This window comes from Hungatella hominis (assembly GCF_014288005.1).
In the GTDB taxonomy this organism is placed as follows: Bacteria; Bacillota; Clostridia; order Lachnospirales; family Lachnospiraceae; genus Hungatella; species Hungatella effluvii.
Genome location: NZ_JACOPB010000014.1, coordinates 115,344 through 163,993, shown reverse-complemented (window position 1 = coordinate 163,993; position 48,650 = coordinate 115,344). Strand labels below are relative to the sequence as shown.

The window sequence follows — 48,650 nt, the reverse complement described above, 5'->3', positions numbered from 1 at the left end:
GGCACCGTATTTAATGCCAGGACAAGATATATCATAATAATCAGATCCAGTACCAGTAATTGAGGTATGTACCGTCTTTGGCAGTGTGTTGATATCAGCCTTACCAGCTAAATCACTATTTAACTGAGTATACAGATCCATCAGCTCCTTGCCCTGAGCGGCCGAGAGCGGCAATTTGGCATTATTGGTCACGCAATTGTTTACGATCTGGCCGATAAAGCAGGCACCGGTTGCCGCGTTCCGGATATCCTCAAAAAATTTTTTGACCTTGCCGAAACCTACTTTTACAGTGTCATTAGCGGCTGGCACTGGATAACTGGCCGTAGAGGCCGTGAAGGCGGACACCTTCGTATTTGCAATGTCTCCGCCAGAAGCCGATACCTTTTTATCCGTTTCAGTTCTGGCCGTCTTATCTTTTACATCATAAGTTACGCCGTTTAAAGCAATCTGAGATATATCACTCATAAATTATATTCCCCTTTCAAATTCTTAATGGTATGGTAAGTATCTCGCCTGATACTGCAATGTCTCCGCCTCCCGGAAGATTAAGAAGTTCACCTGCTACAGTGATTGACGCATATTTCTCCAAACTCTGTTTAACTTCTTCAATTTCATTCCACTTTGCTTTTTCGGTATCCGTAGTAAAACGATGCGTAGCATCCTGAGTAACCTGAGACGCTGCATGATTATGTGTTGAGGGCGCAAAAGTACTCGGTTTGCCAGTTATCTCAGTCCACCCGTAGGAAGGTTTCGCCGCAGCTTTCGCCCACGCTGATACATCGGAAGCTGGCATAGAGGCTGGTTTGTTTTTGATATAGGCATCTGACGCCGTATCTGTCGTGGACCAGTCCGGTTGTACATTCACTTCGGCGCCGGCAGCAATCCCTGCCAGTTTGTCTAACATGGCCTGTGTTACCTTATCAATCACGCTCTTGTTACTGTGGGTATGCTTTTTACTGTTTGCATCGTCCCAGTTCGTCCGCTCTGCTGACGTTATATGTTTTACTGCGTCGCTCACATGGGTATAAGCTGCGCTCCAGTGATCCAGTAGGGTCTGTGTAATTTTATCAATTACTGTTTTATTGCTGTGGGTGTGTTTCTTATCATCTAGGTCTTTAATTACCTGTTCTGCTTTTTTACCATCAGACAAAAAAACAACATCAGCTGTCGTATGTGGATAATGGATATTACCGCTTTCGTCTTCAATCTGTACTTTATAAATTTCTGCCATCCCTCATCACCCCACTACTTTGAAGAATATTTTCCGCTGGACAGCGCTTGCATATGCAGTCCCCACTCGTATTGTATCTCCAGGATCTCCCTTATCTCCCTTTGCACCAGTTGCTCCTTTTGGCCCTTGAACACCCGTAGCTCCAGTATCACCTTTTGGCCCTTGAGGACCTGTAGCTCCGGAGTCACCTTTATCACCTTTGGGTCCCTGGGTCCCTGTCGCACCTGTATCGCCTTTTGGGCCTTTAAAGGATCCCTTATATACCCATTTAGCAACAGAAGCGGCTCCCGCAACGGTGCACTGATACACATTGCCGGCAGAAGATCCAGAAGTGTTAAAATATAAATCGTTTACCATAGCTGCAGTAACGCCTGAACCAGAGAATATAGTAGCTGTTGTGCTGGTTCCTGTGATGCCGGATCCAGCATATGCCTGAGAACCTTTCTGCCCCGCGGCTCCAGCATCTCCTTTATCTCCCTTATCTCCTTTTGCTCCTGCCGCACCAGTGGCTCCCTTCGGAATCGCGAAATTAAATATTGCTGCATTAGCAGTCCCTGCATTTGTCACTGCAGCATTCGATCCGGCGGCTCCGGTTGTAACAGTTCCAACTGCAATTGTAGCCGCGGCGCCAGCAGCACCCGTTGTTCCTTTTGCTCCGGTATCTCCTTTATCACCCTTTAATTTTCCAGCATTTAATTTTTGCTGAAATGTTTCACCATCAGCAAATGTGACACAATCCGCTGATGTCATCACGTCCACGTCACCGATCAGGGCATCGTTCTCATCATAAAGCTGCACTCTTACTTTCTGTAAATCCGCCATAATACTCCTCCTTATAAAATTTTAAGCCCCATATTGGGACTTACTTTAACACTATCCACTGTTGTTACAGCCTGTTTATCTGTTACTCTGAAATAGAAGGTATTCGGTGTTCGCTCGGCTACGGGTATATCCTTCTCAGTAATTACAATTACCTTTTTATTATCCAGGTCTGTAGCCTTCCCTTGTAATTCCTTCAAACACTCGTATACCCGATTGAAAAACCAGTTAAAATACGCGGCGGGCGGCTTGTACCCGGCCTGGAATCCTTCCGTTTTCAGCTGTTCCTGCGGCTCTACGCCAACGCTCTTCCATTCCGGAGGACTAATTTTAAATATCATGCACGAACTCCTTTCTAAATTGGTAAAATAGGAATCTTATCATCTTCACCGAGAAGCAGACCAAAATATCCGCCTATTGTCTGTTTCAGATCTGCAAATCCCGCTGTCTCGTCATATTCTTGATCCAGTTTAGCAAACTCAAAGGTCCCTTCAAAATTATCAGCATCTAACGTTATACAGATTGGAAGAAGCGTCTCAATCATCTGCACTGCCTGACGGCTTGAGAAACCCGCATTTACCAATACCGAAATCGGAAATTTTGTCAGTTTTACCACACAGGGACAGTCCTCCTCTTCCAGTTCCAGATCGTCGAGGGTGATATCCCCCTGACGACTCCCAAACATCAGAACCAGCGCATTCATAATTGACTGGTAGTCTCCCTGCACAACATTTCTACCGATCCGGGTAAGCAGCATATACCGGTACTGTTCGTCAGTTAAAAGGCCGCGGCGCTGCTCCAGCATTTCACCATACAGATCCAGTGTTTTACCTGTGGCAAGATTTAAATCAAGAGTGTTCCTTACAGCTTCTATATCCGCCAGTAATATCTCCGCTGTCGCCTGGTTTAATTCTAACAGCTTGTAATTATTTCCGTTCTGATCCTTCCGATAGCAGTCCGGCAGCCGTTCTACATTTTTCACGTAACCACCTCAATCTCAATATGATCCCCGCAAATTCTGGCAATCTCATAATCTTCAATCGGTATGTTCCCAGAAGCATACTCCATTCCATCGTCTGATATCGCAAGGCTTTGTACATTGACCACGCCATGTACCTCATGTATATATCCGTACAGGCTGGAGACATACACTGATTCCCCGTTTGCCAGATTGTTGATATACTCCATCAGGTTGTCTTTAATCTGACTCGTCCCATCGGATTCAAAATACTGGTTTGTTAAAACTTTAGCCTTCAAACGAATATCTTTCTTAATTGTCCTCGAAAAACGCACAGTGTGAGACTTATTCCCTTCATCCAATACCTGTACTTCTACCGCTCCTACACTCTTAATACCTAGCGGTTTTTTATTAAATATTGCCTCTCCAACCAGCTGATCCTGACTTTCTGGTGCCAGTACATAACACTCAAAACTGTGTGCCGGCCTGCCGCTTACAACGCCTTCCGTATCATTTTCAATAATGGATACGCCATCAACCAGCGGTACACGGGATATCGCACCGCGCAGGGCGTCAATTGTCGCACTTCCAGATCCGGCTACTGATTGATTGAACCGCAGCCTTAAAGCAGTATCTGTTTCTTTATCCTGACCATAGGCAGTTATCTCCAACAGTTCGACATCCTCAATATCTGCGCTGGGATTTACAATTGTGAGTTCTGTACCGACCGATAGATTCCCCGCGGTTCCGGTTTCCTCACAATTTAGGCAGGCGATTGTCGTACCATCTACTCCGATTGCATAATCCTGATCCGCATAGAATTTCAGATCACTGCCGGAAACCTGAAATGCTGCCGGAATTATTGCACCCGTATTTCCATGGAAACGTACTTTAATCTTTGCGGCTGTGGCCGGATCCCGCGTCACTCCTGCAAAAGTACACAGCCGGTCAAGATTCTGGCCTCTGGCGCTGTTAGGAAATCTTGCATAGTAGATATCTTCAAGCAGTTCATAACACTGGGCCAGATCGTAAACATTGATTCGGATATATTTTCCCAGGACAGATTGTTCACTGATATCAATATCCTCGCCCCACAGCTGCTTCGCTCGGTTGATCTGCGCGCTTAGAAGATCATCGTATGTAGGACGCTTAAACCCGTTTTCAGTCAGTACCATCTTTTACACCTCCATCTTTGTTGTCACAGATCCGTTAGGGCCTGATACGTTAAAAATAATCTTTAACGTCCGGCCTTCTGTTGTGATATCGCAACGGGTCATTTCCAGTGACTTATCCACTTGAGCGATTGCAATTCGCACATAGTCCCGGATCATTGCCGTGTTTGGATTCTTTCTTAAAACCTTTTGAACCGGGATCCCTTCTTTTGGATCCAGCCACCACTCCCCGCGATTCGTACTCAGCACCTGGCGGATCTTCTGGATCAGCAGCTCCATATCACAGGCAAGCTCTATGTCATTTCTTTCAATGATCACATCCCCGTATTCATCAACAGCAAATCCTTTCACGCTGCCACCTCCTATAAGATTCCTACCACCACTGCCCCGGCAAGCGAATGATGGCCGGGAACTGGCGCCGCAAAAGCCCCGTTTCTTGTCTCAGTAATATCTCTGTCTGCACACACACAATAGACGGTATCGCCCGCCTGTATCCGCCGGACCGCAGCGGGAGAAAGACTGGTGAACTTCACGGCGCTGTCCAGTACCGGGCAATTCGGAATCACTGCCTGCTTCTGTGGCTGGCCTCCTATGGCCTGAACCATGTTAAGGGGCTGAACCGTGGCAAGATTCCCACTGACGCTGATTACTTTCCCGCAGAATCCAGTGTGGAGCTGCAGGAGTGCCTGTTCGATCATTTCATTAAATACAGTTCCTTTCATGTTATCCCACCTTTGCACCAAGTTTTCTCAGCAATTCTAAATTCTGCGCAGCCGTCCCGCTGTATCCGGCAATTCCCAGCTTTTCAGCCAGCGTTTTCCGATAAGCATAAGAACTGTCTGCTCCCGCGGATTTAAGACCATCTACAATCGACACACCACCGTATCCGGACAGATCCGGCAGGCCCTCCGCCTTCTGCTCTGTTTCGGAAGCTGGCGGTGCCGGCGGACACTCGACCGCTTTAACCTTTGTCAGAAAATTAGTCCCGTCATAGGTATGGTTTCCTTCTCTCACCCGGTAGGATCCTGAAATATTCTTTGAATTTACCTTTATCAGACTTGCCGTTGTGACCCTGTGTTGTAAGAGCATGGTAATCTCATATCCATGGACAGTATCCGTGAAATCCTCTGTGGTGCTCTCCTCCTCAAACTCCGACAGTTCCAACAGGCCGCTATCAGCTGACAACGTAAAATCCAGACCATCGCCATCTATAATCGGGCGCACATAGATCTGGCCTTTACAGATATAGGCCGATACTCCGCAGACCTTTGCATATTTCCGGATATTCTCCATCAGACCGCCATCAACAGTGGCCTTGTCTTTGTACACATAGTCCCGTTTTAACGTAAACACGGCTACTGGAAGACCGACCATGTTCACCAGATCCTGAAGGATCCGGCTGGCCGGGGTTCCCTTCGCGTAAGAGATACTTTTTATTTCCTTTTCTTTTCTCTCGTTACTGTCTAAGGCATGAATCTCTGTCACCCTGTCCACACCGGAATAATACGTTTTAGGCTTTGAGATATACCCGCTGAATATAATGCCTGTATCGCTTCCGTATCCCGCTGTTACCGTGATCTTTTCGCCAGTCTTGATATTCTGTACCGTCGTATCAGACAGGTTGTATACTATGATCTCCGCTTCGTCCGCTTCTGTATCATCATCAAACGGGATATCAAATTCACAGTCCAGTTCCTCACTGCTGATTGTTACATCACCAGTCTGAATGATTATGGTATGTCCATATAATCCACTCTGATCAGCACCTTCCGTATTCAGGGATATTTCCCCTTCCAGTCTCCGGACCACTTCTATAATCCTGGAGTTTCGTCCGGATCCGGATCCTTCCAATGCAAAACTATTCCTCATATACTCACTTCCCGTTGTCAATTGTCAAAAATACAGTTTCACCAAAATTCTCCCATGTTACAGACTGTTCCTGTCCGGATTCATCATATGGGACGATATCCGGCATCGGAAATACGCCGCTCTCATACACATCACGAAAGAGCGACACTCCATAAACTACCGGTTCTGCATGGCAAAGCAGTTTTCCATCCCGGTACAGGGACACAGTAAAAAGGTCCGCCTGCTTATTGTAGGCAAACCTCATGTTAAATTTTTCTTTACCCAGGGCAATATTGAATCCATATGGAATCAGCTCTTTTTTTACGATAATCCGGTCTCTCATTCCTGCCTCCTTATGGTATCACCAGGACCTGTCCTGTTCTGATCTGATCCGCATCAGACAATTTGTCGCGGTTTGCATCAAATATTTTAGGAAACAGGCTTGCGTTACCGTAATATGATTTTGCGATCTTAGAAAGCGTATCCCCAGACTTTACCGTGTGAGTCCTGGCCGGCGGCGTTTCGGCAGCCGGCACCGGCGCTTCCTCTACCTGCTGGGTTCCGTTATTTCCGCTCCCCTCACTGTAGGGACTTGCTGCAATCCGGATCTCTTTGAGTTCCATCGTGAAACGGCAGCCGCCGCGGATTTCACTTACGTGGCTTGTCGCAAATTTTGAAATCACCACGTCTGACACCAGGTTGACCCCGATATACTCCACCAGTTCGCCGCTCTTCTGCAAGTTTTCAATTTCCGCAATATCGTCTTCGTAACTGCTTCCCACAATTTCGCCGGACAGGCTCAGGAGCAGAGGAGACCGGCGGATATTATCCGTCAGTTCAATCCCCTCCTCCACCGGGTGGGTGCTGGCCGTGATCTCTCTGGAAACGTCTTCGTTTTCTACAAATACATAGATATCATTGATTAGCGCCATCTCACACCTCCTGCAGCCGCGGATTGGTCCGGCCCATGCTCTCATAGGATTCTTTTAAGGCTTCCTTCACCCAGCGCTTTACCTTACGCTCATTGCTGTCGCTGGCACTGGCTCCGTTCAGCGTCAGATTGAATACCGGATTCCAATTATTTACCTGGCTGGTGCTGCCGCTGTCCGCCGCCTGACTTATCTCCGGACTATAACGGCTTTTGTATGGGGCAATATTATGGGCAGCCACATCGCCCACAGTCCGGGCCGTACTCTTTACTTTCCCGCCCACGCTCTCCATACCTTTCACAAGCCCCAGGCCTGTATATTCTCCGGTTTCTTCCGTCACCCCTGATGGGCTGTGAATATCCAGTGAACCGTTCAGGCTTTTCGATATACCGGTTCCAATACTTCCAGCAGTAGCATTTAATGTCGGCTGCATCTTTAACATACCATCGTTAAGTCCGGACATAATATTCTGACCAGAGCCGTATAAGTCGGTATTGTCGATCTCTGTTGTAATTCCCTTTGATGCCATTTCTGCGGAAGCTTCTGCCAGTGAGGTATTTTCTTTCATACCTTCGGCCAGACCTTTAACTGCTTCAGCTCCGCTGTCTTTATTTTTGCTGAACAATCCCTTAATCCCGTTCATCAGGCCGCTTCCGACGCCCTTCACGATGTCAATTCCAAGTGCCAGCCAGTCTGTTTCCATGATTGTATCTTTAATTGCCCCAACCAGACGTGGAATCGCGGCGATCAGTTTCGGGACCGCTTGAATCAACCCTCCCGCCAAAGCAGCTACAATCTGCACTGCCCCTTGCACAATAGCCGGTAGGTTTGTAATGATCCCAGTCAGCAGTCCTTCCACGAGGTTCAGCGCGCCATCAATGACAAGATTGATATTATTTACTAATCCGGTAACCAGTCCAGTGACCAGCGATACCGCAGCGTCTATAATCAACGGGATATTTGATAAAATCCCCGTAGCCAGCGCCAGTACCAGGTTGACTGCGCCATTAATGATCTGATCTACACTATCAAGCAGACCCAGCACTATATTCTGAATCAGGCTGACTCCTGTACTAACCAGCATGGGAGCCGCCTGCAAAAGACCGGTAATCAGGCTGTCAAGAATCGCAAGCCCTGACTGAATCAGTAGAGGGATATTCTTCAATAACCCATCAGACAGATTCTGTACAGCAGTAAGACCCTCTGGAATAATCCGGGGCAGTTCTGACGCCAGTCCCTCCAGTAAAATACCAATTAACTCAATACCCGTGTTTGCAAGTTTTGGGGCTATTCTTAAAATTCCTTTTCCAAGCCCCAGTACAACATTCAGTATACTGTCTGTGATCTGGTCCTCATTTTCCACAATGCCGTCTACCAGCGATTCAATAATCTCCACTCCGGTATCTACAATATCCGGCAGATACCCGGCTACAGTAGTGAGTACGTTGGTAAGTGTTGAACCAATCTGAGTAGTAAGACCTGACATTCCACCTTTTGAGAATGCTTCGTAGAGTTCCTGCCCGGATCCGGCAAACAGCCCAGTAAGTTCAGCTACCGGCCCTTCATTTGCCTGGTAGAGACCGATTCCTAAATTTTTAAAGCTGTTAATGCCTTTTGTTACGGAGTTCTGAGCAGTGTCTGCCATCGTATTATAGGCATCATCAAGAGCTGTGGTATTTGTTGCCATCTCAGCCAGCGTATCATTCATCAACTGGCTACCCTGATCCGATGTCAGTGTCAGGACTGTATTCAGCGCTTCAACAGATCCGAACAGCTGAGCCATGGTATCCATGTTACCGCCGGTTGCTGTCTTGACATCGTCGAGGAAACCTGCAAGTCCCTTACTCTGGAGAGCTGACGTTGAGAAGTTCAGCCCCAGCTTCTTTGCAACCTTCGCGGCTTCTGACGATGGCTTAATTACGTTTGACAGTGCTGCCTTGATACCGGTCATGGCTTCACTGGTTCCGATACCATTTGCAGTCAGGGAAGCAACGCCTGCAAGCAGCTGATCCACGCCCACGCCAGCAGCGTTTGCTGTTGGTGCGACACCGCCGATACTGGAGGCCAGTTCACCGAATGTCGTCTTACCTTTGTTCTGTGTAATCAGGAATTGGTTTGCCAGACCTTCCGCATCTTTTGTTTCCATGCCGTAGGCATTAAGCGTAGAAGTCAGACCATCAATAGCCGTTGTGGTATCGGTATAGCCACCTTTCGCGGCCTTGACCGCAGTATTTACCAGACCGACAACACCAGCCGTATCAGCACCGGCAGAAAGGGCCTGGTATACTGCCTCATTGAGCCCTGCCGCGTCCTCTCCGGTCGCATTGGATAGTTTTAATACATCAGCGCTTAAATCGGCCATACTGACAGCTGCGGTATCTGCGATCGTGGAAACTTTGGCAAGACTGGTCTCATAGGCTGCGCCGAAATTAAACGCCGCTACCGCACCGACGCTTAAGGCAGTACCGGCCGCTGCAATTCCAACCGCGGCACCTTTTCCCAGTGCCTTCATTCCACTCCAGGCTTTACTTCCCAGGGCTTTGGTTGCACTGGCTGCATAAGAAGCCAGAGACTTCATACCGGATATTGTTGCCTTAAGGCTTACAGCACCGACGTCCTTCAGTTTTCCAAGCAGCTTCCCTGTTCCCGTAACTGCAGTCCCTAATCCAACATTAAATGCATGAGGAAAACCAACTTTTTTTATATAAGCTGTCGCGTCTTTTGCACCTTTCGCAAGGTCTTGAACACCTTTCACCGGTTTCGTAATCGCTCCCGTCAGCTTATCTATGCCTCCGGTCAGTTTCTGTGCACCAATATCCTTCATGGATTTCAGCATACCAGTTAAAGTCACGTCTGCCTTTTGGGCTTCTTTTTGAGTCTCCTTTAACGGTTTGGTCACTTCCTCTGCCGGAGGCGCATGGATTCCATTCCCCATATCAGACAGGGCCTTCCCTGTGATATCTGCCTCTTTTCCCAGCCCTTTAATGCCAGCCTCAGCTTCATCAACAACCCCCAGTTTCATCTTGATGGCTTCAATCCCAGCAGTTAAATCGGCAAACGGATTTTCCGGCACATCAAAGCCAATACTTACTACGTCTTCTCTTAAAACCGCCATGTTATCCGCCTGCCTCTCTACTCTTTTTCAGCTTTTTCAGATATAAATCATAAGCCGCATTTGCTTCCAGGATCTCATCTGGATTCATCTGATAAAATACGGTATTATAATCCATTCCCGCGGCTAAGATCAGCCTCCAGGCATCCCATCTGTCACTTGCCCTTTGCTGTGCTTCCCGCGGTCTCAGCTTCGTTTCGAAACTTGCCCTGCATCACGTCTCTTCCCCAGGAAGTAACAGCGTTGTAATCTTCCAGGCTGTCAAAATCGTCCGCAGTAAGGCCTTTCGGTTCTACGATGATGTGTTCCAGAATGTACTGCCCGTACTTCTCTGCGCTGATTGCTTCGCTTCCTTCCATGTGGGAAGAGTCTGCCGCACGGAGAGCCGCCGAAATACCGGAAAACTGGGCTATATATTTTGTTCCATTGATCTCTTTCTCTACCTGATAAAATTTCTTATTCATTTATGATCTCCTCTCATTAAGAAAGGGCAGCTCCGGCCGCCCCATATTGATTATTCTACTGTATAGTCAAATACCTGAATTTCAAACTCCCGATCTGCCAGTTCTGCCCCCTGCTCTAAGGTCGGAGGTTTCTTCATCATAGCCTGCGTGCCGCCACACTTCTCTCCAATGGACTTGTTAATTACCCAGACATCGAACATTTCCCCCGAACGGGCCAGGCCCATTAAATAGGATTTCTGTGGACTTGTCCCCTGGACTGTAACGGTAATCGTTCCCAGCTTGTTATGGCTCCGGTTCACTACTACATCCCCCTGCGCGCCTACCGCAGTTGTAAAATTATCCTCATCTTTTTCGCAGGACACCATGTCTTCACCGAGACCGGTAATATACACGCCTCCAACGGTGACAACACAATCCTTTGGATCATAATTTCTTGCTGCTGACATTTCTCATCCCTCCTTATATTTCAATTACGCCTGAAATTTGAGCATAATGAATTGCGCCTGCCAGATCAAATGAGAACTTCCCTCCATTATAGGTCCGCTCTGCACGGTCTCCAGCTGGCGTTTCTCCTCTCGTGTCAAACTCCGTACTATAAGCTGGCGTTCCGTCTTCATTCTCGGCGATGATTCCCATTGCATAAGCTTCGGCAAGTACGCCGGTTACCACTCCTTCCAGCTGGCTGATTCCCACATTGTCAAAGCTGAGCTTCGGTGTGGAATTAAGCAACTTCTGGGACTTGTAAGCAATGTTCTTAATCACGTAATCCTTGCTGTCAATAATATCCGTGTACTCGCCGCTGAGCACGGTTCCCTCGCTTGTTACAATATCCCCGGCCTTCTGTACAATGCAGATCCCGCCGGCTGAATGAACCGCATCGATCTGTGCATCTGTCAGCGGATCCGGCGCAATTCCTTTGATGATAATGTTCTTATAGGTGAAGGATCCCACCGTCAGGCTAGCTGTAGCGCCCACCAGCGCGCCCTCCACTCCATCGTCAGATCCAGCATATACAACCGCCATGGTCCGGTCCATCTTACCGATTGCAGCCAGATTAGAGGCATCTGCCACCTTAATGACCAGCATCTTATCCTCGGATGTCTCCACGTAGGCCGCCAGATCCTTTAACGTATCATCGTCCTCGCCAAGGACAGGAATCACCTGACGGAAGTCTTTACCCGCAAGCCCTTTCAAGGTTTCCGTCACCTTTCCTGTTCCTACGCATACCGCAATCTTTGCCGGCCGGTTATTCTGCATGAACAGTTTTAAGCACTGCTTATATACTGGGCTATCCTGGGTATATCCTGCCTCCATAACCTCGTTAAGGCTGCCATACTCCGCGTATTCCTTTGCCGTTGCCCCCATTCCCTGGACAATCAGCGGCACACCAAAGCCGGCGCTGCCGGCTACCTGCTTCTGTGTGATTTTTACGGTCACATCATTCTTAGCCATTTATGATTCACTCCTCTTTTATGTTTACATTGTCAATCGTTTCGATCTCTGGCTCCTGTATCTCATTCATCAGGGCCAGCACTATGTCAAACCCTTTCCGGTACTCATAGGCAACGGTCAGCAGAGTGTCCCTGTTCTGGACAGCGCCGGAACTCCGCACAATAATTCCGTGATCGCCTAATTCCAGACGGCCGGCTTCTTCCAGCCAGTCTCTGGCCTTCAGGGCTATCATCATTGTTTCATCATCATCGTCCCCCTGGACCGTAAGGCTCCATGTCTGGGTTAGCGGCAGGTACCGCGTTCCTTTGCCTGAATACGTTCCCTTCCGGGTCTCAGTGTTCAGGATCGAGAAGGATATATAAGGATAAGACGGAATGGGCGCACCCGCAAGGTTGGATTTTACTACCTCGCAGCCTGTCACTGTCTTTAAGCCTTCGGTGATAATAAGATTAATGCTCTTTTGATCGATCAATTGCGCCCACCCTCTTTAAGTTGTAGTCGTGGAATCCGGCGTACTCGCTGTAGTCGTTTTCAGATTCCACATGGTACTTACTGCCATGGTAAATAATATAGGCGGCCGGCTCCAGCGGGATCTCCGTTTTTGTAATCATCTCCCGGTCCTGCTCCGTGTACGTGCCGCCACTCTGATAGATCTTCCGGTCCTGCATGGGGATTACCGCCCCGCTGATTACTTCCGGCTTCCCAGCAGGATCAGGAACCCAGTTCCCCCCCACATACTTACCGCCGCCAGTCTCCCGGATCAGCTGGCAATCCACACTGTACTTTTTTAGCAGGCGGCTGAAATCAAATAGTAACCCCATCATTCCACCTCATATGTGATAGACTCAATCATGTCTCCGGTATCAACCAGAGGGTTTGTACTCCCCTTCTGCTTTACAGTGAACGGATGTAACGGCGGTGAGTCTAATTGCTGCGCATAGTCTTTTATATCCGACGATAGAATAATTCCTACCATCTTCAGAAATTCATCTGTGCTCAAGCTGCCGTCTAAAACAGATGGAAGTACCTGCTCTGCATCCTTCATGACACTGTCTTTGCTCGTATCAAAACCGTTCCGCAGGAAAGCCCTTTCCGGAATGGTAATATACTCGGTGTCTGCTTTCAGGTGTAGGCCCTGGCTATGCAGATAAGCTCGCATCTTATCAGTTACCTTAATCTTGCAACCATATTCATGAATCCCCGCAAGCCAGGCCTGTTCACCAGATACTCCTACATTAACACGCTTACCATTTAGTTCAGCCACTGCCCGTTCCATCTCCGGAAACTTGTTCTTTTTCGTTGTCCACTTAACTCCCATCAACGCCACCTCCGGATACACGGGATAAATTTCACATCTGGTTTCAGCCAGGTTCTCAGCAGCTGTCTGGCAAGGGCTGCGGTCTGCTTTGCTGTGGAATCCGTTGAGAAGTTCTGGGACATTGGGCCTACGCTTTCACCTGTGACTCCGATGTCCCGGCTGCACATCTCACAGAATTTCACTAAAAAAAGCCTGACCGATGATGGCAGGGCTTTGATAGATTCTATATTTGTGATATCAACATCCAGTGTCGTATTGTCCCGCAGCCATTCCAGACCGGCCTCCACATACAGTTGCATTTCCGTTTCAACAGGAAGCCCAAGACTCTTAAACTCTTCTGCTGTCATAGGCCGTCACCTCTTCTGCTGTAGGCGTGGTGGGATTTGCCTCGATCTTATGCCGCAAACATACAATCGGGATGTTCTTATGATTCTTCTTAAGGGTCCAGTTGGCCGGCTTTACAAGGTCAGCGTTAGAGGCATACTTTTTACCATCTGCCAGTGTAGCGTTTGCATTCCAGGAAATCCCCAGCGGATGCATAACCAGCGCTCTCCTGTTAATCAGGATATTTTCAGCTTTGCGCTTATTCCGGTCGGTCTCCACGCCGATCAGTCCGGCCGGCATTCCATCATTACGTGCGAAGACGCCCTTCCCCAGAAAATAGGTGTCGTATACTCCGCTTCCCGCCGGCATACCATCATCGACCACTACCTGATATCCCAGATAATAGTTGATCTTGATCTGCAGAGTCGCATCATACTCTGTGTCAATCTTCTGCTGTTTCTGCAGCTGTGTATATGTCGCACTGTGCATGAATACAAGCCCCAGTTTATCCGCGGCGTCACCCATCAGCTGTTTTGCACTCAGGGTATTGTCTACTCCGATAATGCACTCTGTTCCCTCTTCTGCGGAAATATCAAGGACATGGTTCTTCAGGGCGCCTTTTGACGGATCCAGGATCCCCTTTAAGATAGACAGCATAACTGCCTGTTCTCTGGTTATCCACCAGTCAGAAGCCAGATCCGCGATTGCTGCCAGTGGATCCGATCCGCCAAATACGCGGGACAAATCCGTGTCACCCCAGGCTCTCTGTCTGATTAACAGGGTAGCAATCTCGTTATCCGTGGAGATCTTATCAACCTCAATCTCTTCCTCGCCAAATACCTCATCTTCACCGGTCAGCGGTTTATAATAAGGCATCGTAATCAGATTTCCACCTTTAGGTGTTCCATTGATCACCTGGGATACCGTTGGGTCCGCCATGGTAATTCCGCTTCTTACCAGCATGGATTTTTCTGTGGTTCTGGTGATAATATACTCTGCAAATTTACTCGGTACAATCTGCATATCTGCAATTGTTGTAATAGCCATCGTTTATTCACTCCTTCTTTTTATTTGCCGACACTGGCCTTCATTGTTTTTGCCAGTTCCGGGTTATTCAGTTCCATTTCCATCTGCTTCGTTAAGTTCCAGGAGTCCTTACTCCATGGATTATCCTGATTGGAGCCGGCATTCCCTTTTCCGGGCGTCCTGCCATTAGCCTTATAAATCCCGTCAGTTGTGTTCTTTGCGACACGCTGGGCAAACTTCTGGAGGGCTTTAACCTTTAAGTCGATTGCGGCCTCGTCTTCCCCCAGGACAAACTCGATCAGATCCATGGTATCCTCACTGCCATCGTCAAGTTCGGCCTTCTTGAGGGCCTTGATCGCGTACATGCGGTTTTCTTTCTCCTGTAACTCCCGCTGTTTCTGCTCCAGCTCTGCCTCTTTCTCCTGGAGTTCTACTGCTTTCAGTTCTTCGGCAGTCAGCTTCTCCTTACGGGTCTCCTCCAGTTTCTTTTTCAGCAGCTTGTTATCATTCCCCAGTTTATTTGTTGCCCGGTCCACGGCTGCCTGGATCATCTTTTCCAGTTTCTTATCGGAATCCTCCGGGTCGGATGGCAGATCCGGATCTTTGTCCGGGTCAGCTTCCGGCGGATCTGCCGGGGGATCGTCCTGCTCCGCAGTCTTTGCCATCTCATCAAACTCTTCCTGGGTGATGGCACCTGATTTCAATAATTCCTTCAGTTTCGATAATTTCATTTCCCTGCTCCTTTCGAGTCCTTATGGCCTGTCCCACATTTCGGGAGTGACAGGTTATGAGTCCACTTATGGTTTAATTGTTTCACCGCCCCACGTTCCGGGAGTGACGGTCAGACAGTTTATTGCGCCTTGTCTGAGGGCAATAAAAAACCACCGGTCATTTTGACTGATGGTTCCTCGTAAATTTAATTATGGAATTAAATCAGATACTCCTTTTGCTATATTAACCGGTATTTTATACAAGAATTTTCAAAATTTATTAATTACTGACATAGCAGGAATATATCATTGCCATGTGCTCCATTACCATGGACTCATCTACTTCTTCCTGCTCTTCCTTCGTTAGGGCATCATACATGCTAAACATTTCTTCTCGAAAAGCAAAGAATATCTCCCTGTTCTCCCAATCATTAAATTTTCCGACTTTACTAATTATGAAATTTACTGCATCACTCATTATTTCTTAGCTCCCTTTACTGACCCCAATAATTCATATAAAATTTCAGAATCACCAGCATTTGCTTTAAGGTGTTCTTCAACACGATCCTCCAGCCATTTATATCTCCTTTTAATATCTTTCCCAAATAAAGAGATTGCGAAATCTAAATTGTTATCCCGAATCTTTGCAATACTATTTATTTTACGTAATGCATCAACGCGAAGATTTCGCGTATCCATAAATTTAATACCCTCATTACGGCATATCTCTCGAGCAAGTAATTCCACTGATGCCTCTTCCATATTGGCATGTCTAATTATTGTTATCGGATTCAAATAGCTTCCTGAGCGTGCATGAAGATGTTCATGGATGATAGTCTTATCAGAAGCAGTGCTTTTTAGAAGTATATCACAACTCCATTCTTTTCGGCCAGCTATTTTCTCTCGATCACATTTCTCGTCATCAACATTAATATGTCCACTCCACTTACTTTTCCGTGTCGAGTACTTCTCTGTAATTTCCAACGCTTCTTGATTGGCAACTTGCAAGCCTTCAACAATTCTTTTATGTTCCTCTGTCTCGGCTAAAGAATTCATTTGTCCAACTTTTTGCAATCCATATGACAAATAACACCGGCAGTTAATATCCTCCCCTGCTACTCCGCTCTGCCCCGGAGCCGCCGTCTTCGCGCCACTGGGAAGCATAAACTCTTCATCGATCGGAATCGATATGCCTTCCATCTTTCGGTGGTCATACTTTTGGTTCCTTCCCTTCGCTTTGGCCGGGCGTACCCGCTCGTCTTTCATTGTCCGCCAGGTCTTCATCATCTGAACGCCTGCCGTACTATTCTTCAAAGCATCATTTACGAACACTGCAGCGTCATGGTTCCCCACCTCCCTGACTCGATGAGTCTCAGTCCTGGCGATCCGAATCGCTTTCTTATAGTCTCCCTCGACTGACTTCTTGATTCTGTTCGCCATGGTGCTGTAACGATCCCCATTCATCAGGCCGACGCTAATATCCTGTTTGATATCATAAATGATTTCCTTCCGATGTTTCTCCAAGCGATCGTTCAGGGTCAGCTTTGATATTGGATTTTCCACCGCGCGCTTTATAACTTCAGGCGTGCAGCCTTTTAATACTCCCAGATCTACTCCCGTTGCGGCCTTCTGCACACAGTCAATCATACCATTGTAAGTGTGCTCGTAGGTCTGCTCCACCGTGCTGCGGATCGTTCTCCTGACCTCCGGTGAGATATCATCGATCTTCTGCTCTACCTCTTCCAAAAAACGCGCATAATACCCGTTACGCTGAAGGATATCGTAAGTCAGCCTGTCGTCTTCTGCGTAGCGGCTGTATTCGTCTGCCATGTAGTGGCGCAGCTCCTGAAGCAGTTTCTGGTAGGTCTTCCGTATCTCTGCTTCGGCTCCCTTTTCCCGGTGTTCTTCAATTCGTCGCACCTGCACCAGCAGCCGATCCAGTTCGGAGTCAATCATTTACCTCACCCGTCTTCTCTTCTTGTGACAGTCTTGCTGTTTCTTCGTCTTCCAGATCCGGGATATCGTCCTGCTCTGTCTCGATCAGCCTCATGACCTCGTCCACGTCGTCAATCATGGACAAAGCTTTAAAAGCAATCTGTTTCGGCAGACCGGCTGCTGTCAGCGCCTGTACTGCCTGGGCTTCGTTCAGGAAGTCTGTCGGGAAGTTCCTGTTGTACTTCACGGAGCACTGAAGCGGGTCGAACGGGACTTTCTTCTTTGAAAAGCTGCTCGCCAGAAGCTTAAACATGTACGTGTCAGCACTTAGCTGCTTTGCCTCAAACATACCCGTCTTAGTTTCCAATGATGTCATTTTCATTTTCAGTGCCATGCCGGATACTGCTGTGAACTCCGGATCGTTTAAGTTCGGCGTCTTTGAGAACCGGTAAATATTGTCCTCGGCACGGTCAAGATGGCTGTTCACAAAGGTGCCGTCAATGTTCTTCGTTAAGTATGATACATCATAAGGGGAATCCGGATCGTCCACATCGATTCCAATAACGCCCGTGACATTAGCCGTCGCCATAGTATTCGTATCCACTTTACAGTTTTTAAAGACCATGTAGGCATTAGCAAAGCCCTCTATGTCATTGCTGTTATCGCTGTAGTTGCTGTCATAGTCATCGATCAGCGCCAGAACCTTCTCGGCGTCTCCGATCAATTCCCGGTTTTTCGGTATCCCCTGCAATGGACAGTAATCGTACAGATGCGGTTTCTTCTTCACAAATGCTAATCCGTCTAATTGCCCTTCATAGTACTGGATCGTGCTGTTGTCGTAGAATTCTGCCTTCCAGATCTGCTGATCGTTAAGATCCAGGTACTGGTAATACCTTACTGCAAATTCTGGTTCCGTCATTTCCGTCTCTGATAAGATAATCGTCTCATACGGCGGTGTTGCCATCACCCGCTCGTTACCTTCCGGATCAATATAAAAGAGGCGGCCAGAGTATCCGCAGATTGCTGCGAATTTGGTCGTCTCCATATCGATATCAAACATATTATTGCGCTTAACGAAATCCGACAATGCCTTGCTGGCTTCTTCCACCGCCTCCTCACCGCCAGTTTCCTCTTCTGCCTGGTAGTCATCGCCATAAGTATAATTAGCTGGCTTACCTGCAAAGAATCCGACCTCTACGTCAATGATCTCAGAAAAAAAATCGTTATTCACCTGGTTATTGATCGCGCTCTCCGCTTCCAGGTCTCCCTCGTCCTTAAACCGTGGCTCCCGGGTAAATATCGGTACCTTATCTGCTTCTGTGCGATATCGCCCATATAATTGCTGCATATGTCGCATACAGCCCTGGTGCCGCCTGATAATCCGGTTTAAAAGTTCTGGAGTAATTCCGTTGTCCCGGATCTCCTGGATCTCCGCAGAATAATCTGGGTATTCCATGCTGGCAAGCCTCCCGCTCCATCTATCCATAAGGCTTCTCTCCTTTCTGGCGCTGGTAGTACGCCACAATCTTTTTATCAAAAAACGGCCTGCCACCATGCGGGATCGTCAATCCGCACCGGACACAGACCTTTATGTCGTTTACTTGCTTGAAATTATGGGAACACACTCAGAAGCGCCTCCTTAAGTTCTCACCCTTTAAATCCTCAACTTCGTAATCGTCCAGAGCGTACCAGATGGCTGACAGGGTGTGAGGATCGATGTTAAATTCGTCCTCGACGATATTGCCGTCTTTGTCGACCGCAAACGTCAGCTCCTGCAGCTCGCTGATTGTGTTCGGGCAGTTGTCCAGACAAACGATCTTCTTAAAGCGTTTGACTTTCTTTGTGTATGCTGATCTGGATCCTTTAAACTTCCGGCAGCGCTGCATACGGAATCCCTGCTTCCGGAAATAGGTAATCGTCTTCGGCTCTGCGCAGTCAGCCTTGATCAGCTCCTGCGTGTCCTTAAACTCTTTAATGTCCTCCTCGATCTCGGAATCCACCTTGTCCCGGCTGTAATACTCCCAGATGATATACAGGACCTTCTCGTCCTGGTCGATCACCAGCCGAAGCAGGGCGTTGTAGGATTCCACAAAACCAAAATCCATACCATTCTTTTTGAGTGGATTCCTGATCTGCCTGATTTCCTCCAGCCCCTTACTGTATGGCACAACCTCGAACTGAGGAAATACCAGCTTTCCGTTAATGCCGAAACGACCTTTTCGTGCCACCCGGTACAGATCCGGATCGTGTTGCTGCAGCTCGTCCAGCTGCTCGATGTAATCCGCCGGCACAAAGTAATTGTCATCTACTGTGCTGTGATGATAATAGGTATTCCCGATCACTATGATACGCTTCCGGTACAATTCCTCGTCGTCAAGGATCTTAACGCTGGTGGACTTGTCCTGGAAGAAATGCTTATACACCCAGTTGCTCTTGCTGACTGGATTCGTTGACAGGATTATATGATTGCTAAGAGTCGGATGGCGGAGACGCCCCAGGATCTCCTTAAATCCTGCATACTTGACCTCGGAGCACTCCTCGATCCAGACGATAGAAACACCATTTAAGGATTTCAGCTTTGCCGGCTTATCCATGCCTTTAAAAATGATCTTGCTGCCGTTGCTGAACCGAATCTGCATCGGTGATGTGGTAAACGTGATATAGTCCGTCACCTCCATGGCCTCGGCCACTTCCATCAGCAGGTCGTAACAGGAATCCCGGATCGTATCGAATACCTCGCGGACTACCAGGGCCTTGCGCTTTTCTTCCAGGAGCTTTTTAATCAGCTTCACGGCCACGTGATAGCTTTTAGAGCTTCCGTATCCGCCGACGGTCAGATATATTTTATGATCCCAGTCATGGACGAAATCAAAGAAGTGATCGTTTAGGGCAAATTCTACATAATGGATATCAGGCGTAATTCTCACCTGCTTTCTTAAACTCGATCCGGATCGGTTTCTCCTCGTCCTTCTCAACCTGTGACTTTAGAACGGCAATCCGCGCTCTCTGCTCCTCTGTTGCCAGATCCCAACGTTTGTGAAGCAACTCATCATACTGCTTAATCATGCTGCGAAGTTCTGCCTGCGCTCTTGCCTGAGCCTGCAGGAAGTTCCCCTGCTTATCCCACGCCTGCTGTACCTCCCAACGTTCCTCCGTGACCATGTCACCGTCTTTGTGGCCGACCTCAGTCTTAGTGCTGTCCTCCCGGTCGCGAACATACATGATCTTCTGTGCTCGGATAATGGCAGCATAGGCAATCTGGATCTGATCCCACAGAACGTCCAGCGGATCCTTTGGCATCTCCTGGATAATAGAAACGGTCTCTTCCGGAAGATACTTCGAGAAGAAACCGTATTTTTCAGCGTTCTTATTCTGTTCTGGGGCGCCATGTCCAACCGCGTTATTATTGCCCAGCGGTGCTCCTCGTTTCCTATGCGAACGTTCGCTTTTCTTATCCGAGCGTTCGCTATCCCATCTGTGTGTAGACTTCCAACGGCGAACCGTTCCTTCTGGCAGATTTAGTTGGCTTGCAATCTCTACCAATTTCTGACCGTTCAAAAACATGGCCTTCGCCTGTTCATATCTCGCGTCTGGCGCTCGGGCCATGCTGATTCACTTCCTTTCGGGTAAAATAAAAGCACCTACCGCTTGTGATAGATGCGAAATACTTGTAAAAAATACATTTTATGCTTGACCAGCACGCTAAAACGTGCTATAATTAAATCATAGAAAGGAGGGAAAAGCAAATGAATGAATCAATAAGCGAAATAATCAAAGACCTTTCGGAAGCACTACTTGCAATCGTCACCGCCATCTGCCTGATAGTTAAGACGAGAAAAGATAGTAAATCCAAAAGGCCAAAGAAAAAACGGAAGTAAGGTCAGGGGCTTCGGCCCCTCCCTTCTTCACCTATAGTATACCACATTCATTTGCTGAAATAAACATGAAACTTTATCGCTTAATTCTAATTGCACTTACTGTTCTGTTCCTTTACGAAGGATTTAACGGTGAATTTGCCACTCCTACCACCTTTGACTGGCTTAAATGGGGTGCATGGTTTTTTTGCTTCATCACCTACATTATCTGCATAAAAAGGAGAAATAAATGCATTTAAAAGAGATACGCACTCAAAGAGGACTGTCTGTCCCCCAACTCGTTGAATTATCCGGCGTTCCTCGTCGAACCATACAAGATATTGAAAAGAATAATAATTGCAAGGTTGATACAGCCATTTTACTGGCCGATGCCCTGGGCGTTACCCTGGACGAACTTTGCAGAGATGAGGCGGCCGAATAGGCGGCCTTTTCTCTTTGTTTGTTTTGGGTATAGAAAAAGAGCCACTGGTGGGTGGCCCTGAAATCTATTTAAATTTATTTATAAATAGTATACACTATTAAAGAAAGAAACAATAAACATTCCAGCATGTTAAGCATAGTCACTATAATTGCTACGACAAAAAAAAGCACTATAATAGAGCTAAAAATTTGACCTAATAATATCAAAACAAATACTGATAAAAATAATAATAATTCAATTGAAGTTAATATATAAATGAATAATACTGTTTTAAAATGGCCTGTTTGTTTAATCTCTTCTGTTAATCTACTTCCAGTAAACGTAACCAAAATTGAAACAGCAGTTATCAGAAAGCCCAATAAGGTGGCCCAAATACCTACGACAATCTTAACTATTTCATAAAATTCTTCTGACCCTAATTTAACATCGAAGCATAATGATAAAAGGACAGCACAAGCTACCGGAAATGCAATTAATAAAATTCTTCTAACACAATGTTTTAACTTCATTAATTTCACATCCTTTCAACCTAATATCTAGCTTCTATTAACTATCGCATCGAAATAATTAACTATCGTAGAATACATTTCACTAGAATCAATTACTTTATCCTCAGTTATTACAAATGTTTGTTTACATACCATCTTATCGCTTAACAAATCTATACTATCTTTATATACCCCTTGGCTAACTTTAAATGATTTTATATCCTCCCGATTATGTTCAACAATTTCTTTTAATTCTTGTATACTGACAGGCGGCATGAAACCTCTTTTTTTCTTTGTTTTTCTTCTTTTTAATGCAATTTCATATATATCTAAATCACTGATATCATTAAAAAAGGCACCAATTAATCCCATATTATCTCTAAGAATCACTCGCATTTCAGGTGTGTTTTTTACACCAATCTCAAACAAGCTATATCCATCGTCTGCTATTAGTCTTTCAAAAGCATCATATCGTAATTTTCCTGTACAAGTGACTTGCCTTATTTTATTAAAAATTCTAGGAAGGTAATCTATAATCGAACTAGGACGTGCTCCATTAAAATTAAATTCAGCTCCCATCACACCTTTTTTTGCAAACAAAACACAGTGTGTGATCTCTGCAACGCTAAATCCTACTCCTACCTCAGAAAATAATTTTACTAATCTACCATCTTTTTCTAAATAGGGCCAAGCATCAGCCCTGCATAAAACTAGCTTAAATTTAATGTTTCCATTATCTAATATATTATCAACAATTATATATATTTTATCACCATGTATGGTTGGACACTCGATTTGTTTTATTATCTCTTTTTGCTGTTCTTCACTGTCACACCTTTCGATTTGCTTATTAATATTTTGTATGTAGGTAAATGCTTCAATTAAAATTTGATCTTGTTCTTTATATGGTATTATAGTATTTACTGATCCTTCATAGTATGTCTGCACATCATAATAATATATTTTTCTATCAATCGAACCTGCTTCCATAAAACTTCCTCCCAATCGACATTTTTCTTTATTATATCATAAGTCTCCTGGGAAAATATTCCAAAATACGACAATGGCTTTTGTTTATTCAGTATAGAACATATGTTCTTATTTGTAAAATACCAAAATAATATAGGAAAGAGCACCCGATATAACCGAGTGCTCAAAATGAGGTTCTGTAATTTATTGCATCGACGACTGCGCCATTTTACTTAACGTCTCCTGTAAAACAGCTGAACAACTGATGTTATTTTCTTCCACGTAGGTATTGAGCCATGCAGGAATTGTAAGAGTCTTCTTTACCGCCTTGCTTCCGTACTTTTCAGCATAGGCGTCCATATCCAAAGCAACCATATTCACAAACTGGCCAGGCTCTTTATTAATGCTACCAAACTCTGACGCTTTAGGCGCCTTCTTGCCGTCCTCCAGTTCTGTGAGTACCCAACCGCTGGCAGCATCTTCTGCCATAAAGATCGCTTCTGCCATATCATCTCCACCAGTAACACAACCGGGCAGATCCGGAAACTCAACGGCATAACCTCCGCTTTCATCTTCATAAGGTGTAAATATTGCTGGATAAACTAATTTCATGATTTTCCTCCTTATAATATTATAATAGCACGTATAATACGTATCATCAATGGAATTAATACATATTACACGTATTATTTAAAAGAGCCCTTACATATTTGTAAGAACTCAGTAAGAGGAGAAACATGAATTATGAAGGATAAATCAGCCACCGACCGGTAAAAGCCGGCGGCCGTCAATTGGGGGAGGTTATGCAAAATGGCTTTTCCTTACCTTCTGCATGGTACCATAATATCACGGAAGTACCCCCTCGTAGTTACCCACTTTTATCTTTTTTGTGCCAGCAAGTAAAAGAAGTATCTTCTGGCCTCATAAAACTGCCTTCTTCCTCTTGGAACATTCAACCACTCATACGGAATTCCCTCCGTCACATTCTTCAAGAGCCACTGATACATATCTGAGTCCGCTTCCATAGCCGTCTGCTCTATCAATTCCACATCACTCTGAAGCATCGCGTTTCGGATCGCTGCATGCTCCGTCGGATTCCCCGGTATATTACCTTTCGGCATACCATCACTCACTATAGCGCCTAGGCCATAGGAATTATGTATTTCCCTTTTCTTCTCCTCATACTGCATACAAAAGTACTTCAGTTCGTTATATTTCGCACGTGATATGTTGTAATCACTCAACTTCATATCCCGTATTCTTACCTTGTCCAATAATATCGCCTTCCCTTCTATCTATTAAAAGTTTCGACCGTCGAAACAGTTGTGACATCACAACCTTTTCCCACTTTTTTTATCCCGCGATCCCTCTTTTTTGGGGTAGCACACGTTTATTTTCAGATGGTGGGACATGAAAAAGCCTGTATTTATGCGGGTTTCAAGACTTTTCCCACTTTCCCACCCAATTTTCATTTTTAGGAACCTATATATTCATGTATTACATATAGGCACCAACTCCACATGTATTAATTAATAAATATATATATCTATAAAATCAATATATATGTGGGATAGTGGGAACTGTAATATAACCCTTTGTAAACTCTAAGTTTTTTGTTCCCACATTCTTCCCACCTTGTCCCACATTTTCGATTATGTCCCACCTTTTTTATTAAATGGTTCATTTTCACCAGTGTAATCCTCGTATTCATCAATGTTCTGAGGCTGTTGAAAAATCAGTTTTACATATCGTGCCTTTGTATCCTTCCCTGCCACCGTCGTACGAACTGCGTATTTACCATCACTTGAACGCTCTAGGTATCCGGATGTCGCCCACTCCTTTTTTACGGCATTGAAATCAAATCCATTGTCTTCCAAAACCTTCATCAACTCCGTTTGATTAAACAAGCAGGATTCCTTTGTCACCTTACCTAAAATCTTGATGCTGAATCCAGGATTAAACAAAACCTCGTTTGCCGCAATCCAGTCCACAATGAACTGATAAGCCCTTTCAGCCTGAGATACCTCATTCTGTTCTTTCAGGAATCCGACACCCTCCAGTAGATTTACCGCTTCTTCTTCCGGAAACAGGCATTCACCTGCCAGCTGATCAGCCAGCAGTATACACGCCAGACTCTGCACCTGCTTTCCTGTACTTTGCGCCAGGATCGTTAATTTCTTGCACAGGTCCTTATATCTCTGGACCAGTCGCTCCTCTGGAATGCTCTGAATGTACTGCACGAACTTCTCGCCGGCATGGCCATTATTTTCCCGGACGATCTCCAGGCTCTGCGTGAAATTATCAAAAAGCGTTTTCTCCACTTCCAACTCAATCACACGGTTCACCGCGCCGGCGCCGGACTGCTCCCCTACGATCGGCTGCTCCCCGTTAAAGAATGAAACATTTTCCCATGTCTTCTGGTCCTTCTCGCTGCTGTTCCTGGATAACCGGCCGCGGGTCTTTCCTTCTGTCATAGCATAGATCAGCTTCTCCAGGCTCCCTCTTGAAAGCTGTGTCTCATCTATAAATACCGGCAGACTCTTCATAAGTGCCGCCCTGCTTGTACAGTAATTGATCGTCGAATCGACTGACAGGATGAGTTCATCTGGAATTCCCCATATAGATGCAGCCACCATAAACGCTACTGTCTTTCCTGTTCCGGACGGTCCCCAAAGATGCAGCACAAAGCAGAGGCAATTCAGTTTCTTAATAAGTACAGAAGCAAAACTCGCGTCCATAAGAAGCCTGACATACAGATTTTTCCTGTATTCCTGGCAGGCCTGACGCCATGTCTCAAAATTCCCATGACCTGCAATAGCCCTAACCGTCTTCTCCTGCGCATTATCCCCGTCAAAGGTAATGCCTTTTACATACGGGAAGAAATCTTTACCAATCCAGCCAAAATGAGATACAGCCTTTGTTATTGGTAAATCTTCTTCGTTAATCCGGTACATATCAGAAAGATAATTCACCAGTACCTTTGCCTTCTGATCATTTACTACAATACCCAGATTGGCCAGAGTAACGATCTTTGTTTTGGAACAGCAGATGGCAGGCTCCACTTTTATGTTCTTCCAAACAAACCGGCCATTCCGCCTGACACTGAATGCAATAACATACTTCTGTTCTCCCGTCTCAATATTTTCAGTCGTTCCGATCGGCATGATCTGCTGATAGGATACGTCAATAAGAATAGGCGGATCGGTGTCTTTTTTTCCCTGAACCCATTTATAAACGCCATCTTTATCACATATCCAATCCTCACATTTTAGCTGGACCGGAGCATCAATGAACTGGGTCACGTTTCCTTCTTTCTTTACGGCCTGACCGGAATACGGCGCAGTTGACTTCTGATATTTAAGAGCGCTCTTTACCTTCTGCTCAACCTCCTTATCAGATAATGGGGGTATACACCGTGTCTCATTTTCTACTCTTGCCGCTGCCAGAATTGCCTCATCAGACAGCCCTTTTGACTGTAAGCTGCAGGCCAGACGGAAAATTGCATTATCCCGGCTCCCCTCCGGAATAACCTCCGGGACAGAATAGGTCGCATTCTCTTTTTTAGGAGGCCGTATAAAATCAATAAAGTCGTAAACCAAATTATCGGCCTGCTCCAATACAAACTCGTCCGGGGCCTGTTCCCACTCGTATTCATGTCCATTCGGATGAACACTGGGAGGCGCGACAAAATATCCCCCATCACCTCGTATATCAACGGCCATATCCTCGTTGATGCTACAAGAAACCTCTCTGTTCACGCGATAAAGAAGGTGATATCCGCCACGTCCCGTTATCGTCCGGCAGGTGTCAGGCAGTTGACCGTGATCTGCTTCCCACTCCCGCAAAGTCTCATTCCCGTATTTGCCCTTTTCATCATCAACATCAAGGTCGATAACAACCAGACCGCCGCTCATCTGACCGGTTGCAATTCCAATATTATAGTTCGGATTCGCTCCCCACCATTTTTCAATCTGCGCCGGATCCGTTGTAGCATCATGAAATCCGTTTGCTGTAACGGGCTTTTTATTTTTTGGAATCAGGGGAAATACGGCCATCCCCATTTTCGCGTATGCAAGAGCATATTGTCTCATGCTGTAATTGTCTGACATTCCCCTGTCTCCCTTCACTTATAGTGTCGTATCTTTTCCCTTGCAGAAAACAGTCGGAAGCCAGTGATCCGTTTTATACATAATTGACTTTTTGACTATTGGGAAGGAGAGAGCGGCCCCGTCGATCAGGTAAGTCAGAAATGTAGTAGGTTCCCGGTGAATCAGGTCATCCTGCATCAGCTCGCCCATCATATTGTATGTATCCTCATTCCAGCCTGACCAGAAGACTACATGTTCGCAAACCTCCGAACAAGACATCACATCACCTTCATAGTCATACTTTTTCTGCTGAAACAACCACTGTAATTCCGCATAGCTCACGGAATCATTTTTATTTATATAGTCGAGAACGACTTTCTTCATTTCTTCTCTGTTCACAAAATCTCCTTTCCGGAGGCGGCTCCTCACCGCCCCCTGCAGCATACCAATGGCATATAACGTCGTGACACATTAATCCTTCGGCATGAACGTTTACGGGTTGCTATGTAAAAGGACTTTGCCTGTTACACCATTTTTCTGCAGCCATTCAGCAGATCTCCCTTTACCTCGTAATAAGCGTAGCGGCTGCTCTGCCGGACCGGCTTGTCCACATCTACATATTTCTTAAGCTTGTAGGCATACACGCCCACTTCGCGGATCTTTACCTTAAATCTTGTCCAGGTCTCGCCGTCCCGGATAAATAAATTTGTTTCCATCAAAATCTCCTTCTTTTCTTAAATTTAATTTGTCTTTACTTTATCTAAAAGTACCATTGCAGTAATTCGCTCTAATGGACCCGTTTTATTAAAGCCCTGGCTTTACTTCTGTGTTCTTCTTGTATGAACAAAAACTATTTTTTTTCATATAATGTTATAAATAAATATCTTGGGTACAAAAATGTTCAACTATCAACATACTAATTTGTCGCCATTCTATACCTCAGAAACTTCTTATTTAAGTTCCATACCAAATACCGATTATGGGCCAAATCCGTTCACTATTGATATTAGTAATGCCACTATAAATAATGACACATTTCGTACTGCCTTATGGACAGGTAACAACTTACAACTTACGCTAATGAGTATACCTGTCGGCAACGAAATAGGATTAGAAGTTCATCCGGACGATGACCAATTTTTGCATATTGAATCCGGCCATGGAATTGTACAAATGGGTAAGCAGATGAACTGTTTAGATTTTCAACAACCTATTTTTACTAACAGTGCCATATTTGTTCCTGCCGGAACCTGGCACAATGTAATAAATACCAGCGATATTCCTTTAAAATTATTCTCTATTTACGCACCGCCTCATCATCATTGGGGTACAGTCCATCAAACTAAAGCTATCGCAGAAGCAGATTCCAGCACAAATCATTACTAATCACCAGCTCGTCAGTTCTTTTAGAAGGACTGACGAGCCTTAAAACAGCCTTATCTATTAAATATTAATTTACGTCCTTAAGGATATCTTTCAGATCATTTATACACATCCTGATTTCCCGTGTTACATCAACTCCCAATTCTACGTAGTTGTCGTTCAGTGCGCTCTCCAGATTCTTTACGATGTCCATCATCGTAATTCCCGGATCGTATTTCTTAAAAAGGATCCCTTCCTCAGTGGCGCATACTTCCAGCGGAGTACCTTCCTGCAACCCCAAACTCTTTCTCATGTCACGCGGCACTACTACGCGCCCCAGATCGTCAATTCGTCTTATAACCCCAGTATCTTTCATACTTCTGCCTCCTCCTTAATTTTCCCTGATCCCATCAAATATCCGAGATAAAATACGTACTTCATACCAGTGTTCACCAGACATTCGTGCATATCGCGGTCTCTGTCAATCTCCCGGCCAGTATCGTTTATACAGGATACAAGGTAATCGTCCATCGGATCCGGTATTTTGTCGTCTACGATTGCATTTATTTCCGCTTTAATTACTGGGAGAATTTTTTTTGCCTTCTCCTGCGCCTTCTCTGTTTCTCTCTTTTTCATGCGGTCTTTATGAGCCTCTGTCAGTATGTGCCATACGTTCCAGCCATACGCTTCGTAGACATATTCCACATCATCAGCTATTGGACAATCCATATCGCCGATATACCATGTTGGCCAGGAAACAATATCTACAAACTTTTTCACGTCGCTTTCTGGTACTGTTCTATTCACATACAAAATCTGCCATTTTGCATCGTACATCACAACAAAATCCCACTGCGCCGTGTGATATTTATGATTAAGCAGCCAATACAGGACCGGAGGCAGTTGCGCCGGCGCGATTATTTTAACTTCAATATCCTTCAACATAGCACTTCTCCTATTCTCTTATCGTCTCGTAACGGTTCTTCCGGCTGTTGTATTTCACGGCAACCAATGAGCCGCAGTTGATACAGTTTGCATCGAACATCTCCTCTTTGAGGTTCGTCATATAGCGCGTATAAAGCCCACACTCGCAGTATATACGCATTACCTTAAGTGGCTCCGTAAAGAAGGTTCTCGCCCCACAGCAGGGGCATATGGAACCGTTAATCCTCTCTCTGGTGCAGAAAGCATGAACCTCTCCACACTTCCTGCACTTTATGTATAAGAATCCTTTATAGCCCTTGGGTTCTGCTGCCGTTTCCGGCTTTAAAATTTTACTCATCATCACCACTGTCCTCCTCGCCCTGTTGCGATCTCGCAATGGATTCTTCCTGATCCTGGAGGAGCAGCTCCGCCGTATCCCGGTCACACCCCGCATCGTCCATCAGGTCATATAATTTAAGTTCACGTGCCACATCATCAGTGGATTCCATTCTCTCCCGTATCCGCCTGCAGATAAGCCGGATTGTAACAACTTCATCATTCTTCGCATATTTCAGCATGGATTCCGACATTCTAAAGTCATCACTCATTACCATAAGAAGCGGATCCTCGCACGCCTTTAATCTTTTGTTTTCCTCGCTGAGTTCTAAAATCTCCTCCATAGCTCCGTCATAGCTTTCTAACATACGGTTATATCTTTCTTCCGGAACCATAATCATCTTCATTTTTTGCATTCTGTTGCCTCCTTCTTACACTGTTCTGCTTTCGCCGCCCTCTGTCCCTGCATATACCCAAGGCGGAAGAACATTAGCCCACATTCGAAACCGCTCTCATAATGATCGACAAGCTCAACAGCCTGATCGTAACTGATAGAGAATCTAGCGGGGACTCTGATTTCTTTCGCTTTCTGAACTGCATTTTTCTTTATCATATGGCAGCCCTCGCTTTCTCCTGCTTCTTCTGGATTACCAAATCAATCACACGGTTTATATATACCTTAACCAGCTCAGGACGTTTAAAGGTATCCAGTTCTCTCATTACTTCGGTCCTGAATTCCTGTATTTCCTCGATTTCCATTGTTCCTAATTCATGAATTAACTCTGTCGTCAAATAGTCAATTCTTTTATCAATACTCATAATTTCACCTTCCATTCCTGGCCCAGAGGTGGTATACTGCAATTGTGAGATTGCGTATAGCCTCCGGGCCGTACTGTCCTTAGCTAATTGCAGTTAGCTGAGGACTTTTTTTGCTCCATAGCTTCCATATTCGTTTTCAACAGATGATCTTAAGATTCCTGTGCCACCCTCTGTTCGTACCTTTCATAAAATTCGTTTTGAGGCTCTTTATTGTTGCAGTAGATATATAAATCGCCAATTACATTCTGCCACTGAAGAAGCATAAAGGTCAGATCCCAATTCTGATAATCCCATAGCAGGCACGCGACATCCTGAGCATCTCCTATAGGCTTGTCCTCTGACCATTTCTTCAGACTTTTCATTGTATAGAAATAATCCTTAGACCCCCATCTTTCACCATCGTATTCTTTTGTAATCGGGTACATATGCATTAACTGTTTAGGTGTTAGCCGTCCTATTGCCTCCATGGCCGTTTTAATCGTTGTATATCTTCTCTCGACTTCCATGCACGATTTTGTTCCGCAATGATTAACCTCTGCTCTGTTTTCTTTTCCATAGGTCTTCACCGCCATATAGACGTATTTAATTAGATCATCGCCGTGGAGTTTCTCTATTCCTTCAATACCTCCATGGGCTTTTAAAAACCTTTTCAGAGCTTTCCCGTAATGTCCACCGCCCTCATTGTCGGACGTATCGCTATCACCTGACCAATCTTTCCACGCTTCCTTAATAAGTGGCACCAAAAGCCTCACAGGACCGCGGAACCATACAAGCATCTGACTTACAAATGCTATTCTCTTCATCGTTCGATACAGCCGGAACGGGAACCTGCGGTATTTAAGTTCTGTTTTTAGCAGGACTAAAGCATCTGCTTCATCTTCTGTTTTAATCTGGCACTCCAGAATCTTTAAATCTCCTGCCTTCAATTCTTTTGCATCTGCTTTTCTCAGAAGATATAATGTATTGTTAACAGCAGTATTCCAGGTATGATATTTCTGCAGCGTCTCCTGCAACGGCTCCAAGCATTCTGGTTGAAGGTATGCTTTCAATATCTTTTCGCAGGCTTTCATTCCGCTTGCATCCATTTGTAAATTCCCTAAAGACGGGTATAAGTGTGAAATATGAATGCCGTCTACCAGTCCGGCGGCTTCGATGCGGTCACAGCAGGGCTTCGCATACAGTTTCATTCCTGCATTCGTCAGAAGTTTCTGAACATCACAATAAGTATCCGTAACGTATCTGCCTTCCTTGATATGTTTTAACAATAACACCATTGTCTCTTTATCCATTATGATTCTCCCCTCTTAATATGTGTTCTCTTCCTGATCCGGCTCCTCGGTCTCTCCTGCCGGGTACTTCTCAATAAAACGCTCCAAATCGCTTCCTCTGATCTTCATTGCTCCCAGGCGGAGTGCCGGAAGCTGTCTCTTCCGTATAAGGTCGTACACTGCATCTGTATTAACCTTCAGAACTTTAGAGGCTTCCTTCACCGTGTATAATGGCTTGTACGCTTCTACCATCGTGCGTACCTCCTATCTCATTTTATTTGTATAAATAAATTAAATGTTCAGTCTATATTCATCTAACTTATTGCGCAGGTTCTTGTTGTAGATGCGTACTAATTCTCTGGCATAGCGCTTGTCTCCGCCTCGCGTCCCTGCTTTACCCTGCTGTAAAATAACAGCAACCGGAACTTTAGAAAACTGTGTAATAGCTTTCTTCTTGTCGAATTCATCTCCATAGATAGAGAAGAAATGGTACATTCCGTTCAGCATTTCCTTACTGAGTCGCTCTGGGGAATCCGGCCAGGCTTTCAAAATTGTCTGCATCATATCTATAAACTCTCTCTGGCTCAAGTTCAGGAAAATCTTGTAAATCGTCGAATATGCTACGATTTTGCACTGTCCTTGATGATCGGTAAAATCCAGTCTCACCCCGAGACCTTCCAGAGTATCATGCAGGCGGGTTACATTGGGATCACCGGATAAATACAGCGCTCTCAGCCGTAAGTTGACTTTCACCTTACTGGATGTCCCCGTCTGTGTAGCGAACAGGAACGCTTCATCTTCCTGTGTAAGACCGGTGTACACCATGCAGGGAACCACTAAATCCACCCCACCGTTACGCTCTTTCAGTGCTGTCAATGTATGCTGACCATCAAATACCCAATACTTCCCTTCTCTAAAGGAAACTTTGACAGGGTTTGCGATAGCCGGGTTGAATTCCTGAACAATTTTCTTAACGCGGTTCCTGTCTATCGGCCTCTGGTATGCGGGATCTGTGAGGATCTGGTTACTTGGCAATTGCATATAATTGGGTTTCATGTTATAGTTTTTCATATGAGTACTTTCCTTTCCATTCATTGATGGTCGCTACTGCTTCAGACAGTACGGCCATTATTTTTTTGTTGTTTTCTTTGTCTTTTAATAGATCGATATGTCTCTGAAGGATATTTTCTAACGACCATAAAGGTGTCCCTAAATTACATCTCAATTCCTCGATTGCGTCATCTATCGTCGTTACCACTACTCGATCCGGATTCCGCATATCAGCAATTGATTTATCCATACGGGCTTTTTCTTCTTTTGTCAGTGGCTCTCTTTTCAATCTAATACCTGCTAATTCCGCCTGCAAAGAATCCGGCGCTACCCGTCTTATAGGTTCTGAGTTTTCCTCCGGCACCGCCTTATCCGGGGGATTACCCTGCCTTATTTCAACCTCTGTCTGCTTTGTTGTGGGCTCCTCAGCTTTTACCTTTGTAGGCTTTGTCTTTCCTGTTACTTCGTTGTAGATGGCGTTTACGCTGTTTCCTTTTCCTCCTTTCCTTGCCCGCTCAATCTGTTCAGGAGTCCCCTTTTCATGGATTTTTTCAACTTTAGAAATTGTATCTTCACTAACTCCAGCAATCTCAGCCAGCTCCTTACGGGTGTTAAATGATTTTTCCGGCTTTGATGATTTCGTCAAAGGCCGAGGAATATTACCACCAGTAGAAGTTTTCAAATTCTCTTTTGCCTTCTTCTGAATAGCCGGCTTCAGTTTCATAGCCAACTCACACCTCTGCGCCAGACTTAAATTCCGCCGTCCGAACTGATTTCGGATAATCCATTCAGCCGCCTCATCTCTGTCGGCAAATTCTTTATCTTCGGTTTTGAATTTGATTCCATATTCCTGACAGATCTTATAGCGGTTATGCCCGTCCACGATGGTTCCTTGCCAGATCACCAGCGCATCCCGGCAACCTTCGTTTTTAATGTTCTCTTCCAGCTGCCTAAACTCCTCGTCTGACAGTGGAGGAATCAGAGACTTAAGCACAGGATCAATTATTAAATCACTCATACTTCCTCCTTTTCAGCTTTCTGATCGTCTGCAAAATATTCTACAGGAACATCAAAATATCTAGCGATAGCAAGCAGCTTATCGAATTTAGGACAGTATCTTCCGTATTTCCAGTTCGTCAATGTTGAAGTTGACACCCCTGTTCGTTTTGCTACCTCGTAATCCGTAACCCCTGCCTTATCCCTCAGTTCTGCGTATTTCTGATACATTTTACTTCACTCCTTTCATAAATAATATTGACATTAGCTTAGTTTTCTTATATAATCAAGTTACCAGCTAAATTAATAATGAAAACCAAGTTTTCTTTTGCTTAGCTATGAATACTAAGTTGTTTTAAGTATAACTTAGTATTCATAGCTTGTCAAGCATTAGTTTTAGTTTTCATAGCCATTTTTTTCAGAAAGAAGGTTAGTGATGTATCAATACTTTGAGGCGCTATTAAAAAAATATGGGGTGACAACTTATCAAGTCGCCAAAGCAACAGGAATCTCAACGGCTTCGTTTACCGGATGGAAACAAGGGAAATGGAATTTCAAACCTGATAAGCTTCAGAAAATCGCCGATTATTTTGGTGTTCCTATTTCTTATTTATTAACAGGGGAAATGGAAGAGGCGGTAAAAGAAACTACTCTTACTGCAAAGGATGAACGCGACATTGCCAAAGATTTAGATAATATCATGGCAAAACTCAAGGGCGGTGAAGCTGGCCCCGCAAGTTTCGAAGGTGGAGAGATACCAGAAGAGACTCAGGAGTTGTTTGCACAGCAACTCGATATTATGCTACATCACCTCAAGAAAATCAATAAGGAGAAATACAATCCTTATAAAAACAAAAAGTAGGTGAGTCCATGAGTGATAGAGAACGCATTAAACGCATCGTTGCCTATTACATGAGAATTTGTGAAACGTCCGACCCTTTTAGAATAGCAAAGCAGTTAAAAATAGAGGTACAATTTGGCCCATTAGGAGATTACGCTGGTTGCTATCTGTTTGCCAAAAATCACAGATGTATTTTTATAAATAACTGCTTGGAAGGTGCTGAATTGCTTTTTGTCATGGCTCACGAATTAGGTCACGCAATTATGCATAGAAAACAGAATTGCTACTTTCTAAGGAATTATACATGTTTAAATTCTCTTGTGGAAAGGGAAGCAAATCTATTTTCAGCTTACATGGTAATAACAGATGATTTTTTAGAAGAGCATAATAACTGCAGCGCCAGTGTGATTGCGGAAATGTACGGATGTGATTGTCTTACCATTGAATCAAGATTAAAATAGCTACTAGCATTTATATAAACAAATGAAAAGAGGTTGCAACATGAGCATATTAGATATATTTAATATTTCTAAAATAAAAGCTGAAAATGAGCGACTAAATGCCAAACTTAAAGAGTTGGGCTGTGATGAATACGAACAAGTTAAAAACAAAATTGAATCCATGGAAGTAGAGCACGCTAAGCAGGCTGAAAAAGTATCCGCTGAACTCGATTCAAAAAATGCCTCTATAGCTGAACACAACTCGCTAATCGCACAATTGCAAGAGGAAATTGAAAAACTTTCTTCACAGAGCGAAAAATTACAAAAACAGATTAATACACAGGATAATAAACTGCGCCGTTCAAAAGAACTTTACAAAAGTGTCGATTATTGTATTGCAAATTTTCTTACCGATGATAATTATAAGAAACGATTATCTCCATCTGAAGAAATGGAATATGATGAATTATCTCCTAGCATTATCTTAAAATTGCATTGCATGGATATGAAGGATTTAAGAAAGTCCTATCGAGATAATGATAAACTTATCAATAAGGTACTAGAATCCTATGCTTCACGTTATACAACTAAAGCAAATAAATCAATTTATCAGCTTATGGTAATTGCGCTGAGGGCTGAACTACAAAATATCCTTTACAATTTAAAATATGAAAAATTAGATCAATCTATCGAAAACGTAAAAAAAGTAACAGCTAAATATTTAAGTATTGCCGGTGAAGGTAATCAAAGTATAGCTGGTACTTTAACAAAATTTATTGGAGAGATAGAATATCTTTTTATTGATGCTGTAAAAATTGAATACAATTATTATGTCAAGAAAGAACAAGCCCGACAAGAACAGCTAGCTATTAAGCAACAAATGCGTGAAGAAGCAGAAGAAAGAAAAATTTTAGAGCAGCAACGTAAAAAGATCGAACAAGAAGAATCAAAATATCAAACAGAAATTGAGAAAGCAAAAGAAGTGCTAGCCATTACCACCGACGATAAACAAATTGAAGATTTACAACGTAAAATTCTTGAGTTGCAAGGACAGCTTTCAGATGTTGCGATTAAGAAAGAAGAAATTTCTCAGTTGCAGAATGGGAAGGCGGGTAATGTATATATAATTAGCAACTTAGGATCCTTCGGAGATAATGTATTTAAAATTGGAATGACACGTCGTCTCAATCCTCAGGATCGTGTTGACGAACTCGGAAGTGCCAGTGTTCCGTTCCGCTTTGATGTGCACAGTTTTATTTTTTCAGATGACGCTGTTGGTTTGGAAAGTAGGCTTCACTCAATTCTGAATAATCAACGAGTAAACAAGGTGAATTTAAGAAAAGAGTTTTTCTATGCAACCTTAGAAGAATTGGAGTCTTTAGTATCAGAATTAGATCCAACCGCAGAATTTAATAAAACGATGATCGCAGAAGAATTTCATCAATCTCAGTCAACAGATGTGCCCTACATTAGCGATTATGTCGATCAATTCAGTGACGATGACGAATAAATAAAATAGCCCCAGGAGCTACGAACTCCCAGAGCTTTACTGTTCACTTAAAATATAGAAATATAGTTATTAATTAGCCCATGCTTTTTAATAAAAATACGGCAATGCCGAAATCTAGGAGGGTCTTCATGAAGAGGATGAAGTTATTTGTTGCAACGCTCGTTATATCGGCAACAATGGCAACGACAGCTTTAGCTGGAGAATGGAAGCAAGATCAAATCGGTTGGTGGTATCAAAATGACGATGGAAGTTATACGAAGTCAGGTTGGCATACGATTGACGGAAAATCATATTATTTTGGTGACGATGGCTATATGTTCCACGATTGTGTTACACCAGATGGTTATAGCGTAGGTGCTGACGGTGCATGGATTGAAAATCCACAGACTCCTTCCGTATCTTATGATGAAAGCACTTATCAAGGAATTTTAGATTCGTATACTGCTAAATTAAAAGCTGCTACACCCACACTAATTTCAGAATACGAAGCTGAAGCGAAACAAAATACAAATGGCTTATCTGGTTTAGCGGAAATTGCTAATGCCAAGGTATCGAAATCGGCCGAAATTGTTAACGAAGGCGTTGGAAAAATGGCTGAGATATACTACAACTCCGGTTCTGGAAAATACAGCGAATATGAAGAATGGGCCGAAAAGCTATATGACATTTATATGGAGGAAGCCGGCAAGATTTATGATGCGTATATAAACTCTGCTATGTAATATACAAAAACCGCCCGGTGCTGGTAACACCGAACGGCTTAACATAGATGCAACTATCAACCCAAAGGGAAGATGATATACACCCAACTATCACAATCAGTATACCATCTTTCCTTTATTCAGTGAACCCCAAAACAGGTGTTCGAGTTGCGATATCGCAACAAAATGAGAAAGGAAGGATATTATGGCGCAAGTAACAGCACGAAAACGCGGCAAGTTCTGGTCATATGGCTTCGAGGGCGCCAAGATCGAAGGCAAGCGCACCCGCATCACTCAGGGCGGATTCCGTACGAAAGCCGATGCCATGAAAGCCGGCACCCAGGCCATGACCGAGTACAACAACGCGGGCCAGCGATTTGTTCCATCTGAATTAAGTTTTTCAGATTATCTTGACTATTGGTATGAGAATCATGTCATGGTAAACGGATCTGCAAACACAAAGAGCAGCTATAAAAATGCAATCGAAAAGCACATAAGACCCGCTCTGGGTAAATATTTCCTCAAATCCCTGAACAGCGACATTTTACAGGATTTTATAAACAGCTTGAAGAAAGCCGGTCTCTCAAAAAACACGGTAAAATACCTTAAGTCCTGTACCTCCAGCGCCTTAAGCTACGCGGTATCACCATGCCGTTACATAGCTGTGTCTCCCATGCTGGGCGTACGCCTTCCGGTATATAAAAAAGAACCTAAGAATGAATATCTCGTGACCCAAGATGATTATAAAAAAATAGTTGCCGAATTCCCTCCAGGTTCAAATTTTTACATACCGTTCATGATCGGTTATTACACTGGAGTACGCTTAAACGAATGTTTTGGTCTGATCTGGCCTGACATAGATATGAAGAGCAGGACCATCACCATACACAGGCAGTTATCCTATAACAATAATAAATGGGGCTTTGCCACGCTTAAAACACCGACCTCCTATCGTACTATCTCTTTTGGTGAAACGCTATACTCTGCTTTAAAGGCAGAAAAGAAACGCCAGGCAGAAAATAGATTGAGATATGGAGAATATTACTTAAAAAACTATATGACAGAAGACGGTATTATTTTCATTCAGGAATATCAGGACTCTGAGGAATTAGATTTTGTCTGCCGCCAGGAAAACGGAAAGCTGTACAATTCCAAAAGCCTGAAAAATGCTATTAGGATCATACACGATAAATTGGGAATCAAAGAATTCCATTATCATGCACTCCGCCATACACACGCTACTGTTTTGGCTTCGCACATCTCCAATCCTGCCATCGTACAGAAGCGCTTAGGACATTCCGACATCGAAACCACCCTAAAGTATTACGTATTTAATGTTGAAAATGGGGATAAGGAGGCTGTCGAAGTATATGAAGAATTTGCTTAACCTGTCTACCTGCTCAAAAAAGCGTAGACAAACCGTAGACAAAAGGCACTGTTTTAATCTCAACAGTGCCCGAATCCCTTGTAAATACGTTATCTTCCGTTCAAATACTCCATAATCCCCATATGTATCGTCCAGGCCAGCCGGTCCTGATACTCCTCGGAATTCAGCATGGCCGACTCATTCCAGTTCGACAGGAAACCGCACTCCACAATGACAATCGGTGTCTTCACATGGAGCAGGAGGAAATAGTTGTCGTTGGCCTTGGCTACTCTCGTATTCTTGTCACCCAGGACGAAGTCAAACCGCTTCTGCAGCGTCTCCGCCAGCTTCTTTCCTTTCTCTGATCCCTTGTAGTAGAACACCTGGCCGCCTGAGATTCCCTCCTGATGATAGCTGTTCTGATGGATGCTCACCGTCAGCGCCGGACTCGTCTCATTGATAATCTGACAGCGCCGGTTCATGTCCGCCATCTTTTTCTTGCTGTCCTTTTCCGTATAGAGCCCCTGGTCGTCTTCACGTGTCAGGACCACCTGGACATCGGAGGATTCCAGATAGGCCTTCACCTTCCTGGCAATCTTTAGATTAATGTCCTTCTCGAGGCTGCCATCCACTCCGATCTTCCCGGGGTCATTGCCTCCATGGCCCGCATCGATCACCACAACCGGCCGCTCTTTCCCGGAGATTACGTTGACTCCCGCCGCCATCCGGCCTGCCTGGCGGGATACGACATAGACCATAACCAGCAGCAGTACCGCCAGATACGGTTCCAATTTTGATAGTTTCACTTTGCCTGCCTGATTCGTATTCTTATTGAATTATATCTCCCGGCAAAATAAAAAAGAACCAACTTTATTCCACTTCCAGCGAATTATAGTCTTTTGTGGCATCCCTGACGATCGATTCTAAGTACTGGCTTAAGATACTGGGGTATCCATTCTCCCCCCACAGCTTGTATCCGGCCTTTTCCGTAGCCTTATCCTTTATCTCCACGGCCTTTCCCGCATAGCAGGCAGCGTTGATCTCCGCGTATACCTTTGCCATCTGATCCTTCTGGTGCTTCGTGAGGCCGTCAAAATTATTCATGCGTTCAAATTCATCCTGAGCCTGATTGTAGAATACCCGGTTCAGGAACTCTTCCGAGTACGCTTTAAAATTCAGCAGGTTCTTATCCGTACTCCCCTGCTCCTTCGCCCAGGCTTCCATATCGAGGGGCACTGTATGATACTTAAAGCTTCCGTCATCACCGTAATCCAGCATTCCATACTGGCACGGCGGTGTCGCCAGCGAGCTGGTGACGATCTCATAGATCCCGTAGTCCTCATCTTCACGCATAAAATGCTGCACATGGAGATGGCCGCTTAAAAATAAAGGCACATCCCAGCTGTCCAGCTGGTCGATCAGCTGCTCGCTGTGCTCGATGGTACAGTCCTCCACATAGACCTCGCTCTCATCCAGCAGATTATGGTGCCCTACAGGTATCACATTCATGCCCAGGTCCCAGGCATCCTCCATCTGATCTTCAATCCAGTCGTACGTCTCCTCCTGAATCATGCCGCCGACCTGATTATATGGCGTATACTGACACGTATCCAGCATCAGCGCCCGGTTATAGTCATCAATCTGATATACATAGCTGAGCGACGCAGAATCGCGGCTCACCGCTTCATCATATCCGAAATCCTGGTAAATCTCCGCGAAGTCCTCCGGGCCGATATGCGCCGTTCCCAGAGCCTGCGCTCCTGTAAACTGCGCCGCCGCGGTGTTGTTGATATCGTGATTCCCCGGGATCACAATGACGGGGATCCCCGCGTCCTCGATCTCCTTCAGCTTCCTGGCGAAATCGAGATGGCTGTCCCTCTCTCCGTTCAGTGTTAAGTCCCCTGACAGGATCACGAGATCCGGATCCTCTTTCTTCACCGCTTCAATGAACGCATCTGTGATCTCCCATATGTAGTTTACGACTTTTCCGTCCCCATGTTCCACCTTATACTTGAATCCGTCTCCAAAATCCGTCAGTCCGCGGGAGAGATAATGGATGTCCGAAGCCAGAAGAATCCGGCAGCCTTCCTCAAATTTCTGCTCCGGCGGTTTTGCAGTGGGGTCATCCACTTCGTGGGGAAATTCCTCAATGGTAGGCGGCACCGTCGTCTCGGCCGGTGTCTGAGGAATCTCCGCACTTTCCGTCTCTGTCGTACTCTCCGGTTCCGTCACCGTCTCCGACACCGGGCTTTTTAAGGAACACCCGGTCATAATCGTACAGATCAGCGCCGCATACAATGCTGTTCTCTTTTTCATAACTCTGAACCTTCCTGTCTCTTTGCGATGTTCTACTCCTGATCCATCCGTATCTCATCCCACAGTTCGGCGGGCTCGAAGCCAAGCTTCCAGCAGGCAACTCCAGCCAGATCATACTTCCTGATCAGGTCCATCTTAAGCCCTATGGAACGTTCTTCCTCCATCCAGACTTTTTTCGTCCCCTCCTCAGTTTTCAGTTCCCCATAATACTGTCCCAGCTCCTCCTGCCAGTACAGTTCCACGTTGTTCTCCACGGCCCATTCTTTGGCTTTGGCGATGCCAAGAGCCACTGATGATGTCTTTCCATCCGCAGCCTCAGTCCAGACTCTCGTATACAGCGGAATGGCATTGATCAGCTTTTCCTTCGGAACCTGTTTTAACGTATTGGCAATGCCATCATTCACATAGCCGACCGAAGCTACCGAACCCGGCTCGCCGCCGGCGTAATGCTCGTCGTATCCCATAACGATGACATAATCGGCCACAATTCCCTGTTCCTTCCGGTTATAGAACTCATTGCCGGCATAGGGAACGTAATTATCCACGGACAGCACGATCCCCTCTTTCCTGCAGGATACAGAGAGTTCTCTGATAAACTGGATATAGTGAACTCCGGCTTCCTTCTTAATTCCCTCGAAATCCAGATTCAGCCCGTCCAAATCATACTTCTCCACCTCGGCCATCAGCTTCTCAATCAGCTTCTGCCGCGTGGAGGTCTTCGAAAGCAGAACCTCCGTCTGCACGTTGCCGCTGAAATTATTGATAAGGGCCCACACCTGGAGCCCCATGTCATGGGCTTTCTGTACATACGAAGCATCCGCATAGGAATTGAATCCGCCTTCGTTGTCGGTCAGCTCATACCAGGTCGGAGAAATAACATTCAGTCCCTTTGTATTGGCGATCAGATTATCAAAGGAGGCGTTCCCCTCCGGTTTCGTAACCTGGTGCCATGCCATGCATACCGGCTCATCGAGAGAAATATTCTTATAGACCGGAGCCACAAATGTGCTCACCGGCGCCTCGCTCCGGCTCTCGCCCAGACGCTTATGCTCCACGTACCCGATATAGCCGTCCGGAGTCCGCACCTTATCCCACTTCTCCATGGTCTCCAGCACGGTCACCTCAGACCCTTTCTCAACCCTGGTAACGATCGGGCTCTTGATTCCGCCCTTTTCCCGGACATTCCCCTTGCCGTCCGCCACGGCCTTCGTCTCCTCCGACCAATCGTTATTTACGAAAACGCGCTTGTAATCGGCCAGATCGAAGACGTCAAGCCGAATATCCGTATAGTTGGCAATGAGTCCCAGCGACAGATAGACGCCCTCATCATTCACCCAAATCAAAGGCTTTCCCGTGCTTCCCTTTGTCGAATGATCCGCATAGACAATGGACTCCGGAAGCGCGTAAACCAACAGCTTTTCATGATTATCCCAGTAAAATCTTTCGTTGAGTTTTTCATTTACCCATTCGATCGGAAGATACGTCTGTTCTTCTATATAGATTCCTTTTGCTTCCTGAAGCTCATTATTCAGAAACACCGCCACATTGTCACCGCTTACACCCAGCAGCTTTCCGATGTCGGCCTGTTCCTTTGATGGTGTATATCGTTCAACCAGCCGGATGCCAAAAAAACCGGCAATTACCAGAACAATCAGTCCCAGTGCCACTAGAAATGGCACCACTCTCCTTTTCATTTGCATTCCTCCTGTAATGGATGTAAGTCATAAAAACCCCTTTGGATTATACTATACCACACTTCAACGGGAAATTGCTTACATTTTCATTACATTGCAAAAATTCCCCTGTCCCGCCCTGGCGCGCCGTTTCCCTGGCTGATGGCTGAAGATGGTATCCGCGCGCCCCATGTTTGATTCATTTGTGGTAGACCCTGTCAAACCGGATCTCGGTCAGTCTTCCCGTCTTGTCATCTGAGACAAAATCGGCCATATAAAAGGAATTGTCCTCCCTCGCCTCAAAAATACGGTTCCAGTCCGGCTCGGTGCATACCTCGCCGTCTATTACGATGGGAATTCCCCGTTCACGGTAACGTTTCAGGCCTGCTATGTAACTGTCTTTTCCATTTTCATTCATACCGCCCTCCGTGTGCAGAAGCGGCAGGTTAAGCTTCCACAAGGCTTCTGTTCGTGACACATCATCCTCCTGCCGCTATAAAATCTGCTGATAAAATTCCATGACAGTTTCTGTGACAGTAAAGGCATCTACTGAAACCGGAACCCGCCGGATTGAAAGTCCAAGCTCCTTTTCCATATTTTTTCTGGTCTCCTCGCTTCCAAACACTGAAAGCGTCTCCCAGCCCGTACCGGCCCTCTTCCATGCTCCGGCGGTTTCCAGAAATGCCCCTGTCTGCCACTCACTTAAGCCTGCGAGAAGAAATTGCCTGTCACATCTGAAAAATTCCTCCTGATTTCCTCCGGCAGCGGCCCCATAATCCACAATTACCTCCTGATAACGGAGTTTTTTGCACAATACCAGGGTCTCTGTCCCCGCATTCCGGTAGTAATCCACGTCCAGAATGCGGAAGCTTCCGCGGCAGCCGCTGTTCTTTTTTCCAAGACAGCTCTCCTCCAGCCGTTCAAACGCCCCATGGTCATTCCACTCGAGCACCGCACAGCGCCTGCGGCAGATACCGGTCAAGTACCCGGCCATCGTGACCGCAGTGTGGGTCACCCCCACAGCCGGTCCTGCCCCGATCAGCCCAATCAGACGCTGTTCTGCGAATGCCGCGCCTTTTCGGGACGCCTTTGTACGAATGAAATGTTTTTTATGACTCGTTCTCATGTGCTTTCCCCCTGGCTTTTCCGGCTGCAGTCCGCAGAAAATCGACTGTTTTCCGCAGCTCCCCACATAAATGGTTCCATGAAGAAACCAGCAGACTTCTCCGTCTCCCCGCCGCGTACTCTCCTACATCCAGCGCGAGTTTCAGCGATTCCAGCACCTGGCAGTAAAATCCTCTCGTGCCTTCATACGCTCTAAACGGGTCTGCAAAATACGGTGCCCGGAAGCAGCGGCTCCGTTCGATCGCCTCCGGCGGCTTTACCCTCGCAGATTCTGCCAGGTGATTATAGACCGCCGCATAAGGTATCCGGCATTCCGACACGCGCTTCAGAGCAGACGATGCCGCTTCCCGGCTCCACTCCCGGCCGTCGCAGACCAGGATCAGCGCGTCCGGTTCCGCAGCCAGAGCCGCCTCCACCTCATGCCCATAGTCGGCAATCATAAGGCCGCAGGAGGGCATGGAAAGCTTGACACTCGGTCCGTAGGCCGGCTTCCACACAAAGCCATGGTACTGCATCAGGCCGCAGCGGTCTCTCAAAGCACCCGTAAAGGTACCGAGCTCCGCTCCCATGCCGGATCCGTTTCTTTCTTCATACAGATTGGGATAACCAAGATTTCTAAGACAGACTGACAGGCCGACGGCTATATGAGTCGTTCCGGCCCCCGCTTTGCTTCCCGCAAGCGCGATCATAAGAGGTGATGGTTGTAGACAGGCGTTTGCAGCGGCTCCCCTTTGCTCCAGCTGCTTTAACCGTTTGTTCAGTTCTGATGCCGAGGAAAAACGCCGTTCCCGCTTTTCTTCCAGGCAGGTCCGGATGATGGCGGCAAGCTCCGGCTTCATCGCAGGCACCGGTTCATAGGGCACCGCTGGAAATGCACCGGTATAAAGATAATGGAGGATCACACCAATGGCATATAAGTCTGTCCGTTCATCCAGCTTTCCGTTTTTTTCGTACTGCTCCGGCGCGGCGCATCCGACGGTTCCATACCGGTCCGCGGCCGCATTCGCCTCATCCGTAAAGGCAGCATGGTCAAAGTCGATCAGCTTCACGCTTCCATGGCACACCAATAGATTCCTCGGCTGTAAATCCAAATATAACAGGGGGGTTGTTCCTGCGAGATGCAGGTAATTCATGATGTCAGTAAGCTGGATTCCATAATGGATGACCAGCCTCTGCGGCAGATAACCCTGGCTCTTTACCAGGTCATAGAGAGATTCTCCTTCCAGATACTCTTCGATTAAATAACTGTAATTCTCGTCTTCTTCTACATCGTATACAATGGGGATTCCCGGATGGCGCAGCTCCTTCAGAATTAATGCTTCACGCCTGAACTGATCATATTCCAGAAAACTCTTCGGCACGCGCTTGATTGCGCGGTATTCGGAAAGTCCAAGATGAACCGCCAGAAAAACGGTTCCAAGACGGCCGGTCCCAAGGATACGGCATAGCTGATATTTTCCAAACAAAACGGTGTTTAATTTTACCACCTCCTCTTTGCCTGTCCAATATCGCCTCTTAAAGCCTATTCTAATCTATCATACCCAATTTTTCAACCATTTTTCATAAATCCCTTAAATTTATATAAATTTTTTCACATAGTAATTGCCTTTTGGTTATATTATATAGTATAGTTATGTTGAGGAAGTATGTAAACAATCATTCAACATTTTTAAAAGAACAGGAAGTGATCCTATGAAGATAGAACGTATTAATGATAATCAGATTCGCTGTACACTGACCAGTTTCGATTTAAGTGTCCGAAACTTGAATTTGGGCGAACTGGCTTACGGCAGTGAAAAGGCCCGCAGTCTGTTCCGCGAGATGATTCAGAAAGCATCTAACGAAGTGGGATTTGAAGCCGAAGACATTCCTCTCATGGTGGAAGCGATTCCGCTGTCCAACGAAAGCGTCATGCTCGTCATCACCAAGATTGAAGACCCCGAGGAGCTGGATACCCGTTTTGCCAAGTTCTCCCCTATGACCGACGATGATCAGGACTCCATGTTAAACGATCTGGCGAGCGAGCTCTTAGAAGGTGCTGACGGTCTCCTGGGACTTTTAAGCGCAGACAAGAAAGATAAGGAAGAAGCTCCCGCTCCAAAAGAGGAGGCAGCAGCCAGGACCATGAGGATTTACTGTTTCCAGAGCCTGGACCAGATATCGGAGGCGGCCCGTGCCGTTGGACAGGTCTATGATGGAGAGAATACATTATATAAGAAACCGGAAGTGAGACAGTATTACCTCGTCGTAAAGAATACATCGGAGAGCTCACTCGACTTCAGCCGTGTCTGTAATATTCTTGCAGAATACGGTACCAAGATCCGGCAGGATTACGCTTCAGAAGCGTACTACAGGGAACATTACGAGGTGCTGATTGAAGGCCACGCCCTTCAGTCTCTTGCAAAGCTCTGACCCGTCCCCTTTGATTCATAGTACTTCATCACACAAAGAATAACCCGGAGGCACATCGTGTCTCCGGGTTTTCTTTTATTCAGCCTCCAACGCCTCCTGGAAGAAGCCGGCTATGAGATCCAGTGTCACATCGGTTTCCCTGCACGGAATCAGAATCCAGTCGTGGCACATGCCTGCCGCCTTCCGATAGACGAACTCCGTACCGCTTACCTTCTCCATCTTCTCTGTGAGCAGTTCGCAGTCAGGCGTCAGTATCTCCTCCTCGCCGGAAAACATCAGAACCGGTCCCAATCCATCCATGGTCCCGTAGATGGGGGATACGAACGGGTCCTCTATATCGAGGCCCCCGCAGTAGCGTTTTCCGGTCTCCATCAGCTCTTCCACCGGGAGTATATGCTCCGTCTTTCTGGCGATCTTGATCTTCGGGTTCGTCAGGCTGATATCCAGCCAGGGAGACACCACCGCTGTTCGTAACGGCATGGGGCAGCCGCCCCGATCGCGCAGATCCTGTAAAAATGCCAGGGCCAGTCCGCCTCCGGAAGAGTCCCCAAACAGGAAAAACAGATCGTCCGGATATTCACTCACCAGCCTCTCATAGGCTTCCATGAGAATGATCCGGACATCCACCGCCGTATATTCCGGACAGAGGGGATACTGGAAAACCGATACCTTCATGTGATCGAGAATCGCGAAACGCTCCGCGATTCTCCGGTGGTGTTTCCCCGGTTCCAGGGAATACGCACCGCCCGGAAGCATCAGGATATGACCCCTTCCCGGGTAGCTCCCATTGATGGTAACGCCTTTAAATCCCCTGATATCCCAGTTTTTCACCCGCACCTTCTTCGTAAAGCGTACTATGTCCAAAGCCCCCGTGTTTCTGGGTGGATTCTGAAGATTTTCCGCCATATTTCTGTCCGCCTTACAAAGCCGTGCCAGAAATCCCGCCATCGATGCCTTAAAACTCATGTTCTTCGTCTCCTTCGTAAACGCGCGTCCGTCACGCTTCCGACGCGCTGCACACCTTGTTCAACTTTCTCAGCTCATAGACAACAAACAGGCTCACAATCACCGCTGATGCAACGTCTGCGATTGGTCCCGCATAAAGGATTCCGTCCAGGCTGAAGGTCAGCGGAAGAATCAGGATCAGCGGAATCAGCAGAAGCAGCTGGCGCAGCATGGACAGGACCGAGGCCTTGAGCGGCTGTCCCGTAGACTGGAAATAGCTGGTGGATACAACCTGAAATCCAGCCGTAAAGATACCCAGCATGTATATCTTCAGGCACTTAATTGCAAACTGTGTAAATTCTATATCCTGTGTTCCAAAAAGGCTCAGAATCTGACCGGGGAATATCTGACAGGCCAGCCAGCCGAGTATGGAGACCACGGTTGCCGCTGATATTGCCAGTAAGTACGTTTTTCTCACACGCTTCGGCTGGTTCGCCCCCTTGTTAAAGCCGAGAATTGGCTGGGATCCGATACCGATACCGATACAGATGGAAATCAGGATCATGCTGATCTTGTTGACGATACCCATAGCGCTTAAGGCCACGTCACCGCCGACTGTCGTCTGGTTTCCATAATACACCAGTGAATTATTCATGACAACCTGTAAAATAGTGGATGCCACCTGAGTGATTCCACTGGAAATTCCCAATGGAAGAGCCCGGACACAGATTTCACGGTCGAGGCGGAAGGTCTTCCTGCGCAGGCGCATATTTTTCCCCTTTTTAAGGAAATAAACGACCAGAACGACTGCGGAAATGATCTGCGAAGTGATCGTTGCTACTGCCGCGCCGCTGACTCCCCAGTGGAAAACGAAGATGTAGATCGGATCAAGGATCGTATTTAAAACAGCTCCCACCAGGAGGGCATACATGGAAAGCGCCGGACTGCCATCCGTTCTGGACATATTGCTCAAGACAACGGAAAGCATGTTAAACGGAGTACCGATCAGGATGATAGAGGTGTACTGTCTCGCATACTCCATTGTATTGACCGTAGCGCCGAAGATCTTCAGCATCGGTGTCATGAACAGGAATCCCAGCGCCATGACAACCGCACTGGAGATCAGGGTCAGGATAAAGACTGTTCCCAGCGTCTTTTCTGCATCCTCTTCCCTCCTCTCACCCAGCTTGATAGCCGCGTACGCACTGCCGCCGGCCCCCAGAAGAGTGGACAAGGCTAAAACGATCGTTACAATCGGGAAGGCGATGGTTGTCGCCGCATTGCCGAGATAACCGATTCCCTGTCCGATAAATATCTGGTCTACAATATTATAAATGGAGTTTACCAGCATCGAAATGATGGCGGGCAGCGCAAACTGCCCAAGAAGCGCTCCAATTGGGCGGTATCCCAGTGGATTGCCCTTTTTT

General features: G+C 45.9%; 60 protein-coding genes and 1 pseudogene (1 of these 61 only partly in view). 9 read left to right on the top strand and 52 right to left on the bottom strand.

The window, feature by feature from the left end; translation table 11 throughout:
• The 26 genes and pseudogenes from H8S75_RS24045 to terS form a co-directional block, all read right to left on the bottom strand.
• Window positions 1–465 (bottom strand): annotated as a pseudogene (locus tag H8S75_RS24045) (hypothetical protein); the annotation flags it as partial.
• A 16-nt stretch (window positions 466–481) separates the two neighbouring features.
• A complete protein-coding gene (locus H8S75_RS24040) occupies window positions 482–1,231 on the bottom strand; it encodes a hypothetical protein (RefSeq protein WP_187023708.1) in 750 nt (249 codons plus the stop codon).
• Between the two features lie 6 nt (window positions 1,232–1,237).
• Window positions 1,238–2,053 (bottom strand): collagen-like protein, encoded by an 816-nt coding sequence (locus H8S75_RS33145; protein WP_187023707.1) that lies wholly within the window; start codon window positions 2,051–2,053, stop codon window positions 1,238–1,240.
• Between the two features lie 11 nt (window positions 2,054–2,064).
• A complete protein-coding gene (locus tag H8S75_RS24030) occupies window positions 2,065–2,391 on the bottom strand; it encodes a hypothetical protein (RefSeq protein ID WP_187023706.1) in 327 nt (108 codons plus the stop codon).
• Between the two features lie 14 nt (window positions 2,392–2,405).
• Window positions 2,406–3,032, bottom strand: coding sequence for a baseplate wedge 1 family protein (locus H8S75_RS32835; RefSeq protein WP_187023705.1), 627 nt, complete (start codon window positions 3,030–3,032; stop codon window positions 2,406–2,408).
• Complete coding sequence (locus tag H8S75_RS24020; RefSeq protein ID WP_187023704.1) at window positions 3,029–4,183, bottom strand: baseplate J/gp47 family protein; 1,155 nt, start codon at window positions 4,181–4,183, stop codon at window positions 3,029–3,031. The genes H8S75_RS32835 and H8S75_RS24020 overlap by 4 nt, the downstream gene beginning before the upstream one ends.
• A 3-nt stretch (window positions 4,184–4,186) precedes the next feature.
• The gene (locus H8S75_RS24015; RefSeq protein ID WP_187023703.1) at window positions 4,187–4,531 is read right to left on the bottom strand and encodes a contractile injection system sheath initiator; all 345 of its coding nucleotides are present in this window, start codon (window positions 4,529–4,531) and stop codon (window positions 4,187–4,189) included.
• Window positions 4,532–4,542: 11 nt separating this feature from the next.
• The gene (locus tag H8S75_RS24010; RefSeq protein ID WP_187023702.1) at window positions 4,543–4,902 is read right to left on the bottom strand and encodes a hypothetical protein; all 360 of its coding nucleotides are present in this window, start codon (window positions 4,900–4,902) and stop codon (window positions 4,543–4,545) included.
• Between the two features lies 1 nt (window position 4,903).
• Window positions 4,904–6,049, bottom strand: a complete 1,146-nt coding sequence (locus H8S75_RS24005; protein ID WP_187023701.1) for a phage protein — start codon at window positions 6,047–6,049, stop codon at window positions 4,904–4,906.
• Between the two features lie 4 nt (window positions 6,050–6,053).
• Window positions 6,054–6,371: a phage baseplate plug family protein gene (locus tag H8S75_RS24000; RefSeq protein ID WP_187023700.1), complete on the bottom strand. Its 318-nt coding sequence runs from the start codon at window positions 6,369–6,371 to the stop codon at window positions 6,054–6,056.
• A 10-nt stretch (window positions 6,372–6,381) separates the two neighbouring features.
• Window positions 6,382–6,960, bottom strand: a complete 579-nt coding sequence (locus tag H8S75_RS32830) for a LysM peptidoglycan-binding domain-containing protein (protein WP_243270431.1) — start codon at window positions 6,958–6,960, stop codon at window positions 6,382–6,384.
• 1 nt (window position 6,961) lies between these two features.
• Window positions 6,962–10,072, bottom strand: a complete 3,111-nt coding sequence (locus tag H8S75_RS23990; RefSeq protein WP_187023699.1) for a phage tail tape measure protein — start codon at window positions 10,070–10,072, stop codon at window positions 6,962–6,964.
• A gap of 152 nt (window positions 10,073–10,224) precedes the next feature.
• Complete coding sequence (locus H8S75_RS23985) at window positions 10,225–10,533, bottom strand: hypothetical protein (RefSeq protein WP_187023698.1); 309 nt, start codon at window positions 10,531–10,533, stop codon at window positions 10,225–10,227.
• 50 nt (window positions 10,534–10,583) lie between these two features.
• Window positions 10,584–10,979: a phage structural protein gene (locus H8S75_RS23980; RefSeq protein WP_187023697.1), complete on the bottom strand. Its 396-nt coding sequence runs from the start codon at window positions 10,977–10,979 to the stop codon at window positions 10,584–10,586.
• A gap of 13 nt (window positions 10,980–10,992) precedes the next feature.
• Entirely contained in the window at window positions 10,993–11,985 is a 993-nt protein-coding gene (locus H8S75_RS23975; protein WP_187023696.1) for a DUF3383 family protein, read from the bottom strand.
• Between the two features lie 7 nt (window positions 11,986–11,992).
• On the bottom strand, window positions 11,993–12,457 hold the full coding sequence (locus H8S75_RS23970) for a phage neck terminator protein (protein ID WP_187023695.1): 465 nt from the start codon (window positions 12,455–12,457) through the stop codon (window positions 11,993–11,995).
• Complete coding sequence (locus H8S75_RS23965; protein ID WP_187023694.1) at window positions 12,435–12,809, bottom strand: hypothetical protein; 375 nt, start codon at window positions 12,807–12,809, stop codon at window positions 12,435–12,437. Before H8S75_RS23965 ends, H8S75_RS23970 begins: the two co-directional genes overlap by 23 nt.
• On the bottom strand, window positions 12,806–13,303 hold the full coding sequence (locus tag H8S75_RS23960) for a hypothetical protein (protein ID WP_187023693.1): 498 nt from the start codon (window positions 13,301–13,303) through the stop codon (window positions 12,806–12,808). Before H8S75_RS23960 ends, H8S75_RS23965 begins: the two co-directional genes overlap by 4 nt.
• Entirely contained in the window at window positions 13,303–13,650 is a 348-nt protein-coding gene (locus H8S75_RS23955) for a hypothetical protein (protein ID WP_187023692.1), read from the bottom strand. The genes H8S75_RS23960 and H8S75_RS23955 overlap by 1 nt, the downstream gene beginning before the upstream one ends.
• Window positions 13,631–14,674 (bottom strand): coat protein, encoded by a 1,044-nt coding sequence (locus tag H8S75_RS23950; RefSeq protein WP_187023691.1) that lies wholly within the window; start codon window positions 14,672–14,674, stop codon window positions 13,631–13,633. Before H8S75_RS23950 ends, H8S75_RS23955 begins: the two co-directional genes overlap by 20 nt.
• Window positions 14,675–14,694: 20 nt before the next feature.
• Entirely contained in the window at window positions 14,695–15,384 is a 690-nt protein-coding gene (locus H8S75_RS23945; protein WP_187023690.1) for an SHOCT domain-containing protein, read from the bottom strand.
• A 259-nt stretch (window positions 15,385–15,643) separates the two neighbouring features.
• A complete protein-coding gene (locus H8S75_RS23940) occupies window positions 15,644–15,841 on the bottom strand; it encodes a hypothetical protein (protein WP_187023689.1) in 198 nt (65 codons plus the stop codon).
• Window positions 15,841–17,319, bottom strand: coding sequence for a phage minor head protein (locus H8S75_RS23935; protein ID WP_187023688.1), 1,479 nt, complete (start codon window positions 17,317–17,319; stop codon window positions 15,841–15,843). The genes H8S75_RS23940 and H8S75_RS23935 overlap by 1 nt, the downstream gene beginning before the upstream one ends.
• Complete coding sequence (locus H8S75_RS23930; protein WP_187023687.1) at window positions 17,312–18,784, bottom strand: phage portal protein; 1,473 nt, start codon at window positions 18,782–18,784, stop codon at window positions 17,312–17,314. Before H8S75_RS23930 ends, H8S75_RS23935 begins: the two co-directional genes overlap by 8 nt.
• Window positions 18,785–18,923: 139 nt before the next feature.
• A complete protein-coding gene (locus H8S75_RS23925; protein WP_187023686.1) occupies window positions 18,924–20,225 on the bottom strand; it encodes a PBSX family phage terminase large subunit in 1,302 nt (433 codons plus the stop codon).
• Window positions 20,209–20,904, bottom strand: a complete 696-nt coding sequence (gene terS, locus H8S75_RS23920) for a phage terminase small subunit (RefSeq protein ID WP_187023685.1) — start codon at window positions 20,902–20,904, stop codon at window positions 20,209–20,211. Before terS ends, H8S75_RS23925 begins: the two co-directional genes overlap by 17 nt.
• Window positions 20,905–21,044: 140 nt before the next feature.
• On the opposite strand from terS, the gene H8S75_RS33140 reads away from it, so the two are divergent.
• Entirely contained in the window at window positions 21,045–21,176 is a 132-nt protein-coding gene (locus tag H8S75_RS33140) for a hypothetical protein (protein ID WP_279288710.1), read from the top strand.
• Window positions 21,177–21,402: 226 nt separating this feature from the next.
• Complete coding sequence (locus H8S75_RS23915) at window positions 21,403–21,594, top strand: helix-turn-helix transcriptional regulator (protein ID WP_187023684.1); 192 nt, start codon at window positions 21,403–21,405, stop codon at window positions 21,592–21,594.
• Window positions 21,595–21,668: 74 nt separating this feature from the next.
• Here H8S75_RS23915 and H8S75_RS23910 read toward each other — a convergent pair whose 3' ends face one another.
• The 7 genes from H8S75_RS23910 to H8S75_RS23880 form a co-directional block, all read right to left on the bottom strand.
• A complete protein-coding gene (locus tag H8S75_RS23910; protein ID WP_243270430.1) occupies window positions 21,669–22,103 on the bottom strand; it encodes a hypothetical protein in 435 nt (144 codons plus the stop codon).
• Between the two features lie 27 nt (window positions 22,104–22,130).
• Window positions 22,131–23,072 carry a hypothetical protein gene (locus H8S75_RS23905; RefSeq protein WP_187023683.1) on the bottom strand — a complete coding sequence of 314 codons (942 nt, stop codon included), beginning with the start codon at window positions 23,070–23,072 and terminating at the stop codon, window positions 22,131–22,133.
• A 183-nt stretch (window positions 23,073–23,255) separates the two neighbouring features.
• Window positions 23,256–23,663 carry a type II toxin-antitoxin system HicB family antitoxin gene (locus H8S75_RS23900; protein WP_187023682.1) on the bottom strand — a complete coding sequence of 136 codons (408 nt, stop codon included), beginning with the start codon at window positions 23,661–23,663 and terminating at the stop codon, window positions 23,256–23,258.
• A 266-nt stretch (window positions 23,664–23,929) separates the two neighbouring features.
• A complete protein-coding gene (locus H8S75_RS23895; protein ID WP_187023681.1) occupies window positions 23,930–24,325 on the bottom strand; it encodes a hypothetical protein in 396 nt (131 codons plus the stop codon).
• A 378-nt stretch (window positions 24,326–24,703) separates the two neighbouring features.
• A complete protein-coding gene (locus tag H8S75_RS23890; protein ID WP_187023680.1) occupies window positions 24,704–27,160 on the bottom strand; it encodes a bifunctional DNA primase/polymerase in 2,457 nt (818 codons plus the stop codon).
• An 18-nt stretch (window positions 27,161–27,178) separates the two neighbouring features.
• Window positions 27,179–27,538, bottom strand: coding sequence for a hypothetical protein (locus tag H8S75_RS23885; RefSeq protein WP_187023679.1), 360 nt, complete (start codon window positions 27,536–27,538; stop codon window positions 27,179–27,181).
• Window positions 27,539–27,663: 125 nt separating this feature from the next.
• Window positions 27,664–27,855, bottom strand: coding sequence for a hypothetical protein (locus H8S75_RS23880; protein WP_187023678.1), 192 nt, complete (start codon window positions 27,853–27,855; stop codon window positions 27,664–27,666).
• A gap of 181 nt (window positions 27,856–28,036) precedes the next feature.
• Here H8S75_RS23880 and H8S75_RS23875 point away from each other — a divergent pair, with 181 nt between their 5' ends.
• Window positions 28,037–28,525 (top strand): cupin domain-containing protein, encoded by a 489-nt coding sequence (locus H8S75_RS23875; protein ID WP_187023677.1) that lies wholly within the window; start codon window positions 28,037–28,039, stop codon window positions 28,523–28,525.
• Between the two features lie 64 nt (window positions 28,526–28,589).
• On the opposite strand, the gene H8S75_RS23870 is transcribed toward H8S75_RS23875, so the two are convergent.
• The 11 genes from H8S75_RS23870 to H8S75_RS23820 all read right to left on the bottom strand — a co-directional run bounded on the left by H8S75_RS23870 (window position 28,590) and on the right by H8S75_RS23820 (window position 34,125).
• Entirely contained in the window at window positions 28,590–28,877 is a 288-nt protein-coding gene (locus tag H8S75_RS23870) for an AbrB/MazE/SpoVT family DNA-binding domain-containing protein (protein ID WP_187023676.1), read from the bottom strand.
• On the bottom strand, window positions 28,874–29,446 hold the full coding sequence (locus H8S75_RS23865; RefSeq protein ID WP_118040150.1) for a hypothetical protein: 573 nt from the start codon (window positions 29,444–29,446) through the stop codon (window positions 28,874–28,876). The genes H8S75_RS23870 and H8S75_RS23865 overlap by 4 nt, the downstream gene beginning before the upstream one ends.
• Before the next feature lie 10 nt (window positions 29,447–29,456).
• The gene (locus H8S75_RS23860; protein WP_118040152.1) at window positions 29,457–29,786 is read right to left on the bottom strand and encodes a hypothetical protein; all 330 of its coding nucleotides are present in this window, start codon (window positions 29,784–29,786) and stop codon (window positions 29,457–29,459) included.
• On the bottom strand, window positions 29,776–30,177 hold the full coding sequence (locus tag H8S75_RS23855) for a hypothetical protein (RefSeq protein WP_118040154.1): 402 nt from the start codon (window positions 30,175–30,177) through the stop codon (window positions 29,776–29,778). The genes H8S75_RS23860 and H8S75_RS23855 overlap by 11 nt, the downstream gene beginning before the upstream one ends.
• Window positions 30,165–30,374, bottom strand: a complete 210-nt coding sequence (locus H8S75_RS23850; protein WP_187023675.1) for a hypothetical protein — start codon at window positions 30,372–30,374, stop codon at window positions 30,165–30,167. Before H8S75_RS23850 ends, H8S75_RS23855 begins: the two co-directional genes overlap by 13 nt.
• The gene (locus H8S75_RS23845; RefSeq protein WP_243270427.1) at window positions 30,371–30,580 is read right to left on the bottom strand and encodes a hypothetical protein; all 210 of its coding nucleotides are present in this window, start codon (window positions 30,578–30,580) and stop codon (window positions 30,371–30,373) included. The genes H8S75_RS23850 and H8S75_RS23845 overlap by 4 nt, the downstream gene beginning before the upstream one ends.
• 149 nt (window positions 30,581–30,729) lie before the next feature.
• Window positions 30,730–31,869, bottom strand: coding sequence for a hypothetical protein (locus tag H8S75_RS23840; RefSeq protein WP_187023673.1), 1,140 nt, complete (start codon window positions 31,867–31,869; stop codon window positions 30,730–30,732).
• 15 nt (window positions 31,870–31,884) lie between these two features.
• Window positions 31,885–32,100, bottom strand: coding sequence for a helix-turn-helix domain-containing protein (locus H8S75_RS23835; RefSeq protein ID WP_187023672.1), 216 nt, complete (start codon window positions 32,098–32,100; stop codon window positions 31,885–31,887).
• 39 nt (window positions 32,101–32,139) lie between these two features.
• Entirely contained in the window at window positions 32,140–32,919 is a 780-nt protein-coding gene (locus H8S75_RS23830; protein WP_187023671.1) for a DUF6551 family protein, read from the bottom strand.
• Complete coding sequence (locus H8S75_RS23825; RefSeq protein WP_187023670.1) at window positions 32,906–33,916, bottom strand: ParB N-terminal domain-containing protein; 1,011 nt, start codon at window positions 33,914–33,916, stop codon at window positions 32,906–32,908. The genes H8S75_RS23830 and H8S75_RS23825 overlap by 14 nt, the downstream gene beginning before the upstream one ends.
• Window positions 33,913–34,125: a helix-turn-helix domain-containing protein gene (locus tag H8S75_RS23820; protein WP_187023669.1), complete on the bottom strand. Its 213-nt coding sequence runs from the start codon at window positions 34,123–34,125 to the stop codon at window positions 33,913–33,915. The genes H8S75_RS23825 and H8S75_RS23820 overlap by 4 nt, the downstream gene beginning before the upstream one ends.
• A 205-nt stretch (window positions 34,126–34,330) precedes the next feature.
• Between H8S75_RS23820 and H8S75_RS23815 the strand changes: the two genes are divergently transcribed.
• The 5 genes from H8S75_RS23815 to H8S75_RS23795 all read left to right on the top strand — a co-directional run bounded on the left by H8S75_RS23815 (window position 34,331) and on the right by H8S75_RS23795 (window position 38,773).
• Entirely contained in the window at window positions 34,331–34,756 is a 426-nt protein-coding gene (locus H8S75_RS23815; protein ID WP_187023668.1) for a helix-turn-helix domain-containing protein, read from the top strand.
• An 8-nt stretch (window positions 34,757–34,764) separates the two neighbouring features.
• Window positions 34,765–35,196, top strand: a complete 432-nt coding sequence (locus tag H8S75_RS23810; protein ID WP_187023667.1) for an ImmA/IrrE family metallo-endopeptidase — start codon at window positions 34,765–34,767, stop codon at window positions 35,194–35,196.
• A gap of 40 nt (window positions 35,197–35,236) precedes the next feature.
• On the top strand, window positions 35,237–36,685 hold the full coding sequence (locus H8S75_RS32475) for a GIY-YIG nuclease family protein (RefSeq protein WP_207729204.1): 1,449 nt from the start codon (window positions 35,237–35,239) through the stop codon (window positions 36,683–36,685).
• A 128-nt stretch (window positions 36,686–36,813) separates the two neighbouring features.
• Window positions 36,814–37,407 carry a hypothetical protein gene (locus H8S75_RS23800; protein WP_187023666.1) on the top strand — a complete coding sequence of 198 codons (594 nt, stop codon included), beginning with the start codon at window positions 36,814–36,816 and terminating at the stop codon, window positions 37,405–37,407.
• A gap of 184 nt (window positions 37,408–37,591) precedes the next feature.
• Window positions 37,592–38,773 (top strand): tyrosine-type recombinase/integrase, encoded by a 1,182-nt coding sequence (locus tag H8S75_RS23795; RefSeq protein ID WP_187023665.1) that lies wholly within the window; start codon window positions 37,592–37,594, stop codon window positions 38,771–38,773.
• 89 nt (window positions 38,774–38,862) lie between these two features.
• On the opposite strand, the gene H8S75_RS23790 is transcribed toward H8S75_RS23795, so the two are convergent.
• From H8S75_RS23790 to H8S75_RS23765, 6 genes are all read right to left on the bottom strand, one after another.
• Entirely contained in the window at window positions 38,863–39,558 is a 696-nt protein-coding gene (locus tag H8S75_RS23790) for an N-acetylmuramoyl-L-alanine amidase (RefSeq protein WP_349768977.1), read from the bottom strand.
• A gap of 64 nt (window positions 39,559–39,622) precedes the next feature.
• Window positions 39,623–41,068: a metallophosphoesterase gene (locus H8S75_RS23785; RefSeq protein ID WP_187023664.1), complete on the bottom strand. Its 1,446-nt coding sequence runs from the start codon at window positions 41,066–41,068 to the stop codon at window positions 39,623–39,625.
• Between the two features lie 32 nt (window positions 41,069–41,100).
• The gene (locus H8S75_RS23780) at window positions 41,101–42,762 is read right to left on the bottom strand and encodes a glycosyl hydrolase family 18 protein (protein ID WP_187023663.1); all 1,662 of its coding nucleotides are present in this window, start codon (window positions 42,760–42,762) and stop codon (window positions 41,101–41,103) included.
• A 178-nt stretch (window positions 42,763–42,940) separates the two neighbouring features.
• Complete coding sequence (locus H8S75_RS23775) at window positions 42,941–43,219, bottom strand: hypothetical protein (protein WP_349768976.1); 279 nt, start codon at window positions 43,217–43,219, stop codon at window positions 42,941–42,943.
• Between the two features lie 15 nt (window positions 43,220–43,234).
• Window positions 43,235–43,867 carry a hypothetical protein gene (locus H8S75_RS23770; protein ID WP_187023662.1) on the bottom strand — a complete coding sequence of 211 codons (633 nt, stop codon included), beginning with the start codon at window positions 43,865–43,867 and terminating at the stop codon, window positions 43,235–43,237.
• Complete coding sequence (locus tag H8S75_RS23765; protein ID WP_187023661.1) at window positions 43,851–45,353, bottom strand: serine/threonine protein kinase; 1,503 nt, start codon at window positions 45,351–45,353, stop codon at window positions 43,851–43,853. The genes H8S75_RS23770 and H8S75_RS23765 overlap by 17 nt, the downstream gene beginning before the upstream one ends.
• 205 nt (window positions 45,354–45,558) lie before the next feature.
• Here H8S75_RS23765 and H8S75_RS23760 point away from each other — a divergent pair, with 205 nt between their 5' ends.
• Entirely contained in the window at window positions 45,559–46,278 is a 720-nt protein-coding gene (locus H8S75_RS23760) for an adaptor protein MecA (RefSeq protein WP_187023660.1), read from the top strand.
• Between the two features lie 75 nt (window positions 46,279–46,353).
• On the opposite strand, the gene H8S75_RS23755 is transcribed toward H8S75_RS23760, so the two are convergent.
• Together H8S75_RS23755 and H8S75_RS23750 are read right to left on the bottom strand one after the other, a co-directional pair.
• Window positions 46,354–47,244, bottom strand: a complete 891-nt coding sequence (locus H8S75_RS23755; RefSeq protein WP_187023659.1) for an alpha/beta hydrolase — start codon at window positions 47,242–47,244, stop codon at window positions 46,354–46,356.
• A gap of 31 nt (window positions 47,245–47,275) precedes the next feature.
• Window positions 47,276–48,650, bottom strand: the 3' portion of a protein-coding gene (locus H8S75_RS23750) for an MATE family efflux transporter (protein WP_187023658.1). 20 nt of this gene lie beyond the right edge of the window; the window shows 1,375 of its 1,395 coding nt (coding positions 21–1,395); its start codon lies beyond the right edge, outside the window; it ends in the stop codon at window positions 47,276–47,278.

Excerpts from the sequence above, each read along its gene's own strand:
- H8S75_RS23950 (WP_187023691.1), bottom strand. The coding sequence starts at position 14,674 with ATGGCTATTACAACAATTGCAGATATGCAGATTGTACCGAGTAAATTT.
- H8S75_RS23855 (WP_118040154.1), bottom strand. The coding sequence starts at position 30,177 with ATGCAAAAAATGAAGATGATTATGGTTCCGGAAGAAAGATATAACCGT.
- H8S75_RS23840 (WP_187023673.1), bottom strand. The coding sequence starts at position 31,869 with ATGGATAAAGAGACAATGGTGTTATTGTTAAAACATATCAAGGAAGGC.
- H8S75_RS23960 (WP_187023693.1), bottom strand. The coding sequence starts at position 13,303 with ATGGGAGTTAAGTGGACAACGAAAAAGAACAAGTTTCCGGAGATGGAA.
- H8S75_RS24000 (WP_187023700.1), bottom strand. The coding sequence starts at position 6,371 with ATGAGAGACCGGATTATCGTAAAAAAAGAGCTGATTCCATATGGATTC.
- H8S75_RS23780 (WP_187023663.1), bottom strand. The coding sequence starts at position 42,762 with ATGAAAAGGAGAGTGGTGCCATTTCTAGTGGCACTGGGACTGATTGTT.
- H8S75_RS23825 (WP_187023670.1), bottom strand. The coding sequence starts at position 33,916 with ATGAGTGATTTAATAATTGATCCTGTGCTTAAGTCTCTGATTCCTCCA.
- H8S75_RS24040 (WP_187023708.1), bottom strand. The coding sequence starts at position 1,231 with ATGGCAGAAATTTATAAAGTACAGATTGAAGACGAAAGCGGTAATATC.
- H8S75_RS23800 (WP_187023666.1), top strand. The coding sequence starts at position 36,814 with ATGAAGAGGATGAAGTTATTTGTTGCAACGCTCGTTATATCGGCAACA.
- H8S75_RS23905 (WP_187023683.1), bottom strand. The coding sequence starts at position 23,072 with ATGGAAGCAGGTTCGATTGATAGAAAAATATATTATTATGATGTGCAG.
- H8S75_RS23915 (WP_187023684.1), top strand. The coding sequence starts at position 21,403 with ATGCATTTAAAAGAGATACGCACTCAAAGAGGACTGTCTGTCCCCCAA.
- H8S75_RS23980 (WP_187023697.1), bottom strand. The coding sequence starts at position 10,979 with ATGTCAGCAGCAAGAAATTATGATCCAAAGGATTGTGTTGTCACCGTT.
- H8S75_RS23935 (WP_187023688.1), bottom strand. The coding sequence starts at position 17,319 with ATGATTGACTCCGAACTGGATCGGCTGCTGGTGCAGGTGCGACGAATT.
- H8S75_RS23835 (WP_187023672.1), bottom strand. The coding sequence starts at position 32,100 with ATGGTAGAAGCGTACAAGCCATTATACACGGTGAAGGAAGCCTCTAAA.
- H8S75_RS23820 (WP_187023669.1), bottom strand. The coding sequence starts at position 34,125 with ATGTATCAGAAATACGCAGAACTGAGGGATAAGGCAGGGGTTACGGAT.
- H8S75_RS23945 (WP_187023690.1), bottom strand. The coding sequence starts at position 15,384 with ATGAAATTATCGAAACTGAAGGAATTATTGAAATCAGGTGCCATCACC.
- H8S75_RS23770 (WP_187023662.1), bottom strand. The coding sequence starts at position 43,867 with ATGAGAACGAGTCATAAAAAACATTTCATTCGTACAAAGGCGTCCCGA.
- H8S75_RS23880 (WP_187023678.1), bottom strand. The coding sequence starts at position 27,855 with ATGGAAACAAATTTATTTATCCGGGACGGCGAGACCTGGACAAGATTT.
- H8S75_RS24020 (WP_187023704.1), bottom strand. The coding sequence starts at position 4,183 with ATGGTACTGACTGAAAACGGGTTTAAGCGTCCTACATACGATGATCTT.
- H8S75_RS23815 (WP_187023668.1), top strand. The coding sequence starts at position 34,331 with ATGTATCAATACTTTGAGGCGCTATTAAAAAAATATGGGGTGACAACT.
- H8S75_RS23875 (WP_187023677.1), top strand. The coding sequence starts at position 28,037 with ATGTTCAACTATCAACATACTAATTTGTCGCCATTCTATACCTCAGAA.
- H8S75_RS23930 (WP_187023687.1), bottom strand. The coding sequence starts at position 18,784 with ATGGATAGATGGAGCGGGAGGCTTGCCAGCATGGAATACCCAGATTAT.
- H8S75_RS23975 (WP_187023696.1), bottom strand. The coding sequence starts at position 11,985 with ATGGCTAAGAATGATGTGACCGTAAAAATCACACAGAAGCAGGTAGCC.
- H8S75_RS23795 (WP_187023665.1), top strand. The coding sequence starts at position 37,592 with ATGGCGCAAGTAACAGCACGAAAACGCGGCAAGTTCTGGTCATATGGC.
- H8S75_RS32830 (WP_243270431.1), bottom strand. The coding sequence starts at position 6,960 with ATGGCGCTAATCAATGATATCTATGTATTTGTAGAAAACGAAGACGTT.
- H8S75_RS24030 (WP_187023706.1), bottom strand. The coding sequence starts at position 2,391 with ATGATATTTAAAATTAGTCCTCCGGAATGGAAGAGCGTTGGCGTAGAG.
- H8S75_RS33145 (WP_187023707.1), bottom strand. The coding sequence starts at position 2,053 with ATGGCGGATTTACAGAAAGTAAGAGTGCAGCTTTATGATGAGAACGAT.
- H8S75_RS23965 (WP_187023694.1), bottom strand. The coding sequence starts at position 12,809 with ATGATGGGGTTACTATTTGATTTCAGCCGCCTGCTAAAAAAGTACAGT.
- H8S75_RS23865 (WP_118040150.1), bottom strand. The coding sequence starts at position 29,446 with ATGTTGAAGGATATTGAAGTTAAAATAATCGCGCCGGCGCAACTGCCT.
- H8S75_RS23940 (WP_187023689.1), bottom strand. The coding sequence starts at position 15,841 with ATGAGTGATGCAGTAAATTTCATAATTAGTAAAGTCGGAAAATTTAAT.
- H8S75_RS23850 (WP_187023675.1), bottom strand. The coding sequence starts at position 30,374 with ATGATAAAGAAAAATGCAGTTCAGAAAGCGAAAGAAATCAGAGTCCCC.
- H8S75_RS24010 (WP_187023702.1), bottom strand. The coding sequence starts at position 4,902 with ATGAAAGGAACTGTATTTAATGAAATGATCGAACAGGCACTCCTGCAG.
- terS (WP_187023685.1), bottom strand. The coding sequence starts at position 20,904 with ATGGCCCGAGCGCCAGACGCGAGATATGAACAGGCGAAGGCCATGTTT.
- H8S75_RS23810 (WP_187023667.1), top strand. The coding sequence starts at position 34,765 with ATGAGTGATAGAGAACGCATTAAACGCATCGTTGCCTATTACATGAGA.
- H8S75_RS23990 (WP_187023699.1), bottom strand. The coding sequence starts at position 10,072 with ATGGCGGTTTTAAGAGAAGACGTAGTAAGTATTGGCTTTGATGTGCCG.
- H8S75_RS32475 (WP_207729204.1), top strand. The coding sequence starts at position 35,237 with ATGAGCATATTAGATATATTTAATATTTCTAAAATAAAAGCTGAAAAT.
- H8S75_RS24005 (WP_187023701.1), bottom strand. The coding sequence starts at position 6,049 with ATGAGGAATAGTTTTGCATTGGAAGGATCCGGATCCGGACGAAACTCC.
- H8S75_RS23860 (WP_118040152.1), bottom strand. The coding sequence starts at position 29,786 with ATGATGAGTAAAATTTTAAAGCCGGAAACGGCAGCAGAACCCAAGGGC.
- H8S75_RS23845 (WP_243270427.1), bottom strand. The coding sequence starts at position 30,580 with ATGAGTATTGATAAAAGAATTGACTATTTGACGACAGAGTTAATTCAT.
- H8S75_RS23955 (WP_187023692.1), bottom strand. The coding sequence starts at position 13,650 with ATGACAGCAGAAGAGTTTAAGAGTCTTGGGCTTCCTGTTGAAACGGAA.
- H8S75_RS23900 (WP_187023682.1), bottom strand. The coding sequence starts at position 23,663 with ATGAAATTAGTTTATCCAGCAATATTTACACCTTATGAAGATGAAAGC.
- H8S75_RS23985 (WP_187023698.1), bottom strand. The coding sequence starts at position 10,533 with ATGAATAAGAAATTTTATCAGGTAGAGAAAGAGATCAATGGAACAAAA.
- H8S75_RS23830 (WP_187023671.1), bottom strand. The coding sequence starts at position 32,919 with ATGAAAAACTATAACATGAAACCCAATTATATGCAATTGCCAAGTAAC.
- H8S75_RS33140 (WP_279288710.1), top strand. The coding sequence starts at position 21,045 with ATGAATGAATCAATAAGCGAAATAATCAAAGACCTTTCGGAAGCACTA.
- H8S75_RS23785 (WP_187023664.1), bottom strand. The coding sequence starts at position 41,068 with ATGAAAAAGAGAACAGCATTGTATGCGGCGCTGATCTGTACGATTATG.
- H8S75_RS23890 (WP_187023680.1), bottom strand. The coding sequence starts at position 27,160 with ATGTCAGACAATTACAGCATGAGACAATATGCTCTTGCATACGCGAAA.
- H8S75_RS23910 (WP_243270430.1), bottom strand. The coding sequence starts at position 22,103 with ATGAAGTTAAAACATTGTGTTAGAAGAATTTTATTAATTGCATTTCCG.
- H8S75_RS23870 (WP_187023676.1), bottom strand. The coding sequence starts at position 28,877 with ATGAAAGATACTGGGGTTATAAGACGAATTGACGATCTGGGGCGCGTA.
- H8S75_RS23755 (WP_187023659.1), bottom strand. The coding sequence starts at position 47,244 with ATGAGTTTTAAGGCATCGATGGCGGGATTTCTGGCACGGCTTTGTAAG.
- H8S75_RS23760 (WP_187023660.1), top strand. The coding sequence starts at position 45,559 with ATGAAGATAGAACGTATTAATGATAATCAGATTCGCTGTACACTGACC.